Raw genomic sequence first — 56,789 nt, 5'->3', positions numbered from 1 at the left:
TCGCCTCGAAGGCTTCGGTGCCGACATAGCTGCGCGCGCCGAGGATCACCAGCAGCGACAGGAACAGGCCCAGCGTCGCGGTCGTCTGAATGAAGCTGGTGTACAGGCCGCGCTTGCCGTGCGGCGCGTGCTCGGCGACGTAGGTCGCGGCGCCGCCGTATTCGCCGCCGAGCGCGAGGCCCTGCAGCAGCCGCAGCGCGATCAGGATGATCGGCGCCGCCACACCGATGCTGGCGTAGCTGGGCAACAGGCCGACCAGGAAGGTCGACGCGCCCATGATCACGATGGTGATGAGGAAGGTGTATTTGCGCCCGACCATGTCGCCTAGGCGCCCGAACACCAGCGCGCCGAACGGCCGCACCGCGAAGCCCGCGGCGAAGGCGAGCAGGGCGAAGATGAAGGCGCTGGTCTCGTTGAGGCCGCTGAAGAACTGCTTGGCGATGATCGCGGCGAGCGAGCCGTACAGGTAGAAGTCGTACCACTCGAACACGGTGCCCAGACTGGACGCGAAGATGACCTTCTTGTGACTCTGGGTGAGCCCGTCCTCGAACTTGTGGCCCGCGGTGGTCGACACGGTATTCATGTACGGCCCTCAGCTGTATTAGACGTGGATGTGCGGGCGACGCGGCGCGCCGTCGGCTCTGCCTGGGGAACGCGAGCCCCGCATCCGCTGACACGGCGCCGCGCACGGGGAGGGAGCATAGATCAGGTCGGCCCGGAGTTACCTAAGGCCAGCGCGCTTGCGGCACACTTGGCCTCCCACGTCCAGCAGACCGTGCCCCATGTCGCAACCTGACCTGTATCCCGTGCCGGCCGACTTCGCCGCGGCCGCCCGCTTCCAGCGCGAGGACTACGAGCGCCTGTATGCGCAGTCGGTGCAGCAGCCCGATGCCTTCTGGGCCGACGTCGCCAGGCGCCTGGACTGGATGAAGGCGCCGACCCGGATCAAGGACGTGAGCTACCAGGTCGAGGATTTCCACATCCACTGGTATGCCGACGGCGAACTCAATGCCAGCGTCAACTGCCTGGATCGCCACCTGGCCACGCGCGGCGACAAGACCGCACTGATTTTCGAGCCGGACGACCCGGCGCAGCCCGCGCAGCACATCAGCTACCGCGAACTGCACGAACGCGTGTGCAAGCTCGCCAACGCGCTGCGCTCGCTCGGCGTGAACAAGGGCGACCGCATCACCATCTACCTGCCGATGATTCCCGAAGCCGTCGCGGCCATGCTCGCCTGCGCGCGCATCGGTGCGATCCACTCGGTGGTGTTCGGCGGCTTCGCGCCGCAGTCGATCGCCGATCGCGTCCACGACTGCCAGTCCAAGCTCATCATCACCGCCGACGAGGGCCTGCGCGGCGGCAAGAAGATCCCGCTGAAGGCGAACGTCGACGCCGCACTGAAGCTGCCCGGCACGAATTCGGTAGAGACGGTGCTGGTCGTGCGCCACACCGGCGCCGCGGTGAACATGCAGATGCCGCGCGATCGCTGGTGCGACGCCGTGGTCGACGATCAGAGCACGCAGTGCGAACCCGCGCGGATGAATGCCGAGGATCCGTTGTTCATCCTCTACACCTCCGGCTCCACCGGTAAGCCCAAGGGCGTGCTGCACACCACCGGCGGCTATCTGGTCTATGCCAGTTACACGCACGAGGCCGTGTTTGATCTGCGCGACGACGACATCTACTGGTGCACCGCCGACGTCGGCTGGGTAACCGGGCATAGCTACATCGTCTACGGACCGCTCGCCAACGGTTCGACCGCACTGATGTTCGAGGGCGTGCCCAACTACCCGACGGTCTCGCGCTTCTGGGAGGTGATCGACCGCCACAAAGTCACGATCTTCTACACCGCTCCTACCGCGATCCGCGCGCTGATGCGCGAGGGCGAAGCGCCGGTGAAAAAGACCTCGCGCGCCTCGCTGCGCCTGCTCGGTACCGTGGGCGAACCGATCAATCCGGAAGCCTGGCGCTGGTATTACGAGGTCGTCGGCGACGCGCGTTGCCCGGTGGTCGATACGTGGTGGCAGACCGAAACCGGCGGCATTCTGATCACGCCACTGGCCGGCGCGATCGATCTCAAACCGGGTTCGGCGACCAAGCCCTTCTTCGGCGTGCAGCCGGCGCTGGTCGATGCCAACGGCGCGCTGCTCGAAGGCGAAGCCGAGGGCAATCTGGTGCTGCTGGATTCCTGGCCGGGACAGATGCGCACGGTCTACGGCGATCACCAGCGCTTCATAGACACCTACTTCAAGACCTATCCGGGCATGTACTTCACCGGCGACGGCTGCCGCCGCGATGCCGACGGTTATTACTGGATCACCGGCCGCGTCGACGACGTGATCAACGTCAGCGGCCACCGCATCGGCACGGCGGAAGTGGAGAGCGCGCTGGTGTCGCACCCGAAGGTGGCTGAAGCTGCCGTGGTCGGCTTCCCGCACGACATCAAAGGCCAGGGTATCTACGCTTACGTCACGCTCATCATCGGTGAGGTGGAGAGCGAAGAGCTGCGCAAGGAACTGGTCGCGCACGTGCGCAAGGAGATCGGCCCGATCGCCGCGCCGGATCACCTGCAATGGGCGCCGGGTCTGCCGAAGACGCGCAGCGGCAAGATCATGCGCCGCATCCTGCGCAAGATCGCCGAGAACGCACCGGACCAGTTGGGCGATACCTCCACACTGGCCGATCCGAGCGTGGTGGAGTCGCTGGTGCAGCATCGGCGGGTGCCGTGACCCGCGCCCTGCACCTGCCCATTACCCTCGCCTACGCCAAGGGCGCCTACACCGTTCGCCTCGGCATCGGCCGCGGTCAACGGCCCGGCAACTTCGTCCTCGATACCGGCAGCAGCACGCTGGTGGTGCTGCCGCACCTCTACGATCCCAACGACGACGCCAGCCTGACGCCGACCTCGCTCGCGCAGGAAGTGCGTTACGGCGTGGGCACCTGGGCAGGCCCGGTGCTGTCGGCGGAAGTACATTTCGACGGCGTGCACGGCAGCGTGCGACTGGAGGCCGCGCAGTTTTCACGCGTGGAAGCCCGCGCCCAGGACATGCGCGAGGCCGACGGTCTATTTGGGCTGGCCTACGGCGGCCTGGACGTCGCACATGACGTGCGCGACTACCTCAGCGAACGTGGCGTGAGTCCGGCACTGACCTGGCCCTGGCCGTTCGACAAGGAAGACGAGAACCTCAACGACTTCGCCACGCTGCTCAAGCAGCAACCGCGCGTCGCCCTGACGCCGCTGTTCACCGCGCTGGCCGACGCGGGCCGCATCGACAACCGTTTCGCCCTGCTGCTGCGCCGCGCGCTGGTGCACGTCGAAGACGATGCTGCGGATGCCGGCCTGCTCGCGGCCGATCCGCTCAACCAAGGCGTGCTGGTACTCGGCGGCTCCGAACAGCATGACGAGGATCAGGGGCATCGCCTGCACGACGGCGAGTTCGGCGACGTCCAGATCGTCCACGACCTCTACTACAACGCCGAACTGATCGCGGTGCAGGTCGGCGACGGCCCGCGCATCGACGCGCCGCCCATCGATCCGAAGTACGCGAAACGCGCAGCGAGCAACGCAATTCTCGACACCGGCTGCAGCTTCCTGATCCTCGAAGCGAGCGTGTATGCGGCCGTGATCGCGGCCTTCGGCAAACTGGACGAACGCCTGCCCGCACTGGTCGAACGCTTTCAGCAGACCTTTGCGCAACAACAGCAGGGCATCGCCAACACTGACATCGACGGCCTGCCCTGGCCGCCGCTGCACTTCTATCTGCGCGCACCCGACGGCAGCGAAACCCGGCTCACCTGCACCGACGAGCACTACTGGCCACGCAACGCGATGCGCGCCGGACAGGCGTATTGCCTGCTGATGAGCCAGATGAAGAACTGGCCGAACCAGTCGATCCTGGGCCTGCCGCTATTGGCGGAGAAGTACTGCATCTTCGACCGCGACGCGAAGAAGGGCGGCCGCGTGCGCGTCGCGAAGGCGCGCGGTGCCGATGCGCAGTGGTCGAGCTGAGATGGCGGCGTTGGATATCGCAACCTGCGACCTCGCCATCCTCGACACGCCACGGTTGCGGCTGCGGCCGATGGCAGAGTGCGACGAAGCGATGTTCTGCCATCTCTACACCGACCCTGACGTGATGCAGCGCATCCTGCCACCGCTCACGGCCGAAGCCGCGGCGCAGAGTTTCCGGCGCGCCTGCGGCCACAACGCCAAGGCCGCCCCCGGCCATCGCTTCTGGGCCATCGACGACAAAGCCTCGGGCGAAGCCATCGGCATGGCCGCCCTGCTGCGTAACGGCGACGACGCCGAACTCGGCGTCATGCTGCGCAACGGGTGGTGGAACCGGGGGATCTCCAGCGAGGCCTTCGTCCCCCTGATCGACCATGGCTTCCTGGGCATGGGGCTGACGCTGATCCATGCGGAGCGGCCCGACGACGACCATGCCCTGATCATCGACCGGCTGCTCGCCCGCTTCGGCTTCGTGCGCGCGCCGGAGCGGGCCACGGCCCCGACCCAGGCCCGCTGGGAACTCCCGCGCGCCGTCTGGCAGGCCCACCCCCCCGCCAACTGAGACCGATTTTGCAAAATCGGGCGGGACGGGTATCGTCGATCTCCAGCTTCTAGGGGGAGAGCAGCGCGTGGAGACGCCTGCTGGGGACAAGCCGGGACGCCTGGTCTGTGTCGGCTTGGGGATGATGTTGGGGGCCCATATCGGCCCGAGGGCACGCAGTCACATCGAGCAAGCCGATGTGGTGTTCGTCGCCGTGTCCGATCCGGTGGTCGAGCTGTGGCTGCAGCAGATGCATCCCGACGTCCGCAGCCTCCAGGCGCACTACGCCGAAGGCAAGCCGCGCCACCAGACCTACCGCGACATGGTGGAGTCCATGCTGGTCGAGGTCCGCGCCGGCCGCACCGTGTGCGGCGCCTTCTACGGTCACCCGGGCGTATTCGCCAAGGCCCCGCACGATGCGATAGCGCAGGCGCGCCGCGAAGGCTTCGACGCACACATGGAACCGGGCGTCTCCGCCGAGGACTGCCTCTACGCCGACCTGGGCATCGACCCAGGCCGTCTGGGCTGCCAGCACTACGAAGCCAGCCAGCTCATGTTCTACCGCCGCCGGCTCGACCCGTCGGCCTATCTGATCCTGTGGCAGGTCGGCATCGCCGGCGACCGCACTTATCGCCGCTTCGCCACCGGCTCCGAATACCGCCGCCTGCTGGTCGAACGCCTGCGCGAGGACTACCCGGCCGACCACCCGGTCACCGTGTACGAAGCCGCGACGCTGCCCATCACCCAGCCGCGCATGGAAACGGTACCGCTGCACGCCCTACCCGACACGCCGCTGCACATGCACTCCACGCTCGTGGTACCGCCGTGCGAACCCTTGCAACGCGACGAGGCGATGCTGGCGCGGATCGAGGCGCTGGAGCGGGCCGAAGCGGCCGCCGTTACTGAATCTGTTTGAAGCATCAGCACCCACACCGCCGTCCACTACCGAGCAGTAAGGAGTCGAAGATGTCTAACGTCGTGCAGTTCCTGGAAGCCCTGGCCCGCAGCCCGAAGCCGCTGTCCCGTGACGAGTTCATCGCTGCGGTCATGCGCGCCAATCTCGATCCGGCTGTCCAGGCCGCGCTGCTTGGCCGTGATGTCGTCGCTCTGCATCGCGCGATGAATGCGAGCGGCGCGATGTGCTGCCTCGTCTTTCCGGCGGACAACGAAGAGCCGAAGGAAGGCGAAGAGCAGCCGCAGGAAGATGGCGACGAAGCTCCGCAACAAGAACCCTCCTCGATAGCGGCCTGATAAACGGTCGCAATACGTAAAGGCTGGATAAGGCGAATGGGCCGGGCATGGCGCCCGGCCCATCGGCAAAGGAAAGCAGCCATGATCAAAGCGTCGAAAAGGTTTTCGTTTATCGGTTTGGGGCTGGCCCTGCTGTTGCCATTGGCAGCGCATGCCGCCGGCGACCTGGGCACACTGCTCAAGCGTGCCGAATCGGCCCGCAGCAAGGACCCGAAGGCCTTTGCGGCTGCGTTGCAGGACATCGAGAAGCTCAAGCCGAAAGCCACGCAAAAGCAGAAGTGGCAGATCGGCTTGCTGACTGCCTACCAGGCCGTCATGAAGGGCCGTTACGACTCGGCCATCCAGCAGGCCATCGAAGTCCGCAACGAAGCCACCGACCCGGCGACTAAGTTCAGGGCGGAACTGCTGATCGCCAATACAACCGCGATCACCCGAGATTTCTCGCTGGGACTACGCAGTCTGGAATCGGCGCTGGCGATGGCCGACCAGATCCAGGACACGGAACTGCGGCAGACCGGCTTCGGCGTTGCCGCGCTTCTTTACAACCAGCACGGGCAATACGCGCTTGCGCAGAACTACGCCGAGCAGATGCTTTCGCAGGACCCTGCGCCGCGCAACAGGTGCTATGCCAAGCAGATCCGGGCCGAAGCCCTTCATGGGCTAGGCGCGGAAGTCAGCGAGAACGAGCTCAAAGAAGCGATCGCCGATTGCGAACAGCAGCACGAACCCATTTCCACCAGTCTGCTGCGCGGCTATCTGGCGCGGCGCTGGGCAGCCAAAGGCCAGACTGCGCGCGCCGTCGAATTGCTCGAATCGCATTTGGCGGAAGTCGAGGCGACCGGGTACCCGCGCCTCGTCGGCGAGATCCACGGCCTGCTCGCGGAGTACCGCCTGATCATGGGCGATCTGACGGGCGCGGAGAAGCACGCTCACGCCGCGCTGGCAGGCGGCGGCAATGACACCTACGTGCTGCCGCTGGTTACCGCGCACAAGGTCCTCTATGACATCGCGCTTCGCCGTAAGGATCTGGCAACGGCCCTTACGCAGTACCGTCTCTATGCGGAGGCCGACAAGGCACGACTCGACGAGATCAAGGCGCGCGAATTCGCCTTCCAGCTCAGCCGCCACGAGCTGCAACAGAAGAACCAGTCGATCGAGCTGCTGCAGCGCCAGAACGACGTGCTCCGCCTGCAGCAGGACCTGTCGAAGAAATCGGCGCAGAACAATCAGCTGCTGGTCGCGATGCTGCTGATGGTGCTGGGCGTGGGCGCGTACTGGGCCTACAAGATCAAGCGCGTGCAGATGATGTTCCGCAAGCAGGCGCAGATGGACAGCCTGACGGGCATCAGCAACCGCGGCTATTTCCGCGAGGAAGCGGAGCTCCATCTGGCGCGCAGCAAGGCTGCGAACAGGGAAGCCGCCTTGGTGCTGCTCGACCTCGACAACTTCAAGCACATCAACGACCGCCACGGCCACGCCACCGGCGACTGGGTGCTGAAGCAGGTAGCGAGTGCGTGCCGTGCGGCGTGCCGCGAGGGTGATCTGTTCGGGCGGCTGGGCGGCGAGGAATTCGCCATCCTCAGCTGCGGCGGCGATCTGCATGCGGCCGAACGCATCGCCCAGCAATGCCGCGAGAACCTGGCCGGGATCGACACCGCGTCAATCGAGCACACGCAGGCGATCACCGCCAGCTTCGGCTGTGCGACGACCAAGTTGTCCGGCCATATGTTCGAGAACCTGTTCATGCATGCCGACCGTGCGATGTATCGCGCGAAGGCTGAAGGCCGAGATCGTGTGTGCTCGCATGAGGACAGGCCGGTGCTGGTGCGGACGCAGGTGCACGCTTAGCACGTCCGCTCCCGCGGATGCGAAGACGGCGGAGCCTTTGGGCTTCGCCGTTTTTGTTTGTAGAGCAAAAGCGCCCCTCATCCGCCCTGCGGGCACCTTCTCCCCGCTTACGCGGGGAGAAGGAAAGATCACTCCCTCGCCCCGCTTGCGGGGAGAGGGACCGCGCCGCACAGCGGCGCAGGGTGAGGGGCCGTGAGGCACGCGCAGCTTTAACAAACCTCGGCGCAAGCTTTCGCGACATCCGCCCCGGAGCTCCCCCATGAGCCAGTACACCATCGCCGTCCTCATCGGCAGCCTGCGTCGCGACTCCTTCAATAAGCAGCTCGCCACCGCGGTGGCCAAGCTCGCGCCGTCGGAGTTCGCCTTCAAGCCATTACGCATCGACGATCTGCCGCTCTACAACCAGGACGACGATGCGCAGCAGGCACCGCAAGTGCTGCGGCTCAAGGAGGAGATCAAGGCGGCCGACGGTCTGTTGTTCGTCACGCCCGAATACAACCGCTCCATTCCAGGCGTGCTCAAGAATGCGATCGACAACGCCTCGCGTCCTTACGGGCAGAGCGCATTCGCCGGCAAGCCCGGAGGGGTGATCGGCATTTCCGTCGGCACCATCGGCACGGCGATCGCGCAGCAACACTTGCGCAATGTGTTGGCGTATCTCGATGTGGCGACGCTGGGGCAGCCGGAGGTCTTCCTTCAGGCCAAGGAAGGTCTGTTCGGGGCGAACGGCGAGATTGGCGCGGACAGCCGGGAGTTTCTGCAGGGGTGGATGGACAAGTACACAGCGCTCATCCGTAGGCATGCGGATAAGTGAGGGGCCGCTTCCGAACATGAATGCGCTCGCGCTGGCGCATGTTGCAGCGCGGCGTGCACCCTTGCGGACGGATGGGCAGGATGCGCGCGCCGCATGGGCCGCGGCAGGAGTGGAGACCCGGGCCGGTCGTCCACTCGCCGTCACCCGTTCGTTGCTTAGCACGAGCGGCTAGACGCGGAAGCACAAGGACGTCGCCACGCGCTTCTCGCGCAGACGGCCCGCTCTCGCTTGGGTGACGGCACGCATCGCTGCCTTTTTTCCGGAGCACCCATGCTGCCCGCGCACTCCCTACGGCCCGTAGTTCGTCTCGCATCCCCTCTCGCATCCCGGCAAAACCCGCGACGGAATCCGCCGCGGTCCGTGCCTGCCACGCCCTGAGTCTTCGCCTTCGCCCGCGTGCGCGGGCCAGGCAGTCGTGGGCGTTACCGGCAGCGTCCGCGCTTTTGCAACCTCTGCAGTCCTGTAGCGACGGCTCCCTGTTCGCCGTCGATGGCAACCCGATTCGTCCGGTGTTCGACCGATGTCCCTCGCTGTGCCCGGCTCCCCTCGCGGTCGTACGCGTCCAGGAGGGCGCGAACCGACTGCCGCCGCGCACCAGCATTCCAATGTGTCACTTCGCGTGACATCCCATGTTCTTCAAGGAGAGAGTTGTGGAACGTAGCAAGTTGAACCTTCTTGCCTTCTCGCCGTTGGCGTTCGCGATCGCCTGCGCCCCCGCCATGGCCGCATCGCGCGTCGACCTGCATCAGCAGGACGCCAAGCAGATCGAAGCGCGCTACAAGAGCGCGACCGCGAAGGCGGGCGTCGCCGCCAATGCCGCCGATCGCCATGCCGAAATGCTGGGCCTCGATGCCGATTCGAGCCTCAAGCTGCTCAGCACCGACACCAGCAACGGCACCGTGCGCCGTTACCAGCAGACCTTCCGCGGGATTCCGGTGTTCGGCGAACACGTGGTGGTTGCCGAGGACCGCAATGGCAACGTGCGTAACCTGTTCGGCCGCCGCGTCGACGGTCTCGCGCGCGAACTGCCGTCGGCAGCTGCCAAGCTCGACAACGGCCGTGCCCTGGCCATCGGTAAGCAGGCGGGTCTGGGCAATAGCCTGACCACCAAGCGCACCGAGAACGAGAAGAGCGACTTGATGGTGTGGGTCGACGACAACGACCGTGCGCACCTGGTCTACGTCGTGTCGTACTTCGCCGACTTCGCGCAGGGTGGCGCGCCCAGCCGTCCGTTCGTGATCGTCGACGCCAACAACGGCCGCGTGCTCAAGCAGTGGGAAGGCCTGACGCATGCCGCCATCGGCACCGGTCCCGGCGGCAATGCCAAGACCGGCCAGTACCAATGGGGTTCGGGCGGCATCTACGGCTTCCTCGACGTGACCCAGTCGGGCACCACCTGCACGATGAACAACACCAACGTGAAGTCGGTGAACCTCAACGGCGGCACCACGGGCACGACGGCGTTCTCGTACACCTGCCCGAACAACACCTACAAGACCATCAACGGCGGTTATTCGCCGATCAACGACGCCCACTACTTCGGCGGCGTGATCACCAACATGTATCCGGCCTACACCGGCTACAACGCGCTGAGCTTCCAACTGGTGATGCGCGTGCACTACAGCAGCAGCTACGAGAACGCGTTCTGGGACGGCTCGACGATGAGCTTCGGCGACGGCGCGACCACGTTCTATCCGCTGGTCAGCGCGGACGTCGCCGGCCACGAGGTTTCGCACGGCTTCACCGAGCAGCACTCGAACCTGACCTACTCGGGCCAGTCCGGCGGCATCAACGAAGCCTTCTCCGACATGGGCGGCGAAGCCACCGAGTACTACTGGAAGGGCACGAACGACTTCCTGGTCGGCCAGGAAATCTTCAAGTCCACCGGCGCGCTGCGCTACATGTGCAACCCGACCCAGGACGGCCGTTCGATCGACAACGCCGCCAACTACACCTCGGGCCTGGACGTGCACTACTCCTCGGGCGTGTACAACAAGGCGTTCTGCAACCTGGCCAAGACCGCGGGCTGGGACGTGCCGAAGGCGTTCAAGGTCTTCGCCCGCGCCAACGCGCTGTACTGGACGGCCAGCTCCACCTACAACAGCGCCGCGTGCGGTGTGGAAACGGCGGCGACCGACGTGGGCCTGAACAAGGCCGACGTGACCGCGGCGTTCACCACCGTGGGCGTCAGCTGCTCGGGCGGCGGCGGTGGCGGCACCGTGACCGCACTGGGCAATGGCGTGCCGGTCACCGGCATCGGCGCTTCGTCGGGTGCGGACAAGTTCTACAAGCTGGACGTGCCGGCCGGCGCGAGCGGCCTGAAGTTCGTCACTAGTGGTGGCACCGGTGATGCCGATCTGTACGTGAAGTTCGGTTCGCAGCCGACCACCACGTCGTACGACTGCAAGTCGGAAGGCAGCACCACCGCCGAGACCTGCAACATCGCCACGGCGCAGGCGGGTACGTACTACGTGACCATCCATGCCTACACCACCTACTCGGGCATGAGCCTGACCGGCAGCTACACCACCGGTGGCGGCGGCGGCACGCAGACGTACAGCAACACGGCCGACTACAACATTCCCGATAACAACGCGACGGGCATCAGCAGCCCGATCACGGTTTCGGGTCGCACCGGCAATGCACCGACCAACGCCTCGATCTCGGTCAACATCGTCCATACGTACTCGGGCGATCTGAAGGTCGACCTGATCGCGCCGGACGGTTCGGTCTACAACCTGCGCAGCAACACCGGCGGCAGCGCCGACAACATCGTCGAGACCTACACCAAGAACCTCTCGACGGAAGCGCTGAACGGCACGTGGAAGCTGCGCGTGATCGACAGCGCGTCGATCGATACGGGCTACATCAACAGCTGGAGCATCACGTTCTAATCGCGAAGGTCCCGGCTTTCATAGCCGGTCTGCGCAAGAAAAGCCCCGGCCATGCCGGGGCTTTTTCTTTGTACTCAGTCGCGCGCGCCGGGTAATGCTTCGCCGTGAACCAGATAGTGATTGAGCCGCGCCTCCCAGTCGCGCATGAACTCCACGTAATAGTCGGCGGTGAAGGCCGCCACGAAAGCGTCGCCTTGCGCGCCCAGGCTCGTATGCAGATAGGTCACGATCGCGTCGCAGCCTTCGGTCGTGGCCTGCAATTGGATCGACAGCCGGCATGCGGTGACACCGGGGGTGATCTTCAGCATCTCGACGAAGCCGGCATCGGGTTCGTGCCGGGTGACGTACCAGATCGCGTCGGCCGGTTCGGCGGCGGTGACGAAGACGCAATCGGGTTCGGCGACGCCGGTTGCGCTGACGACCAGGAGTGGGTTCCAGCCTTCGATCCAGTCGGCTTCTCGCACGGGGCATAGCAGCGGGAAGACTTGCGCCCGTGTCGCTGCGAGATGCTGGGTGTAGGTGTGGGCGACGCGGTTGGGGGGTTGGATGTTCATGGGGGTCTCCTGGCCGTTGTTTTGGACACGCAAAAAAAGAAGCCCGCCTTGCGGCGGGCTTCTTTTGAACAATTTGAAAGGCAGAGCAAAGTCGCTGGATCCCCGCCTTCGCGGGGATGACGCGACAATTGTCGCGTCGGTTTTGGCAAAGCCATTCGCGCTATGCGCGAATGGGCCAAAACGTCACTTGATCTTGCCTTCCTTATAAGCCACGTGCTTACGAACGACGGGGTCGTACTTCTTGACCTCCATCTTGTTCGGCGTGTTCTTCTTGTTCTTGTCGGTGGTGTAGAAGTGGCCGGTGCCGGCCGAAGAGATCAGGCGGATCTTGTCGCGCTTGGAAGCCATGGTTCGATCCTCCTACTCAGATCTTCTCGCCGCGGGCACGCAGCTGGGCAAGGACGGAGTCGATGCCGTTCTTGTCGATGGTGCGCAGGGCAGCGGTGGAAAGGCGCAGCTTCACCCAGCGGTTTTCGCTGGCAACCCAGAACCGGCGTTCATGCAGGTTCGGGAGGAAACGGCGGCGGGTCTTGTTGTTAGCGTGCGAGACGTTGTTACCCGTCTGCACGCGCTTGCCGGTGACTTGGCATACGCGGGACATACGCACCTCGAGAGGTAATTATTGCTTCCCTTGGCCAGGGAGGCGGCGGCCCCTCCGCCCGCGGTGGATTGCGGCGGCTCACGATTCGGGTCGGAAATGTCCGCTGCCGGCGGCGGGAGGAATCGTGGTTCCGGTCCCGCCCGGTCCCGGCACAAGGCCGACCGGACGCAGCGAGCCGCGAATTATGCACGGAGCGGGAGGGCTGGGCAAGGGTTATCCACAGGGCGGCCCACTCCCTCGCCCCGCTTGCGGGGAGAGGGACAGCGTCGCGCAGCGATGCAGGGTGAGGGGACGTGTCGCAACAGCAACGGCGAAAGCGCCCCTCATCCGCCCTTCGGGCACCTTCTCCCCGCACGCGGGGAGAAGGGAGTCACGGGTAGCTCAGTGGCTCGCCCTATCCCGATGCCAACCCCGGTGCTTGATGTCCAGGTACAGGCTGTACGCCGCGGTGAACGCCGGGAACAGGTTCTGGATGATCCCCACCGAGTCCTGCTTGGCCGAGAACAGGAAGTAGGCCAGGGTCATCACGCTGCCCAGCAGGCTCATGTACCAGAACAGCCGCGGGATCACCGGCTTGCCGTACTTGCGCGAGGCCAGGAACTGCACCAGCCAGCGTCCCCCGAACATCAGCGCGCCAGTCAGGCCGATCAGCTTCCACGGCGACATGTGCAGGCCGGTCCAGGCCAGCCAGGCGATCGGCGAATTCATGAAATCCGCGCCGCCAGTGGCAACGGAAGCAGCCATCACCATCATTGGACTTCCTCGACGGCGGTGCGCTTGCTGCGCGTTATCAGCCAAGCCACACCGCGCAGGTCACGGATGCCCACGAGCGCGCGGTTGAGGTTGTTGTACTTGGACACGCCCGTAGTGCGCGCGCGATGGTTGACCGGCACGCTCACCGTCTTCCAGCCCGCACGCTGCATCAGCGCCGGCAGGTAGCGGTGCATATGGTCGAAGTACGGCAGGTCCAGGAACGCGTTGCGCTCGAACAGTTTGATCCCACAACCGGTGTCGGGCGTGTCGTCGCGCAGCATGCGGGTGCGGATCGCGTTCGCCCACTTGCTGGCCCAGCGCTTGCTGCCGCTGTCCTGGCGACTGACGCGCCAGCCGGCGAACAGCTTCACCTCGCGCGGATCGTCGCCGCGCTTGGCGAGCAGCTTGGGAATGTCGGCCGGATCGTTCTGGCCGTCGCCGTCGAGGGTGGCGATCCAGGCGCCGCGCGCGGCCTTCACGCCGGTGCGGATCGCGGTGCTCTGGCCGCACTGGCTGACATGATGGAGCACGCGCAGCTCGGGCACCTGCGCTTTCAAATCGCGCAGTACCGACAGCGTGTTGTCGCGCGAATGATCGTCGATGTAGACGATCTCGAACGGCACGACGCCGCGCATAGCCGCCACGATTTCGTGGATCAGCGGGGCGACATTGTCCTGCTCGTTGAACACGGGCACGACGACGGAGATTTCGGGGGATGCAGTCATGTAGGCGTCTTCAGGCCGCGCGGGGCGCGACTGAACGGGAGCGTTGGGCGTGCATCCTACCCGCCCGAAGTTGCGACGTCAGTCTCGCTCGCCCCCCTATTCAGGCCCGGTCGCCGAAATAGTCCCGGCACCAGGCCACGACCTGGGGCAGGCCGACCTCGATCGCGGTCGCTGGCTCGAAGCCGAAGGCGGCCTTGGCCCGCGCGGTATCGGCCATGGTTTCGATCATGTCGCCGGGCTGCATGGGCTTGTACACCTTCTGCGCGGGCCGGCCGGCGGCCTGCTCGACCACTTCGATGAAGCGCTCCAGCTCCACCGGGGTGTGATTGCCCAGGTTGAAGACGCGGTGGGGTGGCTCGCTCTGCGGCGGATGATCCAGCGCGCCGAGCACGCCGGCCACGATATCGGCGATGAAGGTGAAGTCGCGACGCATCTTGCCGTGGTTGAACACGTCGATCGGCCGCCCCGCCAGCACCGCGCGCGAGAACAGCAGCGGCGCCATGTCCGGACGACCCCAGGGGCCGTACACGGTGAAGAAGCGCAGCCCGGTCGAGCGCAGGCCGTAGAGGTGCGCATAGGTGTGCGCCATCAGCTCGTTCGCCGCCTTCGTCGCCGCGTACAGCGAGCGCGGCTGGTCGATGCGCTGGTCTTCCGAAAACGGGGGCTTCGCCGAATCGCCGTAGACCGAGGACGAACTGGCGTACGCCAGATGCTGCACGCCGCGATGGCGGCACAGCTCCAGCAGGTTCACGAAGCCGACCAGATTGCTGTCGACGTAGGCATGCGGGTTGGTCAGCGAGTAGCGCACGCCGGCCTGCGCGGCCAGGTGCACGACGCGCACCGGCGCGGTCTCGTCGAACAACGCGGCCATGCCATCGCGATCGGCCAGATCGAGCATGCGGATATCCGCATCCGGGCACAGCGCCGCGACGCGATCGCGCTTGATCTGCGGATCGTAGTAGTCGTTGTAGTTGTCGAGCCCGACCACGGCGTCGCCGCGATCCAGAAGCGCACGGCACACATGGGCGCCGATGAAGCCGGCCGCGCCGGTCACGAGAATGGTCATGCGCGCATTCTAGTGAATGCGGTTGAAGACCGCGCTCACCTCGCCTGCCGGCCTAGCGCGGCGGCGCGGACAGTTCATTGGCGTTGAGGAAGCCGTCGCCGTCGGCGTCCTGGCGGCGGAACATCGCGGCCAACAACTCGCGGTGATCGGCCAGGCTGACGGTGTCGCCCTTGCCGCCGGGCAACTCGTCCGCGGTCAGCAGGCCGTCGCCGTTGAGGTCCATGCGTTCGAAGGCGTAACCCATCCAGGCCTGGTATTCGGTCAGCGAGATGCGCCCGTCCTGGTCGCCGTCCATGCGCGCCAGGTAATCGCTGGTCGCCACGACCTGCGCGGACACCGCCGCGGACCAGCACAGGCAGGCCGCCGCGACCGTCGTCGGAAGAAAGGAAAACATGTCGCGCACTTTGCCGACGCCCGCCTGAATCATCAAACAAAGAAGGGGCGTTGCCGCCCCTTCGTGTACTCGTACCGCATGCCTGCGATCACGCGCCGATGCGCGCCGGCGCCAGCGCGTAGCCCTTCATGCGCACCGAGAACGCCTGCAGCGCGGCGTTGCCCGATGCCTCGGCTTCGGCGCACCACGCCTGCAGCTTGGCCAGCGTGGCCTGCGCATCCTGCGAGCGCTCGTCCAGCACGTGCGAAAGCTTGGCGCGGAATTCGGCCAGTTGCGCCATGCGCGGACGCTCGGCGAGCCATGCGTGCAGCTTGGCGCGCTTGTCCTCGTCGAGCCAGCGACCGCCGTCGGCCAGGCCCTGGCGCAGCTTGCGCGGCAGCTTGAACTTGGTTTCACGCAGTGCCGGCAGCGTGACGTTGCGGTAGTAGTCGGTCATTGCCTGGAAGCGGATCGCCAGCAGCGCCTTCATCGTCTCGCCGTCGGGCATGGCGATGTTCGGGCGCACGTCGAGCGTCGGCGCCACGCGCAGGACCTTGGCCAGGCCGATCTTCTCGAACGCACGGATCGCGACCCAGCCGATGTCGACTTCGAACTTGCGCAGCGCGAACTTCGCCGACGACGGGAAGGCGTGGTGGTTGTTGTGCAGCTCTTCGCCACCGATCCACACGCCCCACGGGGTGAGGTTGGTCGAGGTGTCGGCGCTTTCGAAATTGCGGTAGCCCCACCAGTGGCCGAGGCCATTGACCACGCCCGCGGCCCAGAACGGAATCCACGCCATCTGGATCGCCCACAGCGCGACGCCAACGAAACCGAACAGCGCGAAGCTGATGAACAGATACAGGGTCGGGCCGAGCGTGGCGTACGGCGTGTACAGGTGACGTTCGATCCAGTCGTCCGGGCAGCCCTTGCCGTACTTCTCGATCGATTCGCGATCGTTGCGCGCTTCCTTGTACAACTCGACGCCGCGCCAGAACACGGTCTTGATCCCCTTGATCTGCGGGCTGTGCGGATCTTCCTCGGTCTCGCACTTCGCGTGGTGCTTGCGATGGATCGCCGCCCATTCCTTGGTGATCATCGACGTCGACAGCCACGTCCAGAAGCGGAAGGCGTGCGCCAGTACCGGATGGAAATCCACCGCGCGATGCGCCTGCGAACGATGCAGGTACAAGGTCACCGAGAGGATGGTGAGCTGGGTGGCGATCAGGAAATAGATCGCGAGAGCGCCCCAGCCGGCCTGCAACAGGCCACCAGCGAGGAAATCGAGCAGGGAAGAAAACATGACAACTCCGAAGCGGGCGCCCTGCCTTCGCCGAGGCGAAGAGGGAGGATGGAAGGACGTTTCCCGCGCGGGATTTTGACACTCTCCGCGTGCGTTCGCCCCTGTATGGAACTGGTTGTGTGATGGGGGTCGGCGGGGCATTCAGCAAGGCCAAAAACTGAATAGGGCTCCCGCTGGGAGGGACCCCCGTAAGCTAGGCGCATGCCCGAATTGCCCGAAGTCGAAACCACCCGCCGTGGCCTCGCCCCGCACCTCGAAGGCCGCACGATCACCGGCGTCACCCTGCGCCGCCCGGACCTGCGCTGGCCGATTCCGCCGGAAGTATCCGAACTGCTGCCGGGCCAGCGCATCGACCAGGTGCGCCGTCGCGCCAAGTACCTGCTGCTCGACACCGCCGCGGGCAGCGCCCTGCTGCACCTGGGCATGTCCGGCAGCCTGCGCGTGCTGCCGGCGGCGACGCCGGTGAAGGCGCACGACCACGTCGACCTCGCCCTCGATTCCCGGCGCGTGCTGCGCTTCACCGACCCACGCCGCTTCGGTTGCCTGCTGTGGCAGCCGCCGGGGGAAACGCACGAGTTGCTGCGCGAACTCGGCCCGGAGCCACTGTCGGACGCCTTCGACGGTGACTATTTATTCGCGCTCAGCCGCGGACGCAAGGCGCCGGTAAAAACGTTTTTGATGGACCAGAAGGTGGTCGTCGGCGTCGGCAATATCTATGCCGCCGAAGCCCTGTTCGAAGCCGGCATTTCACCGCTGCGCGCCGCCGGCAAGGTCTCGCGCGAACGCTATGCGCTGCTCGCCGCCGCGGTGAAGCGGATCCTGGTCTACGCCATCGCGCGCGGCGGCACCACGCTGCGCGACTTCATCAGCCCCGACGGCGAACCGGGCTACTTCGAACTGGAACTGGCCGCCTACGGGCGCGGCGGCGAGCCCTGCCCGCGCTGCGGGCGCCCGCTGAAGCAGGCCGCAATCGGCCAGCGCGCCACTGTGTGGTGCGGACACTGCCAGAAATAGCCTCGGGGGCCGACGCGTTCAGCCGCGGCGTACCTTCGCCCCTCGGCGGGTTTTGCATTTGGGTTTATATTCCAGACATCTTCGGGGGTCGGGTTCCACATGGCGGACAGTGCTGACATCACCATGCTGCTGGATGCGGCTCGGGGCGGCGACCGCGGCGCACTCGACAACGTGCTCGCGCGCCTCTACAGCGAACTGCATTCGATGGCACGGCGCCAGTTGGCCGGCCAGCACGGCCAGACGCTGGATGCCACCGCCCTCGTACACGAGGCCTACCTCAAGCTCATCGGCCGGCGCGAAGCGCATTTCGACGATCGCGCGCACTTCTTTGCCTATGCCGCCTCGGCCATGCGCAGCGTGGTGGTCGACTACGCCCGCCAGCGCCTGGCGCAAAAGCGCGGCGGCGACCTGCACCGCGTCACCGACCTGCCGGAAGACGTCGAGGGCGGCTTGCGCCTGGACGAGGAAACGCTGGGCCTGGACGTGGCGCTGACCAAGCTCGCCGCCGTCGACCAGAAGCTCGCCCAGGTGGTGGAGCTGCGCTACTTCGCCGGGCTGTCGGAACTGGAAATCGCCGCGCTGCTGGACCGCTCCGAACGCAGCATCCGCCGCGACTGGCAGAAGGCACGGCTCTTTCTGCTGGCCTCGTTGAAGGACTCCTAAAGCCACGCCGCCGTCGCGCGCGCGACGGCCCATCCACGGGGAGCACAGGCAGACCGATGGACCCCGAGCGCTGGCAACGCCTGTCCCCGCTGCTGGATTCGCTGTTCGAATTGCCGGCGGAAGCGCGTGCCGAGCGCCTGCGCGAACTGCGCGACGAGGACGCCGAACTCACCGATGAACTCGAAGCGCTCATGGCGCTCGAGGAAGAGCGCACCGACTTTCTCGCCGAACCGCTGACGCCGCCGCGCCCGGGCGTGCAGCCGGGCACGGTCGTGGGCCCTTATCGCCTCGATCGCCTGCTCGGCGAAGGCGGCATGGGCCAGGTCTGGCTGGCCTCACGCGCGGACGGCCTGTATCAGCGCCGCGTCGCGCTGAAACTGCTGCGCCCCGGCCTGACCGACACCAATCTGCGCCTGCGCTTCACCCGCGAACGGCAGATCCTGGCGCGCCTGGCGCATCCGCACATCGCGCGCCTGCTCGATGCCGGCGTCACCACCGACGGCCTGCCGTATCTCGCGCTGGAATACGTCGACGGCGAACCGATCACCGACTACTGCCGCGCGCTGGACACGCCGGTAGCGCAGCGGCTGCGCATGTTCCAACAGGTATGCGACGCGGTCAGCCACGCGCACGCCAACCTGATCGTGCATCGCGATCTCAAGCCCTCGAACATCCTGGTCACCCCCGCGGGCGACGTGCGTCTGCTCGACTTCGGCATCGCCAAGCTGCTCGACAGCGAAGTGCCCGTAGTCGAACAGACGCGCACCGGCATGCGTGCCTTCACCCTGCACTACGCCGCGCCCGAGCAGATCCGCGGCGAACCGGTCACCACCATGACCGACGTGTACTCGCTCGGCGTGGTGCTGTACGAACTGCTCACCGACCGCAAGCCGTACAAGCTCAAGCGCGACAGCGATGCGGCGTGGGAAGACGCGATCCTGTTCACCGACCCGCTCAAACCTTCGCAGGCGGTGTTGCGCCGGATCGAGAGCGAGACGCAGGAGGAATACAGCCGCGTCGCCGACCTGCGCCGGCGCGCGCGCGTGTTGTCGGGCGATCTCGACAACATCGTGCTCAAGACTTTGTCCAAGCCGCCCGAGCAGCGCTATCCCTCGGTCGAGGCGCTCGCTCTGGATCTGCGCCGCTACGAGGACGGCCGCCCCGTGCTGGCGCGGCCGCAGGGCGTGGGCTATCGGATCCGCAAGTACTTCGCCCGCCATCGCTGGACGCTCGCGACGGCGACGATGGTCGTCGTGGTGTTGTCGCTGTCGATCGGCCTGGTCGCCTGGCAGGCGCGCCAAGCGCTGGCCGAAGCCGCGCGCGCGCAGGCGATGCAGGACTTCATGGTCGGGCTGTTCGAACAGGCCGGTGGCGCACCCGGCCAGGCGGTGGACCTGCGCAGCCTGCTGACGGCCGCCGAGGCCCGCGATCGCGCCGAACCCCGGCGGCAGCCCCGTGCGCGTGCCGAGCTGCTCGGCCTGCTCGCCCGCCTGCGCCTGGGCCTGGGCGACTACCCGCAAGCCGCGGTCCTGTTGGGCCGGCAGGCGGCCATCGTCGACAACGCCGGCGATATTCCCGACAGCCTCCAGCTCGAGTCGCTCACCTTGCGCGGACAACTGCTGGCATTGCAGGGCAACGCCAACGACTGCATCGGGTTGATGCAGCCCTACCTGGATCTTGCCCGCAACGAGCAGGCGCAACTGCCGCCGCAGAGCAGCCAGTTCTATTCGCAGCTGGGCCGTTGCCGCCGCGCGGCCGGCGAACGCCAGGGCGCGCGGCAGATGGTCGAACGCTCGCTCGCGATCCGGCGCGAAGCCCCATCCGACGACGTCGGCATCGTCGAAAACCTCATCGATCTGGCCGGCCTGCAGGCCGATGCCGGCGACACCGACGCGGCACTGCGCGGCTACGACGACGCGCTGGAGCATCTGAACTCGCGCGTGAGTGCGCGCCATTCGCTCGCGGTGGACATCCTGCGCCAGCGCTGCGCGGTGCTGCGCACGCGCGGCGAAGCGGCCGCCGCCGAACGCGACTGCCAGGCCGCGCTGGACCTCGCCCGGCAACTGCACGGCGACGACAGCCGCCCCGGCGTGGATGCGCGCCGGCAACTGGCCGCGCTGCACGTGGACGAGGGCCGCTATGAAGCGGCGCAGCGCGAATTCACCCAGACCCAGGATTGGCTGGTCGCACGCCTCGGCCCCGACCATCCGGACGTTGCGCGCAACTACAACAGCCTGGGCATCACCGCGTGGGAGCGCGGCGACTTCGCCGCCGCACAGCCGGCGCTCGCGCGCGCGGTATCGATCTGGCGTCATCACGGCGACGTCGCGCTGCTCGCCGCCGGCCTGTTCAACGAGGCCATGGTGCTGCACGACGCGGGCCGGGACGCCGAAGCCCTGCCCTTGCTGGAGGAGTCGCGACGGTTGCGCGTCGAACAGTTCGGCCCTCGGCACGGACTCGTCGGCGATACCGACCGCCTGATCGGCGAAGTCGCGCTCGCCATGGGCGACGCCACGCGGGCGCGGCAGGCCTTGCAGAGCGCGGTCGTGCTGACGCGCGACGGCTACGGCGGTGAACACCCGCATGCGCTGCGCGCGCAACTCTCACAGGCGCGGTTGCTGGCGGCGGCGGGCGATACCGGCGCCCTTCGCCGTCTCGCGCAGATCGGCAATTTGGCGCCTACCGACAGCGAGCGCAGCAAGACGCGCTGGCTGGCCCACGCCTACCTCGCGGAAACGCGCTGCAGCCGCGAGCCTGTCCTCGCTCAGGTCGAACTCGATGCGCTGTTGCGGGAAATGCGGACGGCGCTGCCGGAAGGCGGTGCGGTGCTGCGAGAAGTGCAGGCGATCCGCGAAGGCTGCCCCTGACCGCTACAGCAGCGGCGGCTGCTGCGGCTCGGGCAGTCCTTCGACCGCGCTTTCCCCGCGCATCACCTTCTTGAATTCGGCGCGCGACACCGAGACGTAGCGTTCGTTGCCGCCGATTTCCACCTGCGGACCCTGCTGCACGGCACGGCCGTCGTCGTCGACGCGCACCGTCATCGTCGCCTTCTTGCCGCTGTGGCAGATCGTCTTGATCTCGTTGAGCTCGTCGGCCCAGGCCAGCAGATACTGGCTGCCCTCGAACAGCTCGCCGCGGAAGTCGGTGCGCAGGCCGTAGCAGAGCACCGGTATACGCAAGGCGTCGACGACTTCGCTCAGCTGCCACACCTGCGCCTTGGCGAGAAACTGCGCTTCGTCGACCAGCACGCAGTCGAGCTTGCCGTGCGCGGCGATGTCGTCGCGCACCACCTGATCCAGATCGTCGCCGCGTTCGAATGCGTGCCCCACCGCCTTCAGGCCGATGCGCGACGCCACGGTGCCGCTGCCGGCACGATGGTCGAGCCGCGGCGTCAGGATCAGCACGCGCATGCCGCGCTCGCGGTAGTTGTGCGCGGACTGCAGGAGGGTGGTGGTCTTTCCGGCGTTCATCGCCGAGTAGTAGAAGTAGAGCTTGGCCATGCGCGCATTTTATCCGGACGCGTGGCGCGTTCGCGGTGCTGCCGGCGGTTTCGGCTCGGTTACGGCCTGCGATCGCGCGTCGCCGGCCCGATGTCGACCCGGCCGGCCGCGCGTTCCAGCAAGGCATCCTGGCTCTGCCAATAGACCTGTAGGCGCTTGAGGCCGCCCTCCTCGCCGTAAAGCTCGTCGGGCGAACCCGCGACCGAGACCGCGTAGGCCGCGGCGTTGGTTCCGGTTTCGACCACGAGCGAGCCGTTGACCGGTCCGCCACCGCTTTCCATCATCTGGCTGCGATAGCCCACGCGGCTGCCGGTCATGCTGCGGGCGAAGCGGCGCATCTCCATTTCGGCGCGCGGTTTTGCCACCGCGTCGCCGTAGCGATCGTAGAAGGATGGGCCCAATTCCAGCACGTGGGCGCGCTCTTCCGCCGTGAGTTGCTGCCACATCTTTTCGCGAATCGCCAACAGCGGATGGCTGCCGCGCTCGGCGGCCAGGTCGCTCCACACGTACGCCTGGACGCGATCGACCGGAACGCCGACGCCATGCCAATGGATGAGGCTGAGGAAATGCTGCGAGTACTTGTCCGCATAGGACGCCGCGCGTTCGAAGTCGCGCACCGCTTCGTCGTAATGGTCGCCCTGGTAGGCCTTCAGCCCGTTGAGGCGCCACTCCTCGTTCGGCCGGCCGCGCGCCGAGGTCAGCTGCGCATCGAGGTCCATGAAACTGGCATCGACCAGCCGCAGTTTCTCGCCGGCCGTGGCGGCTCCCGCCGCACACAGGCAGACCAATACGAGGCACGCAGCTCGCACGTTCATGGCGTATCTCCGTCGCCGCAGGACGAAGCGACTTAAGCGCACGCTAGGCGCGGCTATGGGTCCGGGCAATGACGCACTTTGTGCTCCCGACGGGTGGCTCAGGGCTCGGGCGTGGGCTCCGGCGGCACTTCGGGGACGGGAGCGTCGATCTCCGGCGCGGTCTCCGGAATGCGCGTATCCACCGCGTCCTTGGCGACTTCCAGCTCGCCGACGGTGACCTTGCCGATGCGCGGCTTCGCCCAGATCGCGTCCTGCCAGGCCCAGTACTTTTTCGCGTCCCAATAGCGCTCGTCGTAGAACTTCGAGCCTTCGATCATCTGCGAGCCCGCCGGGCCCGGGACCTCGATCTGCACACCGCGGTTGAAGCCGGTACGGCTGCCGGTCAACTTGTTCTTCCCGCGCCGCAATTCCCATTCGTAGCGCGGCTTGGCGGCGGCGTCGCCGAAGCGCGAGTAGATCGCCTGTCCCTGCTCGATCGCACGCGCGCGTTCGCTTTCATCCATCGCCTTCCAATACTTCTCGCGCAGACCGATGAAGCCGGTGTAGCCGCGCTCGGCCGCCAGATCCATCCACGCATACGCAAGCGCGCGATCGGCGGGCGCGCCTTCGCCGTTCCAATACATTTCGGCGACCATGCCCTGAGAGGGCTTGTCGGCGAAATAGCTGGCGCGGCGGAAGTAGCGCATCGCGTCATCGAAGCGCTTCTCCTTGTAGGCCTCCATGCCCAGCATCCGGTACTTGAGGTCCTGGTGATGGCCGAGGAAGCCCGCGGTAATCAGCAACGGATCGCTCACCGGATCCGGCGGCACGGTCGGCTGCGCCGCCTGCGCGCCCATCGCCGGCAGCAGCAACAGCGACAGCGCAAACGCCTGCAAACGCGGCCTGCGTGATTTCGGCGTGCGAGAGTTCGACATCCATTTCGTCCGATCGGAAAGAGGCGCACAGCTTAACGGGCGACCGGCTACGCCGCGGGTAAACGGAAGACCTAGAGACTTTTTCTTAGGCTGCGCGTTCTTAGATCGCGCGAGCTAACCTTGCAATTCCGCGCGCTGCCGGGCCGCCATCATCCAGCGCATGGCTACGACGGGCGAGGTCATGCAAACGGCATCATCGGTTTTGGTCGTCACCGCGCGCTCCAGCAGTTGGATATCGGCTTCGTGCTGGCGCGCGACGTGGGGATCCTCGAAGAAGACGACGCGCTGGCAGCGCCCTTCGAGCACACGGTCGGCGATCTGCGCATCGCCGCCCATCGGGCCGCTGCGGTAGCGTTGCACCCATTCCTGCTCGCGCGGCCAGCCGCGGCTCCAGGCCAGCTCGTTGAGCAATTGGCCCGTGGTGCCGGTGGCGACGCGATGGGCATAGCGCGACAGCAGATCGAAGTGCTCGGCCGCGAACGCCTGCATCGTCGCCTTCATCGCGTCGTGCGCGATCAACGCCAAGGTCTGCTGCTCCAGCTCGTGGAAGCGGTCAGCGCCGGAATCGGGCGCGAACCCGGCCTGAATGCGCTCCATCTCGACCCAGTCGCGCGCCCCGGCCACCGTGGAGACGAACGGCTTGCCGTGGATCACGCACTGGCGCTTGAGCGCGACGGCTTCGGGAAAGGTGGATGAGGGCGTGACGGGGTTGAGCAGGTAGATCGCACCATCGAGGGTGCGCTCCTCGCCGAGGCCGACGACCTCGGCCACCAGCTTCATCAGGCCGCCGTCGCGACCGAACGGATAGCGCCGCAGCCCCGCATAGCCGGCCAGCATGCCCTCGTCCACGATCGCGTCGTGCGTGCGTCCGACCGCGTGCAGGCCCAGCCGCAATTCGCGAATACCCGACTCGCAGGCGCGCAGCCAGCGGAACAGGGCGGCGTCCGAACCGGTGTAATGCAGGCTGTTGGCGACCAGGCCCATGCGCATCGGCGAATTTCCTCATAAGGGTGCCGCGGTGAACGCGCGTATTCAGGCACGCGGCGCTGGGCGGCTGAATGAAGATGCCCGACCGGTGCCGCGGCTTCAATCTCGGCATCACTCCGGATCTGCCTCGCGAATCTCCATCGGGATCGCGGAAGCCACCCGCCCGACCCGATTAGAATGCGCGGCCAGAAAGATGTCCGGTCCAGGGCCGGTTGACCGCATGCATTTCCTCAACCCGCCCCAACGCGCCGCCGCCCTGCACACCGAAGGTCCGCTGCTCGTACTCGCCGGAGCCGGCAGCGGCAAGACCCGCGTCATCGTCGAGAAGATCGCCCACCTGATTTCCTCGGGCCGCATGCCGGCGCGCCGCATCGCCGCGATCACCTTCACCAACAAGTCGGCGCGTGAAATGAAGGAGCGCGTCGCCAAGCGCATCAAGGGCGACGCGGCCGAAGGGCTGACGATCTGCACCTTCCACGCGCTGGGCCTGAAGTTCCTGCAGATCGAGCACGCCAAGGCCGGGCTGCGCCGCGGCTTCTCCGTGTTCGACAGCGACGACACCGGCGCCCAGCTCAAGGACCTGTTGCCGCCTGGCAGCAAGCCCGACGTGCTCGACAACGCGCGCAATCTGATTTCGCGCGCGAAGAATGCCGGCCTGTCGCCGGAGGAAGCGCTGGCCGCCGCGCAGAGTCCGCGCGAGATGGATGCGGCGGTCCTCTACCAGAAATACCAGCAGCGCCTGACCACCTTCAATGCGGTCGACTTCGACGACCTGATCCGCCTGCCGGTGCAATTGCTCGAAGCCGACGAAGACCTGCGCCTGGGCTGGCGCGAGCGCATCGGCTACCTGCTGGTCGACGAGTGCCAGGACACCAACGACGCGCAGTACCGGCTGCTGAAGGCGCTGGCGGGGCCGAAGGGCCTGTTCACCTGCGTGGGCGACGACGACCAGTCGATCTACGCCTGGCGCGGCGCCAATCCGGACAACCTGCTGCAACTGGGCAAGGACTATCCGGCGCTGGAAATCATCAAGCTGGAGCAGAACTACCGCTGTTCCAACCGCGTGCTGCGCGCCGCCAACGCCTTGATCGCGCACAACTTCCACGAGCATCCCAAGACCCTGTGGAGCGACCAGCCCGACGGCGAACGCATCCGCGTGTGGGAATGCCGCGACGCCGCGCACGAGGCGGAGAAGGTCGCATCCGAGATCCACTTTCTCGCGCAGAAGAACTCCGCGCCGTGGAGCGACTTCTGCATCCTGTTCCGCGGCAACCACCAGAGCCGCGCGCTGGAAAAGGCGTTGCAGTTGCTGCGCGTGCCGTATCACCTCAGCGGCGGCACCGCCTTCCTCGAACGCCAGGAAGTGAAGGACACCCTCGCCTGGCTGCGCCTGATCGCCAATCCCGACGACGATGCGGCGTTCCTGCGTGCGGTGCAGGCGCCCAAGCGCGAGATCGGTGCGACCACGCTGGCGAAGCTGGCCGAACTCGCGCACGGGCAGCACATGCCGATGTCGCGTGCGGCCGAATCGGTCGGCGCGCTCAAGCAACTGGCGCCGCGCGCGGCCAATGCGCTGGACGGCTTCATGGGCGTGGTGCGATCGCTACGCGCCGATGCGCAGAAGCTTCCCCCCGCCGAACTCGTGCGCGTGCTTGGCGAGAAATCCGGAATGCTCCTGGCGATCCGCGCACAGTGCAAGGACGAAGCCAGCTTCCAGCGCCGCAAGGAAAACCTCGAAGAGCTCTCGCAGTGGTTCGACGGCGGCAAGGGTTCCGGCCCGGGCGAGCTCGCCGCGCAGCTGGCGCTGCTCTCGCACGCCGACAAGGGCGACGCCGGCAACCAAGTGCGGCTGATGTCGATGCACGGCGCCAAGGGCCTGGAATTCCGCTACGTCTTCATCGTCGGCTGCGAGGACGGCACGCTGCCGCACGACATGGCGCTGGAGGAAGGCAGCCTCGACGAAGAGCGTCGCCTGCTCTACGTGGGCATCACCCGCGCCAAGGAGCAGCTGTGGCTGTCGCATTCGCGCGAAGCCTCGCGCTGGGGCGACAAGCTGCGGCTCAAGCCCAGCCGCTTCCTCGACGAACTGCCTGCCGCGGAACTGCAGCGCGACGGCGCCGACCCGGTCGCCGACGCGGCGCGCAAGCAGGAACGCGCGAGCGCCGGGTTCGCCGCGATCAAGGCGCTGTTGGAAAGCTGATCCGGTAAAGCGGCCAGCAACACGGGTTGCAACAGCGCTGCCGTGCGGCTTGGGTACACTCGGCGGCCTCTTTCATCGTCCGGCATGTCCATGCGCCTTTCGACTCCCACCCTGACCCTGCTTGCAGCCGCCCTCATCGGCGGCTGCGCCACGCACGCCCCCACCGCGACTGCCGAAGCGCCGGCGACCGCGCCGGTTGCCGCCGCAGCCGCGCAGGAGCCGCCCGCCGACGACAGCCTCAACGCCACGGTTTGGTTCCAGACCTCGGTCGAACGCGACCTGGTCTACACCGCGATCTATCGCGCCGCCGGCCAGCGCCTCGACGCCGCCCTGCGCGACAAGCACTGGGATGCGCTGCCCAAGGACGAGCGCAACAACGACTACGCGAAGCTGCCGCCGGCGATCATCGTCGACGTCGATGAAACCGTGCTGGACAACTCGCCCAGCACGGTGCGGCAGATCCGCGATCACCACGGTTTCAACGAGGCCGACTGGGGCCAGTGGGTGAATGAGCGCAAGGCCAAGGCGCTGCCGGGCGCGGTCGAATTCCTTTCCGCCGCCGCGAAGAAGGGCGTCACCGTCTTCTACGTCAGCAATCGCGACGCGAGCCTCGGCGAAGCGACGGTGGCGAACTTGCGTGCGGCCGGCTTCCCGCTCAAGGACGACAGTCAGTTCCTCGGCCTGGGTACCGTGGTCGACGATTGCGAGCAGAACGGTTCGGAAAAAACCTGCCGCCGCCAGCTGGTCGCGCGCAAGTACCGCGTGCTGATGCAGTTCGGGGATCAGGTTGGCGATTTCGTGCAGATCCTGGCGAATACGCGCGACGGCCGCCGCGAAGCGATCGCGCCGTACCAGGCATGGATCGGCGAACGCTGGTGGGCGCTGCCCAATCCGCTCTACGGCAGCTGGGAGCCGGCGCTGTTCGACAACGAATGGAGCCAGCCGGAAGCGGCACGCCGCGCCGCCAAGGAAGCGGCGCTGGATGATGCGCGCGACTGATTGATCGCATGCGGGCATCGACGAGTCGCGACGAGCGCGACTCGTCGGGTTCCCTCAGCCCTCACGCGTGAGGCTGATGCACCATCCGGATGTACGGCTTCGTCGCCGTCCAGCCTTCGGGGAACAACCGCTTCGCATCGTCGTCCGATACCGAGGCGGCGATGATCACGTCCTCGCCCTGCTTCCAGTTCACTGGCGTGGCGACCTTGTACTTCGAGGTGAGCTGGATCGAATCGATCACGCGCAACACTTCGTCGAAGTTGCGTCCGGTGGTCATCGGATAGACCAGTTCCAGCTTGATCTTCTTGTCCGGCCCGATCACGAACACCGTGCGCACGGTCTGGTTGTCGGCGGGCGTACGGCCCGCGGCGGTGCCAGGCGTTTCGGCCGGCAGCATGTCGTAGAGCATCGACACCTGCAGATCGCTGTCGCCGATCACCGGGTAGTTCGGCGCGATGCCCTGCGTGTCGCGGATGTCGTTGGCCCAGCGGTTGTGATCATCGACCGAATCCACGCTGAGGCCGATGACTTTGACATTGCGTTTGTCGAACTCCGGTTTCAGCTTCGCCATGCAGCCCAGTTCGGTCGTGCAGACGGGAGTGAAGTCCTTCGGATGCGAGAACATCACGCCCCATGAATCGCCAAGCCAGTTGTGGAAGTTGATGCGGCCTTGCGTGGTGTCGGCGCTGAAATCGGGAGCGGTGTCGCCAATCCTGAGTGCCATGTTGGTTTCCTCGTGCCCAGTCGGCGCCCCGGGGCCGTGCGAATTCCCATGCCGCTTCGAAGGGCGCGCTCGAAGATGGCGTCTGATTCCATTCGCGGTTCGCGCAAGGCCGAGGAACCTTGGCGCCGGGCCTTTATACGCCCCCATCGCCATGCTGGCGCGCCGGGTATCGGCTGCAGGCAGGGAAACCGATCGCACGTGCAAAATCAAATACTTAGCTAAACATGGCGAAGTATTGCTTAAAGTTGGAAGGGCCGCTAATCTGCCTGCGTCCGGCCAGTCCGGAATTGCGCCACAACCAAGTCCACCGGCTCACGCCGGATTGCGGGAGGCCCCCAAAGGCCTCCCTTTCTTTTTGGCTACGAGAAGTTCGCTAACGAGAGCGGCGGACGCTCAGTACGTGATCGTCGCGGTCACGGTGTCTTTGTAGGTGCCCGAGGACGGCGTCGTCTGCGACGGCACCTTGGCATTCACGGGCACGCTCTGTGCCGTGCCGCTTCCTGTGCCCAGATAGGCCGATCCGGTCGTGCCGTCGCCCCAGAGCACTGTGCCGCCCGCGTCCTGATAGAGCTGATAGGAAACGATGCCTGCACCGGCGCCGTTCAAGCTCAATTTCCTCGCCGCGATGGTGTTGCCCGTGGTCGTGCCGGCGTTGAGCGCGATGCTGTACGGCATGGTGTTGCTGCACGTGATGGTGAGCCCGCCGCTGGCGCTGAGGCCGGAAGTCAGGTTGGCCACCGTGCCGAAGTTGATTGCCGACGCGGAGATCGTGCAGGTACCGCCAAGCGTGGCGGTGGCGCTGAACGACGAGGCGGTGAGACTCGTGCCCGTGCCATTGATGCAGGGCGAACCGCCGCTGGGAAGGCGGCCTTGCACCTGGAGAGTGGAGGTGTAAGAACCGGCCGGCAGGTTCTGGCCCGAACTGATGCGGCCATACATGCGTGCGGTCGCACTGCCGCTGCCACTGGCGCCAACCGTGACCGACACTTCAGTGCCCGCAGCGGAAATGTTGTCGCCCCAGGTCGCACCGCCCGATGTCGTCGCGATGTCGTAGCCCAGCGAATTGGAGCCGGAGCGCATTACCCGGTTGAGGACGGTACTCGGCGCCGTGCCTGCGTTGATTGCGAGGCAGACGCGGTACGTGGTGCCGCTGGTGCCGGAACAGGTGACGGTGACATCCGCGGTCGTATCGCGCTGCGCAGTCGGCGTGCCGATGGTGCCGAAGGCCAGCGTCTGCGCCGAGGTCGAGCAACTCTGTGCCTGTGCCTGCGCCGGCCACAGCAGCATCACCCCGAGCAACAGCAGAACATGCAACATCAAAGCGGGGCGCGCGGTCATAGCGGCTCTCCACAACGCAGCGGCCCCAAGCGCATGACGCCGTCTGGGGCGGGAAGCTGGGACGGCAGCGCATAGCGGCAGACGGCGCCGGCGGTTTCCACCTCCAGGACGCCGCCGGCCGGCAGGTCGTCGATGTAGGCCTCGCCATCGAGGCCGACCAGGAAGCTCGCGTCGCTGCCCACGATGCGTCCCTGCGCCCCTGCCGGAACAAACGCGCCCGAGGGTGTCTGCAAGGTCACCATCGCCGGGTGCACGCGGGCGACGTCGAAACGCACGAGCACGCCACCGTGATCGGCCGGCGTGACCATCTGTTCGAGCGGCGGAACGCGATAGTTCACGCCCAGCGCATCCGGATCCATTCCGACGCGATTGCGCTGCCAGCCGCGCAGGTCAGGCAGCAGCAGGAAGCCGCGTCCGTTGGTGGCGCCGAACACGCGGTTCTCATACAGCACGGGCACGTCCGGCACACCCTGCGTACTGACCACGGCGAAGGAATCGCCGACGCGGCGGCTCGCGAACATCGAACCGCCCATCCAAACCAGGCTGCCGTTGGCCTGCCCGAAGTAACCGGTGTTGCCGTCGCGGTGATCCGCGCCAACGGTGGCTTCGCCGTAGCGGCCGCGCAGCGTCGTCGACGCCAGCCCGTAGGCGCCGTCACGGTCGCCCGCCTGCAATTCCCAACCCCAACCGCCGTCGTAGCCCGGCGACTGGCGCACAGCCGCGACGGTGTCGGTGCGATCGCCGCTGTGGCTCACCGACAGCGAGCTGTCGCGCAGTTCGCCCAGCGGAAGATTGATATTGAGATTGAAACCGTGGCCGGTATCGCCACTGTCGAACACACCAACGCTGGCATTCACGCGGCCGATCACCTGGGACCAGCTCAGCGTGCGCACGCTCTCCTGGTCGCCCGCCTGATTGCGCCAGCGCACCCAGGAAAACGCGACGCTGCCGTTCGATCGCGACCACCACGCCGAAGCCTGATCCTGCGCGCGCAACGAAGTCGGCGCGCCGCCGTCGGCGAGGTCGCCCAGATCGCGGAAGCCGCGCGAGCGCCGCTGCGCCTTCAGGTCGAAACCGAAGTGCGGATTCATCCACTGGTAGCCGACGCTGCGCTGGTCGCCGCTGCTGTCGCCCTCGCTGCGCGCGAGCGAAGCGGTGACTACGCCGAGACGGCCGGCCGGCGCCCACACGATGCCGGCGCCGGCGACGCGCAGGTCCGGGCCGTATTCGGCGTGCGCTTCGCCGGTCAGCGACATCGACAGGCCGCGGCGATAGCTGCCGCTGGCGACGAAGTCGTCGCCGTAGCGGTCGTCGTTGGTGGCGTAGCCCAGGCGCAAGCGCCCGGCTTCGAGACTGAAATCGCTCAGCCCTGGGGCCAGGCGCTGGTAGTCGACGTAGATCGGAACGCTGGTCTGCGTGGTGCGGCCCAGCGCATCGCGCACGACCAGCGTGGCTTCGCCGGCGCCGGTGATACGCGGAAAGCTGTCGAGCACGAACGGGCCGTCGTCCACATCGGCCCCGAATTGCTTGACGTTGTCGACCAGCAATTCCACCGACGAAGGCACCGTGGCCTGGCCGGTGAAACGCGGCACCGGAAACGTGATCAGGTCCGGCCGCACACCGAAGTTGCGACGCAGCTGCAAACCGCCCAGGCGTACCGGCCGCGTCCAGCCCAGGCCACCGCCGATGAAATCGCCGGCGGTCCACGTGGTCATGTGTTCCGAATCGCTATAGATCCAGCGCGTGTCGAGACGCTGGTACGCGTCCGAGTTGTCGCCGGCGCGGCTGAGGAAGCTGTTTTCCAGTGCGCCGAAGCGGCCGAAGACGCGCGCCGTCGTCGCCAGCGAAAGCGTGTCTTCGTAACGCGTGCTGCGCCCGTAGGCGTCGTAGCTCAGCAGGAAGCCGGCGCTGCGCGTCGCCGCCACCGCTTCGGGCATGCGATAGCCGAGCGATTGATTCGGACGCAACTCCGGGGCGACGTCGAGGATCAGGCGCTGGCCCTCGATGTCGTAGCGATACTTGAGTCCCGGCACGGCATCGAGCGCGAGCAGGCCGGTTTCGTCCGTCGGCAGCGATGCATCGATCACCAGGCCGAGTTGGCGAAGATCGTCGGGCGTCGCGAACAGTCGCCCGTCGCGCAATTGCACGCGGATCAGCTGACCCAGCGAGCGATCGCCACGATAGACGTCGAGATATAGCGTTTGCGCGGCTTGTACATCGGCGGATCCCGCCGAGACGCCGCCCAGGCTCGGCAGATCGAGTTCGCCGAGCGAAAAGGAGCCTGCGTCGGTACCGGTACCGGCGTTCGCCGTCATGACGAACGCGGCCAGTGCCGCTCCGACGGCGAGCGCCAGCGACCTAGGGCGCACGGGAGACGGGCACCGACAACGGCTGGCCATTGACGCGCGTCTCCAGGCGCAAATCGCCGGTGAGCTTGGTCAAGGGCGCCGCTGCGAGCGACCAGTGCCGCTCGCTGCCGGGTAATACATAGCCGAAGAGGCCGGCGGTCAGGGCCACCGAATGACTTCCCGCATCGGCCAGTTTCGTCGCGCCGAGCTGGGCCGCCTGGCCGCCGCTGTTGGTGCAAGCCAACTGCGTGGCATTCAAGCGGCAGCGCAGCGCGGGTGCCGCGGCCTTGGTGGCCCGCACGTACACCGGCACCACGAAGCGCAGGCGGATCTGTACGCCGGACTGCGGCGCCTCGCCGGGCGTCGGCAGTTCGTCGACCACGACGCGATAACTGCCGTCGCGGCCGACCGGTAACGCGCCTTCCCGGACCACGCGCACCACCTGGCTGGAACCGGGCGCGATCTGGACAATCGCCGGGCTGATAACCACGGCCTGCGTTGCGCCCAGGCGGTCCTCGCCGTCGACCTGATTCCAGGCATAGACGCGCACCTGGGCCGCGATCGGCGTATCGCCCGTGTTGGACAGGGTGAGACGACCGGCGGTGGCACCGGGAACGAGCTCGACGAGAGTCGGCGCGGCTTGCAACTGTCCCCGCGCCCAGGACGACGCGGGAACGAGCGCAGCCAACGCCGCGCCCAGGAGCGCAGCGTGGACAGCCCGCTTCATGATCAGAATTCGATCGTGGCGGTGATCGTGTCGTTGTAGACGCCGGCGCCGACGGACTGCGTCGGAGCGACGCGGCCGTACACGGTCAGGGTCTGGTCGGCGTTGCTGCCGGTACCGTCGACGTCCGTGGCGGTGCCGCCCGCAGCCGTCTGGCCCCAACGGGCGGTGCGGCCGCTGTCGGCATACAGCTCGTAGTTCACGAACTGGCCGGTGGTGGCATTGGTCAAACGACGCTGGCCGGACGAGGCATTGAGGCCGTCGTTGAGGCCGACGTGATACAGCGCGCCGTTGTTGCAGTTGACCGTCAGGGCCGTGGACGCGTCGCGGTTGGCGGTGATGTTGCCGGTAACCGTACCGAAGTTGATGTCGGAAGCGGTGTTGCCGGCCGTCATCGTGCAGCTGTTCTGGACGGTCAGCTGGACGCCGAAGTTGGCGTTGGTATTGGCGGCGTCGGCCGCAAGGGGCGAGGCAACGAGGGCAGCAGCGAGAAGCGAAGTCTTAAGGACGTTCATTCAGATATCTCAACGACATTTGGTTTGGCCGTCCTTTGCGGGAATGTGATCCGGGTCGCAGAAGTTAGCATGAACCATGCCAAGTTTGGCGGCTCGTTTTTACGTGCTCTCCACCTCCATGACCGGGGCGTCACGTCACTTTTACGCCCCGTTGGCCGGGGCGCGTCAATAGCTGACCTTGCCGGTCGTCAGAATGTTCTAAAGAAATCGGCTTGGCCGTTTTCGCGACCGGCTTGGCTTGTCGCGGCGCCGGACGACCGGCCAAGATGCGCGCTTGCGCCCGTACGCTCCGTCCCTATGCCCGCCTGGATTCGAAGCGTCACCGCCGCGCTGTTGCTTGCTGGCCTCGTCGCCTGCCATTCCGAGCCATCGCCGACCGCCCATACGCCGGATTCGCCGGCGGGCGCCGTCCAGCAATTGGTCGACGATCTGCGCCAGGACGACCTGGCCGCGTATGCCCACCATGCCGTGCCGCCCGATCTGCATGCCCGGCTGGAAACCGCGTGGGTGGAAGGTCGCACGCTGTGGCCGCTGACCGAGCTGCCCCTCGACCGGAAGTTCCAGGGCTTTCTGACGGCGCTGTCCGAACCTCGCTCCGAACAGACCTTGTTGACCGCTTATCGCCGCCAGTTCGCCGGCGCTAACGCCGAAATTCGCAACGCCGCCACCACGCTCGGCCTGTTCACCGCGCAGTACGTCGCCAACGAGGCGGACTACAGCGACGCCGAGCGCGACCACTACCGCCAGCTCGTCGCCGCCCTGGCGCTATGGGGCCAGAAAGCGCCTCTGGGGGATCCGGCCCAGGCGCGGCGCGTCATTCCCCAGATCACCCTGGCCGCCCGCGCGACCGGGTTGGGCGGCCGCAATGGTCTGCGCGAGGCCGGCATGGAGCACAGCCTGGAACGACTGGGACCCTTCTTCATTCGCGTGGAAGCGGCGCTGAGCTCGTATGGGCTCGACTTCGACCGGGCATTGGCCGAGGCCCGGATCTCATTGGCCCAACAGACCGGGGATCAGGCCCGGGTGCGGCTTCAGTACGAGTTGGCGGGGCAGCCGATCGATGCGTATGTGCTGGTCGAGCGGCATCAGGGGCGGTGGTATTTGAGCGATTTGTTGCGGCGGGCGCGGGTGGAGGCGGGGGAAGAGCGGGATTTGCGGGCGGGGACCGCTGGCGGCTCCATCCAATAGCCTGGCTTTCCCAGGTGGGGGGGCGGCCGTCTCAAGATCTACGGCAGCCCGCATAATCCCTCCAATGCCGAATCAGACTTCCCTTTTCCCCGAAGACGAGCCCCGCGGTCCCGGCTCGTCGAAGACCCCCGCAGAACCCGTCGCTAGCGATGGGCAGGCTGCCGGGCCTTCCGTCGGGCCGCCTACCGATGCGATGCCGTCGGATCCCGCCGAGGCCCCAGCCGAGGCGCACGAAGCGTCGCCGGCCCAGACCGAACTCCCCATTCCGCCCGCCCCGGCCACGCCGCCGGGCTTCAGCGCCGACCCGCGCCCCGCCCCGCCTGCCCGCCGTCCACTCTGGGCGAAGCTGCTGGGCTGGCTGATGGAACCCTGGGTCGAGCTGCGCATCGAGCCTGAAAGCCCAGCCGAGCATGTAGCCATGCTCGACGGACGACCGGTCTGCTACGTGCTCGAGGACTACGGCCTCTCCAATGCCCTGATCCTGGAACGCGCCTGCCGCCAAGCGGGCCTGCCCACGCCACTGCAACCGCTGCCGGGCGATCCGCTCGGCCGCAAGCGCGCCTACCTCGCGCTGTCGCGGCGCAACGTCAGCACGCTGGCGCCAATTGCCGATTCGATTACCGGCACGATCACGGGCGCAGCTCCGGCCGAGAAGCCGTCGAAGACTCATTCCGGATCCCTTGCCCGCCTGCTGGAGGCGCATCGCGCGCGTCCGGAACTCGACGTGCAGCTGGTGCCGGTCTCGATCTTCGTCGGCCGCGCCCCGGACAAGAACAGCGGCTGGTTCTCCGTGCTGTTCTCGGAAAACTGGACCCTGGTGGGCCGCTTCCGCCGCCTGCTCGCCATCGCGCTCAACGGCCGCGACACGCTGGTGCAGTTCGCGCCGCCGGTGCCGTTGCGCGGCGTGCTCGACGAAGGCCTGCCGCCCGAACGCACGGTGCGCAAGCTCTCGCGCGTCCTGCGCACCCACTTCCATCGCATCCGCGCCGCGATCATCGGCCCGGACCTGTCGACGCGGCGCCTGCTGGTCGACAGCGTGCTCGCTTCCGATTCGGTGAAGGAAGCGATCGCCGACCAGGCCGCGCGCGACAAGACCTCGCTCGCCGAGGCCTGGAAGAAGGCGCACGGCTACGCCTACGAAATCGCCGCGGACTATTCGCATCCGGTCGTGCGCTCGGCCAGCTTCCTGCTGACCACGGTGTGGAACCGCATCTACCGCGGCGTGCTGGTGCATCACCTGGACAAGCTCAAGCAGGCCGCACCGGGGCACGAAGTGATCTACGTGCCCAGCCACCGCAGCCACATGGATTACTTGCTGCTGAGCTATCTGCTCTACACCAAAGGCGTCGTGCCGCCGCATATCGTCGCTGGCATCAATCTCAACCTGCCGGTTGTCGGCACCCTGTTGCGCAAGGGCGGCGCCTTCTTCATCCGCCGCAGCATCCGCGGCAGCGTGCTGTATTCGGCGGTGCTCAGCGAATACGTTGCCCAGCTCGTCGGCGGCGGCTATTCGATCGAGTACTTCACCGAAGGCGGGCGTTCGCGCACCGGTCGCCTGCTGCAGCCCAAGGGCGGCATGATCTCCATGACGCTGCGCGCCTTCGTGCGCCAGCCGACGCGGCCGGTGATGTTCCAGCCGGTCTACATCGGCTACGAGAAGCTGATGGAAGGCAACAGCTACCTCGACGAACTGACCGGCAAGCCCAAGGAGAAGGAATCGATCTGGCAGCTGCTCAGCGGCATTCCCAAAGTGCTGCGCAGCAACTACGGCCAGGTGGTGGTGAACTTCGGCGAGCCGATCATGCTCGGCGACGTACTGGCCGAACATGCGCCTGATTGGGACGGCAAGCCGCTGTCGGAAGACGAAAGGCCCAAGTGGCTTTCCGATACCGTCGACGCGCTCGCCGACCGCATCAACGTCAACATCAACCGCGCCGCGGACGTGAATCCCATCAACCTGCTGGCGCTGGCGCTGCTGTCCACGCCCAAGCACGCGATGGGTGAAGCCGACCTGCGCACGCAGATCGCGCTGTCGCAGAAGCTGCTCGCCGATCTGCCCTACTCCGACCGCGTCACCGTCACGCCGCACACGCCCGAACAGATCATCGCCCACGGCGAAGAGATCAACGTGCTCGAGCGCATCAAGCACCCGCTCGGCGACGTGCTCGGCGTCGACGACGAGAAGGCGGTGCTGCTCAGCTACTTCCGCAACAACGTCCTGCATCTTTTCACCGCGCCGGCCTGGATCGCCTGCTGCTTCCAGCACAACCGCCGCATGAGCCTGACGCGCGTGCTGGAACTGGGCCGCAACGTGTACCCGTTCCTCCAGGCGGAGCTGTTCCTGCCGTGGAGCGAGGATGAGTTCGGCGAGCGTCTGAGCCGGACCGTCGACCTGTTCGTGCAGGAGGGCCTGCTCGAACGCGTGAGCGACGAGGATGGCGGCATCCTGGCGCGCAACGCGGGGCAGAGCGACGAGGTGTTCCGTCTGCGCGCGATCGGGCACTCCTTGCAGCAAGCCTTCGAGCGCTATTACATCGCGATTTCGGTGCTGGCCAAGAACGGCGCCGGCACGCTGACTTCCGGCGAACTGGAAAGCATGTGCCACCTCGCCGCGCAACGTCTGTCGCTGCTGTATGCCCCGGCCGCGCCGGAGTTCTTCGACAAGTCCCTGTTCCGCGGTTTCATTTTGAAGCTGCGCGAACTCCGGCTGGTGTGGCCGGACGAGAACGGCAAGCTCACCTTCGACCAGCGCCTCACCGCGTGGGCCAAGGACGCCAAGGTGATCCTGGGCCGCGAACTGCGGCACACGATCGAGAAGATCAGTCCGGAGACGGCGAAGCCTGAGCCGGTGCCGGAGCCGCCGGCGACCTGATTCTTCGCAGGCATGCAGGCATGAAAAAGGCGGACCCTGTCCGCCTTTTTCTTTAACTCGATTCGGGCGAACTCACGCCGGCTGGTCCGGAATGAGCGCGCTCTCCAGCCGCGCAATGCAGTCCTTCAGCCACAGCTTGCGCTTCTTCAGACGCTTGATCGTCAACTCGTCCGTGCTGGCATCGGCGACCAGGCGTTCGATCGCAAGATCGAGGTCGCGATGCTCGAGCTTGAGCTCGGAAAGCTTGCGGGCGATGGTGGCCGGATCGTCGAGATCGATCATGCGCCCAGCTTACGCCTGCCCCGGCGGCTTGCCCATGACACCGTTCCCATGACCAGACGTCCCGGTGCGGCAGGGGAAACCTGCCGCACCGGCGTGCCTCAGTTGAACTTGAACAATGCCGGGCGCAGGAGTCCGTCGCCCAGATTGAGTTCGAGCCTGCGGCAGGCGTTGCGCAGCGACGACGCAGCCATCCAGTCGAGCTGGTAGTAGCCGTTGCCCAGGTTCTGCAGCTGGCCGTTGTTCCCGCCGAAGACGCTGATGCGGTTCTCGGTGGCACTCGGACACGAGAGGGCGATCGCGCCGACGCTGGCGGAGGTCAGGCTGGACACCGGAGCGCCCTGCGCATCCACCACCCGCCAGCGCAGCTGCACCGAGCGGCCGGCCTTCAGCACATTGAGCACGGACGGATTCTGCACCGGCGCGGTGAACCCGTTGAACCCGAAGAGCACGCGGTAGGACGCACCGCCCGCAGCGGTGTTGCCCGCGCGGTCGGTCGCCGCGCACGTCACGCTCTTGCTGCCGACCGTGCCGGTCGCGAGCGCACCGCAGGATGCGCTGGCGATGCCCGACAGCGTGTCGCTGCCGTTGGCGGTTGCCGTATCCGTGGCGTTCAACAGCATTTCCGCCGCGACGCTGGGTGCCAGCGTCGGCGCGGTCGCGTCGCGCTTGATCGTCACCGTGCGCGACACCGTGGCGCCCACCGCATTGGTAGCCGTGCAGGTGAAGCTTGCACCCGGCGTATCGGTCGTCACGCTGACGTTATTGCACCCGGTGGAAGAAACGATCGCCGACTCGGCATCGCTCACCGACCAGGCGATCTGCACGTTGCCGACATACCAGCCCTCGTTGCCCAGCGTGCCGGTCACGCTGGGCGTGATCGTCGGCGGCGTGGCGTCGACGGTCCAGGCGTGGACGGCGGCGCTGGCGTCGCGATGGCCGGCCTTGTCGCGCGCCCGCACGGCGAAGGTATGCGCGCCGGACGCCACGACAAAGGCATAGGGCGAGACGCACGCGGTGAACGCGGCGCCGTCCAGGCTGCACTCGTAGCCGGCCACACCGGAAGTCGCATCGTCGCCGGTGAAGGCGAAACCCGCGCTGGTGCTCGTACCGGTCGCGGGTACGCTGAGGAGCCGCGTTTCCGGCGCCACCGTGTCGCGGCGAACGACTGCCGTGTTGCTGGAAGTGCCGCCCACGCTCGTCGCACTGCAGGTGATGCTGGTGCCGGCGGTGTCGGTGTTCTGCACGAAGGCCTGGCAGCCCGGCGTGCTGGTGTAACTGGATTCCGGCTCGTCGATAGCGAAGCTAACCTGCACGTCGCCGATCGCCCAGCCGTTGCTGCCCCAATTCGCCGATTGCCCCGCGATGATCTGCGGCGGCGTCGTGTCGACCTTGAAGGCATAACCCGCTTCCAATTCGTCGCGATGGCCCGCGGCGTCGATGGCGCGCACATAGAAGACGTGCTGGCCGTGACCCAGGTTGTCATAGCGCTTTGGCGAGCTACAGGGCTGCCACTGGTAGCTGCTGTCGAAGCGGCATTCGTAGCCGGCCACGCCGGAGGTCGCATCGCTGCCGTCGAATTCGAACGTGGCGCTGGTGGCATTGATCACGGCAGCGGGCGTCGAGATCAGGCGCGTTTCCGGCGCCACGGTGTCACGGCGGACAAAAACGGGCTGCACGGTCGTACCGCCGCGGCTGACCGCGGTACAGGTGAACGTCGCCTCCAATGCATCGCTGGTCAGCGTCGCGGGCTCGCAGCCCGTCATCGACGTGATCGGCGATTCGTCGTCGCTGACCTGCCACTGGATCTGCACGTCGCCGGTGTACCACTCGTTCGTGCCCTGCGGCCCGATAACGTCGGCGAAGACGCGCGGTGCGGTCGGATCGGTGAACCACTGCTGGCTCACCGGCGCGCTGCGATGTCCTGCGGCATCGACGGCACGGATCTGCAGATCGTGCTCGCCGGGACCGAACGTGCTGTGCACCGGCGAAACGCACGCAGCGAACTGCGCGCCATCCAGGCTGCATTCGAAACCGGCGATGCCGGACATGAGATCGTCGCCTTCGAAGCTGATCTTCGCCTGCGCGCCGGTGGTCTCGAATCCGACCAAGCGCACGACAGGCGCCATCAGGTCGACCTTGACGTGCACATCCATGAAGGCCGGACCGCCCGCGCTCTCGGCATGGCAGAAGAAGCCCGCATCGGTCGTTTCGCTTTGCACCTGCGCGGGATCGCACCCGACGCTCCAGCGGATGCCGGACTCGGGATCGGTCACCGACCACTGCACGTCCACCGGGCTCACGTACCAGCCGTTCTCTCCCTGCGTACCGGTGACGAGCGGTTCGATCACCGGCGGCGTGTCGTCGATGACGAGCACGTAGTCACGGCGCACGGCGAAACCGTTGCGGTCGCGACCTTCCACGGTGATCGGGAAGCGGCCGGTCTCGTGCCAGGAACCGAACAGCCGGCCATTGGCTTCGAGTCGGAACGTCTCCGGCAACGAGCCGGCGACGATGGCGTAATGCGGTTCCTGCAACGGATACGGCGATTCGCTGCGAAGGTCGAAGCGTACGTCGAGCCACTGGCCCGTGTGCAGACCGGGCAGGTTGTCCGGATCCATCACCAGCCGCGGCGACACCCAGGGCAGGCTCCAGCACTCGCGGCGGCCGTCGGTGCGGATCGCACAGCTGTGGTCGTGCCCGGCCGCCACCGCGACGAAGGTGCCTTCGGGTGCCTGCAGTTGTCCGCTCCAGTTCTCGCCCCAGCACAGCAGGCGGCCGTCGATGCGGATCGCGCAGCTGTGGTACGCGCCGACCGACAGCGCGCGGAATGTTGCGAAGTTCGGGTTGTACTGCGGATCGTAGGGGCTGTTCTGATCCATCGGCGGCGGGGTCATGCCCCAGCACTTGATGTGCAGGGCGCTGTCGAGCGCGCAACTGTGGCGTTCGCCGGCCTGGATGCTGAGGAAGCGCTGTTCCGACGGCAGCGCAGGCACCGTCGTCTGGCCCTCGCCGTTGTAGCCCCAGCACTGGCCGGTGCCGTCCGCGGCCACGCCGCAGCTGTGCATCAGACCCGCGCTGAGATTGCGGAAGAGACCTTCGGGCGCGAGCGTCTTGCCGTTGGTTTCGCGGCCCCAGCAACGGGCGCGGCCGTCCAGCGCGAGCACGCCGCAACCGTGCTCATAACCGACGTCGAATTGGCGGAACGGCTCGAACGGCAGATCCTGCTGGATCATGCTGCCGAAGCACAGCACGTGGCCGAGCGGATCGCGTGCGCAGATCGATTCCCAACCGGCCGCCGCGGCGCTGAAGCGCAGGCCCGGCGCGGGGTCGGGCGTCAATCCGCCCCAGCAGCTCAGGCGGCCGTCCGCCGTCACCTGGCACTGATGCCAGTCGCCGGCGGCGAGTTCGCCGATGCCGAACGTGCCTTCGTACGGACGCGGCGACGGGCCCCACTGATCGCCCCAATCGGTGTTGCCCCAGCAGGAAACCTGGCCGTCGATGCGGATGCCGCAGGCGTGGTGCACGCCGACGCTGATCGTGCTGAAACGCGCCTCGGGATCCGTCGGCGGCGTGCTCTGGCCGGCCCAGTGCGCACCCCAGCACTGCACCTGGCCGTCGGCGCGGATGCCGCAGGTATTGAACGCACCCGCGGAGATCGCAGTGAACAACTCCGCCGGCGGCGTCGCCTGGCCATCGCCGTTGTCGCCCCAGCACTGCACGCTGCCGTCGGCGCGCAGGCCGCAAGCGTGGCGCGCACCGACACTCACGGCGATGAAGGCGCCTTGCGGCACCATCGCGGGATCGATGTCACCCCAGCACTCGGCGTGGCCGTCGGCGCGCAGGCCGCAGACGAAGGTGTCGCCGACGCTCATCGCGGCGAAGTCGCCCGCAGGCGGCGGCGCCAGCGGCGCGGCCCAGGCGCTGCCCGACCAACAGGCGACGTTGCCTTCCGGGTACTGCCACGGCAGGGCGCGGGCGTGCAGGCCGCAGGTGTACTGCATGCCCGACGCCAGCGCGGTGAACGTGCCGCTCATGGCCGGCGGCGGAGGCGGCGGCGGGGGATCGCCGTCGCGCGCGGTGAAGCCCATGCCCCAACATTCGACGCTGCCGTCGCCGCGCAGGCCGCAGGTGTGTTCGAAGGCGGCGCTCAGTTCCATGAAGGCGCCCGCTGGCGGCGTGGTCTTGCCGTTGTCGCCGTAGCCCCAGCACGAGGCCGTACCGTCCGGACGCAGCGCGCAGGTGTGGCCGACACCGGTAGTCAGAATGCCCGCGCCGCCGCGGCCATCCGGGATCGCCCCTTCCTGGCGAACCTGCGCCATGGCGGGCAGTGCCGCAAAACTCAGGCACAACAAAACCACGCACAGCGAAAAATGACCGCGCAGCGCGCGGCCGAGCCGAGTGCTCATCGAACCCCCATTCCCTTAGTCCCCTGCACGCGTCAGGCCGCGTGCTTACCAGGCCGGCGATCCTTGCCCCGATGCGCTCGGCGCACCGAGTATGCCAGAGCAAGTGCGACGGCCGTCACAGCATGGTGCCGTAGCGTCGTCGCGCACGCCGCGACTGGTGCATGAAAGGTGGACCGGGAATGCGACGGTAGAATGACCAGCCCGTCCCCCGTGGTTTGCCAGTCCCGAGCCGTTCGTGAGCATCGTCCTGCCCCTCGCCGAACCCTTGCCGCGCGCCACCGGTCGCGCCGAACGGCGTGCGCACGAGTCCAACAAACTCGCCAAGCGCTTGCGCCACCAGGTCGGCCGCGCGATCGCCGACTTCGGCATGATCGAAGACGGCGACAAGGTGATGGTGTGCCTGTCCGGCGGCAAGGACAGCTACACGATGCTCGACATCCTCCTGCAACTGCAGCAGAAGGCGCCGGTGAAGTTCGAACTGGTCGCGGTCAATCTGGACCAGAAGCAGCCGGACTTCCCCGAGCACATCCTTCCGGCGTACCTCGAATCGTTGGGGGTGCCGTACAAGATCCTCGAGCAGGACACCTATTCGGTGGTCAAGCGCGTGGTGCCGGAAGGCAAGACCCTGTGCTCGCTGTGCTCGCGCCTGCGCCGCGGCGCGCTGTATGCGTACGCGGAGGAACAGGGGTTCACCAAGATCGCGCTGGGCCACCATCGCGACGACCTGGTGGCTACGTTCTTTCTCAACCTGTTCTTCCACGCCAAGCTCGGCGGCATGCCGCCCAAGCTGCTCAGCGACGACGGCAAGCACGTGGTGATCCGCCCGCTCGCTTATGTGCGCGAGGACGACATCGCCGCCTATGCCGAGGCGAAGCAGTTCCCTATCATCCCCTGCAACCTGTGCGGCTCGCAGGAAAACCTGCAGCGCAAGCAGGTGAAGAAGATGATGGATGCCTGGGAGAAGGACAGCCCCGGCCGTATCGAAACCATCGCCCGCGCGCTAGGCGACATCCGCCCTTCGCAGCTGAGCGATCCCAAGCTGTTCGATTTCCTCGCCCTTGGGCGCCTCGGCGACGCGCCGCTGCCCGACGCGCATGCGTGGCTGGCGGGCGAGCCGCATGTCCGGGAAGACGAAGGCGTCTGAGATACTTGTGCTCCGTATCGTCATTCCGGCGCAAGCCCGAGTGACGAGCACCTAGCTTCCGAAGCAATCAAATTCCGAACACACCTGAATGTTCTTTCGCAACCTGACGCTGTTTCGCTTCCCCACCACCACCAAGCTCGACGAACTCGACAGCGGCCTCGACGAGTGCCAGCTCAAGCCGGTCGGTCCGCTCGAACTCTCCAGCCGCGGTTTCATCTCGCCCTTCGGACGCGACAGTGACGTACTCGCCGCGCGCCAGCGCGATGCGGTCTGGCTCACCATGGGCGGCGAGGACCGGCTGCTACCCGGCAGCGTGGTCAACGACATGCTGGCCAAGAAGCTCGAGGAGATCGAGGCGAAGGAAGGCCGCAGGCCCGGCGGCCGCACGCGCAAGCGGATCAAGGACGAACTGATCACCGACCTGCTGCCGCGTGCCTTCATCAAGCCCAGCCGTACCGATGCGCTGCTCGATCTGGAGCACGGCATCGTCGTGGTCGACACCTCCAGCCGCAAGAACGGCGAGAGCGTGGTCAGCGAGATCCGCCGCGCGCTCGGCAGCTTCCCCGCGCTGCCGCTGAACGCGGAAGTCGCGCCGCGCAGCGTGCTGACCGGCTGGATCGCGGGCGAACCGCTTCCGGACGGGCTCTCGCTCGGCGACGAGTGCGAGCTGCGCGATCCGGTCGATCAGGGCGCGGTGGTGAAGTGCCAGCGCCAGGAACTGCAGGGCGACGAGATCGGCAAGCACCTGGAAGCCGGCAAGCAGGTCACGCGCCTGGCGCTGACGCTGGACGATCATGTGTCCTTCGTGCTCGGCGAAGACTTGGTCGTGCGCAAGTTCAAGCTCCTCGACGGCGCCGTCGACCAGCTCGAATCCACCGAGCGCGAAGACATCCGGGCCGAACTCGACGCGCGCTTCGCCCTGATGAGCGGCGAGGTGAAGCGTTTGTTCGCCGTGCTCGAGAAGGCGCTGAAGCTGTCCAAGGCCGAGGCCTAAGCCGCCGCTCGGCACCCAATGACGGTGCACGGTGGCAGTCGCCTCCGTGCCCGTCATGCGGCCGACGCCGCTCCGACACGTAGCGTGAACATCATTGGTCGCGGAGTGCTGGATGCGCCGCGCCATTCCCGCAATGAAAACGATCACAGCTGAATGCGCGACGGCGCCGCGGCGCCATCGCGATATGCTCTTGCACATGACGAGCGTGTACGCATGAATCCACTCCGCCTGCTGGCGGGCAAGCCGCGCGTGGTTCCACGCGCGGCGACGCGCGAAACCCTCAGCTTCACCCTCGACAACGGCGAAACCGTCGACGTCCTGCGCGTGCGCGATCCGCGCGCGCGGCGGATCAAGCTCAGCGTGAGCGAGCGCGGCGCGCGCCTGACCCTGCCGCTGCGCGCCAGCGAAGTCTCGGGCGAGCGCTTCGTGCTCGAACACGGCGACTGGCTGATGGCGCAGCTCGCGCGCAACGACAACGCGGCGCTGATGCTGATCCCGCACGTCACCACCGCCATCCCCCTGCGCGGCGGCGAACTGCCCGTGACCTGGAGCGAAGGCCGCGCGCTGCGCCTCAACCGCACCGACGAGGCGCTGCAGGTTGCCGTGCCCGCCAACGTGCGCACGACTTCGCTGCAACGGGCGCTGCGCGACTTCTACGAGGCCGAAGGCCGCGCCGACGTCGGGCGCTGGCTGCCGCCGCTGCTGCCGACGTTGCCGCGGCCGCCTTCGCGTGTCGTCTTCAAGGTGATGAGTTCGCAGTGGGGATCGCTGGCGCCCAACGGCGTGGTCGCGCTCGATCTGGCGCTGGTGCTGGCGCGTCCCAGCGCCTTCGAGTACGTGTTCGTCCACGAGCTGTGCCATCTGATCCGCGCCGACCACTCGCGCGCGTTCTGGCGCGAGGTCGAGGCGCGCTTCCCGCATTGGCGCGCGGAACGCGATTACTTCCACGAACACGGACGCCAGCTCAAGGCGTCGTTGCGCGCATTGCTGGGCTGAGACCCTAGCCGTTCGCCGCGGCCATCCGCGGCTCCACGAAGAAATCGCCGATCGCGGCCGCCACGCCGGGCGCATCGTCCATGTGCAGGTGGTGGCTGCCCGGCATCACGATGAGCTCGCCCTGTTTCAGCAGCGCCGCACGCGCACGCCGCAGCGCATCGGGGAAATAGCTCTGCGGCGGATCGGCATAGATCACCCGTGTCGGGCATTCGATGTGCTTGAGCAGATTGCGGCTCTGCGCCTCGCTCATGCGCACCGCCGTCGGCATGGTCAGGCGCGGATCGCTGCGCCAGACGAAGCCGTCTTCGACCGCGCGCAGGCCACGCTGGACCAGCAGCGTCGCCGCCGCTTCGCCCAAGTCGCCGGTGCGCGCCTGCAGGCGCGCGCGCGCCGCGGTGGCCACGTCGGGAAACACGCGCAACTGCTTGCCGGGCAGTGCGCCGTACGCTGTGAGGGCATCGCGCAGGCGCTGCGTGGTGCGCTCTTCGTCTTCGGTCAGCGCACCCAAGGCCTCGATCGTCAGCAGCCGCTCTATGCGCTGCGGCTGCGCCGACGCCATCAGGCTGGCGATGACGCCGCCGAGCGAATGGCCGAGCAACGCAAAGCGGTCCCAGCCCAGCGCATCGGCGGCCGCGAAGGCCGCGCGCAGAAAGGCGATCAGCAAGTAGTCCGCCGCTGGCGGCAAGTGCGCGCTGGCGCCATGCCCAGGCATGTCGATGGCGACCAGGTCGATATCGCGCAGATGCCGCGACAGCGGTACGAAACTGGCGGCATTGTCGAGCCAGCCGTGCAGGGCGAGCACACGCGGCGCGCCTTCATGGCCGCAGCGCAGTCCCGCCAGCGTGCCGAACGTGGTGTCGACGGCGAAGGCGCGCATCGTATTCATGCCGTGCGACCCGCCGCGGCCGCCGCTTCGCCGGCTACCGCCGCGCGGGCGATCGCCGCCAGGGCGCCAGCGTGGGCCTCGCTGTCGTTGAGGCATGGGATGTAGCGCAACTCGCCGCCACGCGCGCGGAAGTCCTCGCGCAGCATCTGCGCCACTTCCTCCAGCGTCTCCAGGCAATCGACCGCGAAGCCGGGCGCGACCACGTCGACGCTGCGGACACCGCGCGCGGCCAGCGCCTCGAGCGTATCGGCTGTCGCCGGTTCCAGCCATTTCTCGCGGCCGAAGCGCGACTGATAGGTCAGCGTCCACGACTCCTCGCGCAGGCCCAGCGCATCGGCGATCGCGCGGGCGCCGGCTTCGCACTGACGCGGATATGGGTCGCCGTTGTCCGCCAGGCGCTGCGGCAGGCCATGGAACGAGAACAGCAGGTGCGCCGCGTTGCCGTGCTGCGCGCGGTGGGCGCGAATGGAATCCGCAACCGCGGCGACCCAGCGGGCATCGAGGTGATAGTCGCCGACGAAGTGCATGAGCGATGCACCGGCGCTGGCGACCGCCTGGGCCTTCCCCGCCTCGACGAAGCCGCTGTCGACGACGGCGAAGCCCTCGGCTTCGGCCACGTCGCGCACCGACGCCGTCGTGGTGGTCGAATACTGCGGGTACAACGGCAACAGCACGATGCGCTGCGCGCCTTCCTGCCGCAGCTCTTGCAACGTCGCCGCCAATGCCGGGCCGCCGTAGCGCATCGCGTGCACCACTCGCCATTGCGGACACGCGCGCTGTACGGCCTGCGCGAGGTCGCGCGTGTAGGCGGCCAGCGGCGAGCCGTCCTTGCGCCAGATGCTCGCGTACTTGTGCGCCACCCGCTGCGAACGCAGCGGCAGGATCACCCAGTTCAGCACCGGCCACCACAGCCAGCGCGGCAGGTCGACCACGCGTCGGTCGGAAAGGAATTCGCGCAGGTAACGCCGCACGGCGCCGGCCGTCGGCGTGTCGGGCGTGCCGAGGTTCACCAGCACCAGCGTGGTCGCGGCTTCGGAGGCGGCGGGCGCGGGGTTGCCGGTAGTAGCGCCTGCCGTCGGGGTGGGCGTGATCATCTGCATAGGATGACAGCGGCACCGGCGCGGCGTCATCCGGATGCAGGTAGTGCGCCGCCGAATCGGGCGCAAACGCGCCCCGCGCCGATTCGTGGGCGCCGTCGCAGCCCGGCAGTGCGCGCCTGCTTCGTATCGTCGCCATTCATTGCGCCGTCAGTACCCTCCGGGCATCCCCCGCCGCCGGAGCCGTCATGTCGCGCGCCATCCTGTCGAAGCTGTCCGTCCTTCCCCTGTCGCTCGCCCTCTCCTTCGCCTTCGCTGGCACGGCGATGGCCGGTCCCGAGGAGGACCAGCGCGCCGTCGATGCCGTGCGCGTGCTCGCCGAGGTGCAGCGCATCCCCGAGTCGGCGATTCCCGACAAGCTCTTCGACGAAGCCAAGGCGATCGTGGTGGTGCCCGACACGCTCAAGGTCGGCCTGCTGCTGGGCGGCCGCCGCGGCCATGGTGTCGTGTCGGTGAAGAATCCCGACGGCAGCTGGTCGAATCCGAGCTTCGTCAAACTCACCGGCGGCAGCATCGGTTTGCAGGCTGGCGTGCAGTCGGCCGACGTCGTCCTGGTGTTCCGTGGCGAGCGCGGGCTGGATTCGATCGTCAACGGCAAGGTCACGCTCGGCGCGGATGCCGGCGTTGCCGCGGGCCCGGTCGGCCGTAATGCCGCCACCGCGACCGACGGTCAGTTGAAGGCGGAGATCTGGTCGTGGTCGCGCGCGCGTGGCCTGTTCGCGGGAATCGCGCTCGATGGCGCCGTGCTTTCGATCGACGACGCCGCCAACCAGCTCGCCTATGGCGAAGGCACCACGCCGCGCATGATTTTCGAGGGCCGTACGCGCACGCAGCCGGACGACAAGGTGGTGGACTTCCGCGATGCGCTGGAGGAAGCCAGCGCGCTGGCGCGCGAACGCCGCGGCGGTACGGCGCCCGTCGGTGCCGCCGCCAGCGCATCCACCCGATCCACAGCCGCTGCACCGGCCTCGCCATCGCCGCCGGCCACTACCGAAGCCCAGCCCGCTCCCTTCCAGGATGTGCCCGCCGATGCGGTGCGCACCGAGCCGCTGCCGCCGGAACCCGCACCCACGAAGACACCCGGACGCTGAACGGCCGGCTCCTTCTACTGAAAGCGACCTTGCTGAACGGCCTCGTTCGTGACGGGCTCCCGCGGAGGTCACGGGGCCTGCGGTATCCTGTGCGCCCACTTCAAAGGGCAAGACAATGGGCGGTTTGAGCATTTGGCACTGGCTGATCGTGCTGGTGATCGTGGTGCTGGTGTTCGGCACCAAGCGTCTGGGCAATGTCGGCAAGGATCTGGGCGAAGCCGTGAAGGGCTTCAAGAAGGGCATGCAGGACGACGACGATAAGAAGCCGTCCGCGCAGCTGCCGGACGAATCGCGTCGCGACAGCACCAGCAATTCCACGACCAACTCGCAGCAGCACGACGACGAGCGCAATCCGCGCTGATTCCGGGTCCGCCTCGCGGCGGTAGCAGCCTTATTGGAACCGGCATGTTCGATATCGGATTCGGCGAGATCTTCCTGATCGCGGTCGTGGCCCTGCTGGTGCTGGGTCCCGAGCGCCTGCCCAAGGCCGCGCGTTTCGCCGGCCTGTGGGTGCGGCGCGCGCGTGCGCAGTGGTATTCGGTCAAGGCCGAGCTTGAGAACGAGCTGGCCGACGACGAACTCAAGCGCAGCCTCAAGCAGACGCGCGCCGACCTGATGGAAGCGCGTGATTCGCTGGCGCAAGGCGGCGCGGCGCTGCAGCGGCAGTTCGAAGACGCGCGCAACGACATGCAGGGCGCATTGCAATCGGCCGCGGCCGTCGGCACCGCTGCTGACCATGGCGACGACGACATCGAACCGCCGCTGAGTTCGGTCACCGACGCGCTGGAACAACCCGAATTGCCGCTCGACCACGACGACGGTCACGACGACCACGCACCGCACGGTCAGCCCGCTGCGGCTCCCACCGCGACCCAGACTGCCGCCCCCCGTCCCGATGAACGACGCTGACGCCGGCAATTCCCAGGCAGAAAGCCGCCTGATCGACCACTTGATTGAACTGCGCGCACGCCTGCTACGGGCGGTGGTCGGGCTGATCGTGGTGTTCGTCGCCTTCCTGCCGTTCGCCAACAAGCTCTATGCGTGGCTGGCCAAGCCGCTGCTTGCCAAGCTGCCTGCGGGCGGGCAACTGATCGCCACTGGCGTGGCCTCGCCGTTCTTCGCGCCGGTGAAGCTCGCCTTCTTCGCCGCGCTGTTCGTCTCCGTGCCGTGGCTGCTCTACCAGGCCTGGGCTTTCGTCGCGCCGGGCCTCTACCAGCGCGAACGAAAACTGGCACTGCCGCTGTTGGTGTCGGCCGTCGCGCTGTTCTACACCGGCTGCGCATTCGCCTATTTCCTGGTGCTGCCGGCGGTGTTCGGCTTCCTCACCAAGGTCACGCCGGAAGGCGTGGCGATGATGACGGACATCCAGGCGTACCTGGATTTTGTGCTGGTGATCTTCCTCGCCTTCGGCGCGAGTTTCGAACTGCCGGTAGCGCTGGTGATCCTCGCCCTGCTGGGCTGGGTCACGCCCAAGCAGCTGCGCGAGTCGCGCGGTTACGCCGTCGTCGGCGTGTTCGTCGTCGCCGCCGTCATCACGCCGCCGGACGTGGTCTCGCAGCTGATGCTCGCGATTCCGATGTGCATCCTTTACGAGATCGGTATTTTGGCCGCCGCCTGGGTCGCTCCCGCCCGCAAGTAACTCCCCGCGTCCTCAGCAGTGAGGCCGCGCGGGCGGCTTTCGACAACGAATAGCCGGCGCTTTACGGAATCACCGGCGGCTGATATTCGAGCGTCAAGCCGAGCAGCCACAACATGCCCAACACCAAAGGCACGTGCACCAGCAACTGCACGAAGGTGTAGCCGACGATGTCGCGCGCCTTCAGGCCCAGCACGCCCAACAAGGGCAGCATCCAGAACGGATTGACCAGGTTCGGCAGCGCCTCGGCCGCGTTGTAGATCTGCACGGCCCAGCCCAGATGCACCTGCAGCTCGTTCGCCGCCTGCATTACGTACGGCGCCTCGATGATCCACTTGCCGCCGCCGGACGGCACAAAGAAGCCCAGCACCGCCGAATAGCCGCCCATCACCAGCGCAAAGCTGTCGCGCGAAGCGACCTGCACGAACAGCGCCGACAAGCGATGCGCGAGCGTCTCGCCACCCGCACCGGGAACGCCGGTGAGCAGCATCGCAATGCCGCCGTACAGCGGGAATTGCAGCAGCACGCCGGCCGTACCTGGCACCGCCTTCGCCACCGCATCGAGGAAGCCGCGCGGCCGCCAATGCAGTAGCAGACCGAGCGAGAGGAACAGCAGGTTGTAGGTGTTCAGATCAGCGATGGCGCTGGTGAAAGGCTTGCCGGCGAACTCGGTCGCGAGCCAGCCGAAGGCGAGCAGCGACAGCAGGATCGTCAGTAGCGGGCTGTGTTCCAGCCATTCGCCAGGACGCACGCGCGCCGCGACTGCGGCGACTTCGGCGGCGTTTTCGTTCTCGACGCCACGTGCGGCGCCCTCACCCGGCGCGGTCGCGTACGCGACCGCCACAGACACCGCGATCAACACCGCCGTCAGCAGCAGCGACTGCCACAACAGGATCGTCTGTGCGAAGGGCAGCACGCCGCTGATTTCGAGCAGACCGGGCGGCATGCTCGCCGGATTCGCCTGCAATTGGGCGGCCGACGAACTCAGCCCCATCGCCCACACCGCACCCAGGCCGAGATACGCGGCCGCGCCCGCGGCGCGGTAGTCCATGCGCAGTTCCGGCCGCCGCGCGAGCGCGCGCACCAGCAATCCGGCGAACACCAGCGAGAAGCCCCAGCTCAACAGCGAACTGAGCATGCTCACCGCGGCGACGAACGCGACGGCGCCACGCCCGCTGCGCGGCCAGCGCGCCAGGCGCTCGATCAGCCGCGCGACCACCGGTGCCGTGGCGACGACATACCCGCCGATCACCACGAACACCATCTGCATGGTGAAGGGGATCAGGCTCCAGTAGCCCTTGCCGAAACCCTGCGCCGTCGCCTGCGGACTCGCGCCGCACGCCATCGCGGCGACGGCCACGATCAGCACGCCGATCACGGCGAATACCCAGGCATCGGGGAACCAGCGCTCGGCGAAGGCGGCGCAGCGCAACGCCGCGCGCGCCAGCCAGGACTCGCTCTTCGCGCTCATCAATGCCGCATGCCCAGGCCGAGGGCGAACCCCGCGAACACCACAAGCCCAACCCAATGGTTGTGCAGGAAGGCGCGGAAGCAGCCGTCACGGTCACGGTTGCGCGCGATGGCGAACTCATACGCGATCAGCACGGCGGCCAGCCCGATCGCATACCAGTAATACGTGCCCAATTCGGCGCGCCGGCCGACCAGAAACAGCGCGTAGACGAACAAGGCATAGAGCACGCCCTGCGCAACCAGATCCATCTCGCCGAACAGGATCGCCGTCGACTTGCTGCCCATGCGCAGGTCGTCGTCGCGATCGACCATGGCGTACCAGGTGTCATACGCCGTCGACCACAGGATGTTGGCGATGTAGAGCAGCCACGCGACCGGCGGTACCTCGCCCTGGATCGCGGCGAAGGCCATTGGGATGCCCCAGCCGAAAGCCATCCCCAGGTACACCTGCGGCAGGTAGGTATAGCGCTTCAGATACGGATAGGACGCGGCGAGCACCACGCCGACGACACTCAGGTAGATCGTCAGCCGGTTCATGGTCAGCACCAGCGCGAACGCCACCAGCATCAGCACCGCGAACACCGCCAGCGCCTCGCGTCCGCTCACCGCGCCGGTGGCGAGCGGGCGCTGCTTGGTCCGTTCCACATGCGGATCGAGCCAGCGGTCCGCATAGTCGTTGATGACGCATCCGGCAGCGCGCGTCAGCCACACGCCGGCGCTGAACACGAACAGGGTCCACAACGGCGGCACGCCCTTGGCGGCCAGCCACAGCCCCCACCAGGTCGGCCACAGCAGCAACAGCCAACCGATCGGGCGATCGCCGCGCACCAGCAGCCAGTACTGCCCGAGCCGTTCGCGCCAACGCGGCACGGGTGGCGGTATCGGGACATAGTCGCGCTCGTAACCCATCGTTCGTATCACCGGAAAAATGAACATGCCCGCAGGCGCACGGACATTGTCGCCGATCGTCTGCCCTCCATCGGAATCCCTCGCCCCGCTTGCGGGGAGAGGGACAGCGTCGCGCAGCGACGCAGGGTGAGGGGACGTGCCCGGACCGCCGGCCAACCAACGCACTATGCCAGCGCCCAACGCTGGCGTAGGCTAGCCGCAGGGGTCTGAGGGGGCTCGCATGGACATCCATTCCAGGGAAGTCCGGATCACCGTCCAGGGATTGACGCTGGGGATGTACGTCAGCCGGCTCGATCGCCCGTGGATCGAAACCGCCTTCCTCATGCAAGGCATCAAGATCACGACCGAAGAGGAGATCGCGATGCTGCAGCGCCTGTGCAACCACGTCTGGGTGGACGTGGTGCTGGGCACCACGCCGAATCCGCGCTTCCTCGCGTTCGAGGAACCCGATCCCGTCCGCCAGGACCGCGCCGCCGCACAAGTCGACGCCTTGCGGAAGACGCGCTGGGAACCGCAGCTCGAAGTGCAGGCGGAACTGCGCCAGGCCGACGCCGTCCACGCCGCGTTGGCGGCGTCGATCGAAGAAATGATGATCGATCTGCGCGACGGCAAGCACCTGGACGTCGAGCGGTTGCGCGAAGGCATCGATGCGATGATCGATTCGATCCTGCGCAATCCCACCGCCTTCGTCTGGCTCAAGGAGATGAAGCGGCGCGACAACTACGCCTACCAGCATGCGATGGGTTGCGCGGTGCTCGCCGCCAGCTTCGGCCGGCACCTCGGCCTGGAACGTGCTGAGCTGCATCTGCTCGCCCTGGCCGGCCTGTTGTGCGATGTCGGCAAGACGCGCGTTTCCACTGAGCTTCTGCACGCGCCACGAGCTCTGCTGCATGCCGAAATCGAACAGGTTCGCCAGCACGTGCAGCATGGCCTGGACATCATCGACGCAACGCCTGGCCTGTCGCCCAAGATCCGCGAAATCGTGGCGACGCATCACGAGCGCCACGACGGCAGCGGCTACCCCTGGAAACTGAGCGGACCGGACATCCCGATCTTCGGCCGCATCATGGGTATCGTCGACAGCTACGACGCGATGACCAGCACACGTCCGCATGTCCACGGTCGCTCGCCGCATCAGGCGGTGAACGAGCTCTATCAGCAGCGCGGCAAACTGTTCCAGGCCGAACTGGTCGAACAGTTCATCCAGAGCTGCGGCATCTACCCCACCGGTTCGCTGGTGGAATTGTCGAACGGCCAAGTAGCGGTGGTGACCGACGTGCACAGCCTCAAGCGCCTGCGGCCGCGCGTGATGCTGCTGCTGGATGCCGACAAGACGCCACTCAAACAATTCCGGGCGCTCGACCTGGGCGAAGTCGACCGCGACGAAAGCGGTCAGCCCCTGAGCGTGAAGACGGGCCTGCCCAGCGGCGCCTACGGCATCGATCCGGTCGAGCTGTTCCTGCACTGACGCCTACGGCCGCCAGGTCAGCCATGCCCATTCTCGAGGACGAACTCACCGGCTTGCACAACCGTCGCAGCTTCATGGCATTGCTGCGGCGCCATGTCGGCTTCGCCAACGAGCGCAAGGCCAACCTCGCCCTCGTCGTGCTCGACATCGACGGCTTCGCGCGCCTCAACGCCACCCATGGCTATGACTTCGGCGACCGCGCATTGCAGCACGTGGCCGGTCAGCTGCGCGCGCTGATCCGCGCGCAGGACTACGCCGCGCGCATCGGCGACAACCGCTTCGCGCTGATCCTGTCGAGCGTGATGAATGCGGGACATGCCGAACTGGCGGTGCAGAAGCTATTCCGCCTGCTCGACCTTCCCTTCGACGGCGGCACCGGGCGCGTGCGCATGACCGCGACGGTCGGCATCGCCCTGTGTCCGCAGCATGCGACCCAAGCCGAATTTCTGTTGTCGCAGGCGGAAAAGAGTCTCGAGCTGGCGCGCGCGACCGGCCAGCGCTGGCAGTTCCCGCCCGACAGCAGCGACGATCCTGGGTTGTCGGAATTCTGGGACCTGGAAATCGAACTCGACGGCGCCGTGCAGCGCGGCGAGACCTACCTCGTCTATCAACCCAAGCTGCGCCTTTCCGACCTAACCACGACCGGCGCCGAAGCGCTCATGCGCTGGCAGCACCGCACGCGCGGGCTGATCTCACCGGCGCAGTTCATCCCGATCGCCGAACAGACCGGTCAGATCAAGAACATGACGGTCTGGGCGCTCAACTCCGCGCTGCGCCATGCCAGCGAATGGAAGCTTCCGCACCAGCCGTTCGGCGTCGCGGTCAACGTGCCGCCGGAACTGGTCGGCCAGGACGACCTGCCTGACCTGGTCGAGAACGCACTGAGCCTGTGGGGCACGCCCGACGTGGAACTGGTGCTGGAGATCACCGAGCGCTCGCTGGTGATGGATCCGCGCCACAGCTTCCGCATCCTCTCGCGCATCCGCGACCTGGGCGTGAAGATCTCGATCGACGATTTCGGCACGGGCTATTCGTGCCTGGCCTACTTCAAGGACATCCCGGCCGACGAGCTGAAGATCGACAAGTCCTTCGTCTCCGGCCTGCTGATCGACGCCACGTGTGCCGACATCACCTCGCTGATCATCGACCTCGCCCACCGGTTCGGACTGCACGTCGTCGCCGAGGGCGTGGAGGACGAGGAAACGCTGGACGCCCTGCGCGCGCGCAACTGCGACGTGGTCCAGGGCCATCTGTTCGCCAAGGCCATGGACGGCGATGAATTCGCCCGCTGGCTGCGCCAGGACGCGCTGGATCCGCCCCTGCGCCGGGCGATTTGAGCGCGGGGTTGGCCGCCGTGGGACGCAGGCGCCGCGGTCGCTGCTAGAATGCCCCTCCCGCGATGGCTGGCCATCGCGCGGTTTTCCACCATGCGCCCGTAGCTCAGCCGGATAGAGTAGTGGCTTCCGAAGCCATTGGTCGGGGGTTCGAATCCCTCCGGGCGCGCCATTTCCCTCCACGCATCCTTCTTCTCCAGCGGCTCCCGCGCGGACAAGCGCCTTACGGGGATCGCGGCGGGGCCGCTGTATAGCGGGCTGCGGGCTTACTACGCGACAGGTTCGGAGCCAGATTCAAGCGCGCCTTGGTGAAGGCCTGCCAGTCGGCCGGGTCGGGCAACGAGGGGATCGTCACCGTCTCGCCCATGTCCAGGCCGGCGAGCGCCGCATCGACCATGTCGTCCACGTCCATCAGGATCTCCTGCGGCAGCTCTTCGAGCTTGCGGCCCGAGCGTTCCCAGATTTCGGTGCGCGTCGCGCCGGGCAACACCACCTGCACACGCACGCCGTCGGGTGCGAGTTCGCGCTGGATCGCCTGGCTTAGGGCCAATACATAGGCCTTGGTCGCCAGGTAGATGGGTTCGAACTGCTCGGGCAACAGCGCGGTGACGGAACCGATGTTGACGATGGTGCCGGCGCGTTGTCGGGCGAAGCGCGCGCCGGCCGCTGCCGCCAGACGCGTCACCGCCAGCACGTTGAGTGCGAGGATCGCATCGATCTGCTGACGGCTGGCAGTGGCGAAGGTGCCGCCGTTGGAAATGCCGGCGTTGTTGATCAGCAGATCGATATCCGCGTCTTCGCTCAGCCGCTGCTCGATCAGGGACAGTTGCGAAGGATCGGCCAGATCCGCCTGGAGGAGTTCGACGTTCACGCCACTCTGCTGTTCGAGCCGCTCCGCGAGTTCCTGCAGCCGCTCGCGATTGCGCGCAACCAGCACCAGATCGTATCCGCGCCGGGCGAGGCGATCGGCATAGGCGGCACCGATCCCCGACGATGCTCCGGTAACAAGGGCCTTTTTCATGGAAGTGCTCCGGCGTGGGAGGAAAGTTTCGCGGTGCCTGCGGGCCCATTAGGCTCGCCGGCGAGTTACCACCGCATCATGGGAAGCGGTCTGAGCGGATGCCGGATGAACTGCCGGCATGTGAGACGAAGCAAGGCGCGGTGAAAGCCGGCATTGGGGAAACCTTCGAATACCTCGGCCAGGAATTTTCTCGGCAACGTAGCGCCCAACATTCCGCGCGATACGTCCAGCCAATCCGCGCGCCGGAACACTTCGACCAAAGGACCTTCGTCGCCTCGATACGGCCTGACTTTGTGGTGTTGGCAAATCATGGCCTCGATCAATCCGCCCGGTGCTTGGTGATCGCTGGCGTCCAACCACTGGCGTGCGCATCGCCGTGATGGCTCCAGGTAGTCGAAGGTTCCATCCATCCAGATTCCCAGGTCGTGAAATGCCGCGGCTACGCTGATGACCTCTCTCGACTCCGTTGACGCCGACGCAATGCAGAAGTTCGCGACCCGATAGCAGTGATTGCGATAGGCGGCG

Annotated in this window: 50 protein-coding genes and 1 tRNA gene (2 of these 51 cut by a window edge); 25 read left to right on the top strand and 26 right to left on the bottom strand. The window is 66.9% G+C overall.

The window, feature by feature from the left end; genetic code table 11:
- A protein-coding gene (locus ACYVJ8_RS13530; RefSeq protein WP_460713240.1) for an MFS transporter crosses the window boundary here: on the bottom strand, positions 1–583 show its 5' portion. The gene continues 1,085 nt to the left of window position 1, outside the view; 583 of the gene's 1,668 nt are visible here — the first part of the coding sequence; it begins with the start codon at positions 581–583; its stop codon lies beyond the left edge, outside the window.
- Positions 584–782: 199 nt separating this feature from the next.
- Between ACYVJ8_RS13530 and acs the strand changes: the two genes are divergently transcribed.
- From acs to ACYVJ8_RS13490, 8 genes are all read left to right on the top strand, one after another.
- On the top strand, positions 783–2,732 hold the full coding sequence (gene acs / locus ACYVJ8_RS13525) for an acetate--CoA ligase (protein ID WP_460713238.1): 1,950 nt from the start codon (positions 783–785) through the stop codon (positions 2,730–2,732).
- Positions 2,729–4,012 (top strand): pepsin-like aspartic protease, encoded by a 1,284-nt coding sequence (locus ACYVJ8_RS13520; RefSeq protein ID WP_460713236.1) that lies wholly within the window; start codon positions 2,729–2,731, stop codon positions 4,010–4,012. Before acs ends, ACYVJ8_RS13520 begins: the two co-directional genes overlap by 4 nt.
- 10 nt (positions 4,013–4,022) lie before the next feature.
- A complete protein-coding gene (locus ACYVJ8_RS13515) occupies positions 4,023–4,571 on the top strand; it encodes a GNAT family N-acetyltransferase (RefSeq protein ID WP_460713234.1) in 549 nt (182 codons plus the stop codon).
- 67 nt (positions 4,572–4,638) lie between these two features.
- On the top strand, positions 4,639–5,466 hold the full coding sequence (locus ACYVJ8_RS13510; protein WP_460713232.1) for an SAM-dependent methyltransferase: 828 nt from the start codon (positions 4,639–4,641) through the stop codon (positions 5,464–5,466).
- Between the two features lie 50 nt (positions 5,467–5,516).
- Entirely contained in the window at positions 5,517–5,801 is a 285-nt protein-coding gene (locus ACYVJ8_RS13505; protein ID WP_460713230.1) for a hypothetical protein, read from the top strand.
- Positions 5,802–5,882: 81 nt separating this feature from the next.
- Positions 5,883–7,649 carry a GGDEF domain-containing protein gene (locus tag ACYVJ8_RS13500; RefSeq protein WP_460713228.1) on the top strand — a complete coding sequence of 589 codons (1,767 nt, stop codon included), beginning with the start codon at positions 5,883–5,885 and terminating at the stop codon, positions 7,647–7,649.
- Between the two features lie 259 nt (positions 7,650–7,908).
- Positions 7,909–8,463, top strand: a complete 555-nt coding sequence (locus tag ACYVJ8_RS13495; protein WP_460713226.1) for an NADPH-dependent FMN reductase — start codon at positions 7,909–7,911, stop codon at positions 8,461–8,463.
- A gap of 650 nt (positions 8,464–9,113) precedes the next feature.
- The gene (locus ACYVJ8_RS13490) at positions 9,114–11,357 is read left to right on the top strand and encodes a M4 family metallopeptidase (RefSeq protein ID WP_460713224.1); all 2,244 of its coding nucleotides are present in this window, start codon (positions 9,114–9,116) and stop codon (positions 11,355–11,357) included.
- A 74-nt stretch (positions 11,358–11,431) separates the two neighbouring features.
- Here ACYVJ8_RS13490 and ACYVJ8_RS13485 read toward each other — a convergent pair whose 3' ends face one another.
- The 8 genes from ACYVJ8_RS13485 to ACYVJ8_RS13450 all read right to left on the bottom strand — a co-directional run bounded on the left by ACYVJ8_RS13485 (position 11,432) and on the right by ACYVJ8_RS13450 (position 16,729).
- The gene (locus ACYVJ8_RS13485) at positions 11,432–11,911 is read right to left on the bottom strand and encodes a hypothetical protein (RefSeq protein ID WP_460713222.1); all 480 of its coding nucleotides are present in this window, start codon (positions 11,909–11,911) and stop codon (positions 11,432–11,434) included.
- Positions 11,912–12,094: 183 nt separating this feature from the next.
- Positions 12,095–12,259 carry a 50S ribosomal protein L33 gene (gene rpmG, locus ACYVJ8_RS13480; RefSeq protein ID WP_460713220.1) on the bottom strand — a complete coding sequence of 55 codons (165 nt, stop codon included), beginning with the start codon at positions 12,257–12,259 and terminating at the stop codon, positions 12,095–12,097.
- Positions 12,260–12,275: 16 nt separating this feature from the next.
- Complete coding sequence (rpmB, locus tag ACYVJ8_RS13475; RefSeq protein ID WP_460713218.1) at positions 12,276–12,512, bottom strand: 50S ribosomal protein L28; 237 nt, start codon at positions 12,510–12,512, stop codon at positions 12,276–12,278.
- 381 nt (positions 12,513–12,893) lie between these two features.
- Positions 12,894–13,256, bottom strand: a complete 363-nt coding sequence (locus ACYVJ8_RS13470; protein WP_460713216.1) for a lipid-A-disaccharide synthase N-terminal domain-containing protein — start codon at positions 13,254–13,256, stop codon at positions 12,894–12,896.
- A 5-nt stretch (positions 13,257–13,261) separates the two neighbouring features.
- Positions 13,262–13,990, bottom strand: a complete 729-nt coding sequence (locus ACYVJ8_RS13465; protein ID WP_460713214.1) for a glycosyltransferase family 2 protein — start codon at positions 13,988–13,990, stop codon at positions 13,262–13,264.
- 100 nt (positions 13,991–14,090) lie between these two features.
- Positions 14,091–15,056 (bottom strand): NAD-dependent epimerase/dehydratase family protein, encoded by a 966-nt coding sequence (locus ACYVJ8_RS13460; RefSeq protein WP_460713211.1) that lies wholly within the window; start codon positions 15,054–15,056, stop codon positions 14,091–14,093.
- Positions 15,057–15,108: 52 nt separating this feature from the next.
- Positions 15,109–15,450, bottom strand: a complete 342-nt coding sequence (locus ACYVJ8_RS13455; protein WP_460713210.1) for an EF-hand domain-containing protein — start codon at positions 15,448–15,450, stop codon at positions 15,109–15,111.
- Positions 15,451–15,538: 88 nt separating this feature from the next.
- Positions 15,539–16,729, bottom strand: a complete 1,191-nt coding sequence (locus ACYVJ8_RS13450; protein WP_460713208.1) for a DesA family fatty acid desaturase — start codon at positions 16,727–16,729, stop codon at positions 15,539–15,541.
- Between the two features lie 201 nt (positions 16,730–16,930).
- Between ACYVJ8_RS13450 and mutM the strand changes: the two genes are divergently transcribed.
- The 3 genes from mutM (at position 16,931) to ACYVJ8_RS13435 (ending at position 21,273) form a co-directional block, all read left to right on the top strand.
- Positions 16,931–17,743, top strand: coding sequence for a bifunctional DNA-formamidopyrimidine glycosylase/DNA-(apurinic or apyrimidinic site) lyase (gene mutM, locus ACYVJ8_RS13445; RefSeq protein ID WP_460713206.1), 813 nt, complete (start codon positions 16,931–16,933; stop codon positions 17,741–17,743).
- Positions 17,744–17,842: 99 nt separating this feature from the next.
- Positions 17,843–18,406 (top strand): ECF-type sigma factor, encoded by a 564-nt coding sequence (locus ACYVJ8_RS13440; protein ID WP_460713204.1) that lies wholly within the window; start codon positions 17,843–17,845, stop codon positions 18,404–18,406.
- Between the two features lie 56 nt (positions 18,407–18,462).
- The gene (locus ACYVJ8_RS13435; RefSeq protein WP_460713202.1) at positions 18,463–21,273 is read left to right on the top strand and encodes a serine/threonine-protein kinase; all 2,811 of its coding nucleotides are present in this window, start codon (positions 18,463–18,465) and stop codon (positions 21,271–21,273) included.
- 3 nt (positions 21,274–21,276) lie between these two features.
- Here ACYVJ8_RS13435 and ACYVJ8_RS13430 read toward each other — a convergent pair whose 3' ends face one another.
- The 4 genes from ACYVJ8_RS13430 to ACYVJ8_RS13415 all read right to left on the bottom strand — a co-directional run bounded on the left by ACYVJ8_RS13430 (position 21,277) and on the right by ACYVJ8_RS13415 (position 24,625).
- On the bottom strand, positions 21,277–21,906 hold the full coding sequence (locus tag ACYVJ8_RS13430; protein WP_460713200.1) for a thymidine kinase: 630 nt from the start codon (positions 21,904–21,906) through the stop codon (positions 21,277–21,279).
- A 59-nt stretch (positions 21,907–21,965) separates the two neighbouring features.
- Positions 21,966–22,721, bottom strand: a complete 756-nt coding sequence (locus tag ACYVJ8_RS13425) for a hypothetical protein (protein WP_460713198.1) — start codon at positions 22,719–22,721, stop codon at positions 21,966–21,968.
- Positions 22,722–22,819: 98 nt separating this feature from the next.
- Positions 22,820–23,635, bottom strand: coding sequence for a hypothetical protein (locus tag ACYVJ8_RS13420; protein ID WP_460713196.1), 816 nt, complete (start codon positions 23,633–23,635; stop codon positions 22,820–22,822).
- A gap of 114 nt (positions 23,636–23,749) precedes the next feature.
- The gene (locus ACYVJ8_RS13415; RefSeq protein ID WP_460713194.1) at positions 23,750–24,625 is read right to left on the bottom strand and encodes a methylglyoxal synthase; all 876 of its coding nucleotides are present in this window, start codon (positions 24,623–24,625) and stop codon (positions 23,750–23,752) included.
- Positions 24,626–24,842: 217 nt separating this feature from the next.
- Between ACYVJ8_RS13415 and ACYVJ8_RS13410 the strand changes: the two genes are divergently transcribed.
- A complete protein-coding gene (locus ACYVJ8_RS13410) occupies positions 24,843–26,822 on the top strand; it encodes a UvrD-helicase domain-containing protein (protein WP_460713192.1) in 1,980 nt (659 codons plus the stop codon).
- 84 nt (positions 26,823–26,906) lie between these two features.
- Positions 26,907–27,821 carry a 5'-nucleotidase, lipoprotein e(P4) family gene (locus tag ACYVJ8_RS13405; RefSeq protein ID WP_460713190.1) on the top strand — a complete coding sequence of 305 codons (915 nt, stop codon included), beginning with the start codon at positions 26,907–26,909 and terminating at the stop codon, positions 27,819–27,821.
- A 61-nt stretch (positions 27,822–27,882) separates the two neighbouring features.
- Here the strand turns inward: ACYVJ8_RS13405 and ACYVJ8_RS13400 are convergent, their stop codons facing one another.
- The 5 genes from ACYVJ8_RS13400 to ACYVJ8_RS13380 form a co-directional block, all read right to left on the bottom strand.
- Complete coding sequence (locus ACYVJ8_RS13400) at positions 27,883–28,545, bottom strand: peroxiredoxin (protein ID WP_460713188.1); 663 nt, start codon at positions 28,543–28,545, stop codon at positions 27,883–27,885.
- 393 nt (positions 28,546–28,938) lie between these two features.
- Entirely contained in the window at positions 28,939–29,883 is a 945-nt protein-coding gene (locus ACYVJ8_RS13395) for a Csu type fimbrial protein (protein ID WP_460713186.1), read from the bottom strand.
- Positions 29,880–32,252, bottom strand: a complete 2,373-nt coding sequence (locus tag ACYVJ8_RS13390; RefSeq protein ID WP_460713183.1) for a fimbria/pilus outer membrane usher protein — start codon at positions 32,250–32,252, stop codon at positions 29,880–29,882. The genes ACYVJ8_RS13395 and ACYVJ8_RS13390 overlap by 4 nt, the downstream gene beginning before the upstream one ends.
- On the bottom strand, positions 32,242–32,958 hold the full coding sequence (locus tag ACYVJ8_RS13385; RefSeq protein ID WP_460713181.1) for a fimbrial biogenesis chaperone: 717 nt from the start codon (positions 32,956–32,958) through the stop codon (positions 32,242–32,244). Before ACYVJ8_RS13385 ends, ACYVJ8_RS13390 begins: the two co-directional genes overlap by 11 nt.
- A 2-nt stretch (positions 32,959–32,960) precedes the next feature.
- The gene (locus tag ACYVJ8_RS13380) at positions 32,961–33,470 is read right to left on the bottom strand and encodes a Csu type fimbrial protein (protein ID WP_460713179.1); all 510 of its coding nucleotides are present in this window, start codon (positions 33,468–33,470) and stop codon (positions 32,961–32,963) included.
- Between the two features lie 297 nt (positions 33,471–33,767).
- Here ACYVJ8_RS13380 and ACYVJ8_RS13375 point away from each other — a divergent pair, with 297 nt between their 5' ends.
- Together ACYVJ8_RS13375 and plsB are read left to right on the top strand one after the other, a co-directional pair.
- Positions 33,768–34,658 carry a hypothetical protein gene (locus ACYVJ8_RS13375; protein WP_460713177.1) on the top strand — a complete coding sequence of 297 codons (891 nt, stop codon included), beginning with the start codon at positions 33,768–33,770 and terminating at the stop codon, positions 34,656–34,658.
- 193 nt (positions 34,659–34,851) lie between these two features.
- The gene (gene plsB, locus ACYVJ8_RS13370; protein WP_460713175.1) at positions 34,852–37,530 is read left to right on the top strand and encodes a glycerol-3-phosphate 1-O-acyltransferase PlsB; all 2,679 of its coding nucleotides are present in this window, start codon (positions 34,852–34,854) and stop codon (positions 37,528–37,530) included.
- 72 nt (positions 37,531–37,602) lie between these two features.
- On the opposite strand, the gene ACYVJ8_RS13365 is transcribed toward plsB, so the two are convergent.
- Positions 37,603–37,809, bottom strand: coding sequence for a YdcH family protein (locus ACYVJ8_RS13365; protein WP_460713744.1), 207 nt, complete (start codon positions 37,807–37,809; stop codon positions 37,603–37,605).
- Positions 37,810–37,910: 101 nt separating this feature from the next.
- The gene (locus ACYVJ8_RS13360) at positions 37,911–42,218 is read right to left on the bottom strand and encodes a PxKF domain-containing protein (protein ID WP_460713173.1); all 4,308 of its coding nucleotides are present in this window, start codon (positions 42,216–42,218) and stop codon (positions 37,911–37,913) included.
- Positions 42,219–42,465: 247 nt separating this feature from the next.
- Here ACYVJ8_RS13360 and ttcA point away from each other — a divergent pair, with 247 nt between their 5' ends.
- The 3 genes from ttcA to ACYVJ8_RS13345 all read left to right on the top strand — a co-directional run bounded on the left by ttcA (position 42,466) and on the right by ACYVJ8_RS13345 (position 45,352).
- Positions 42,466–43,362, top strand: coding sequence for a tRNA 2-thiocytidine(32) synthetase TtcA (gene ttcA / locus ACYVJ8_RS13355; protein WP_460713742.1), 897 nt, complete (start codon positions 42,466–42,468; stop codon positions 43,360–43,362).
- Between the two features lie 88 nt (positions 43,363–43,450).
- Positions 43,451–44,356 (top strand): recombination-associated protein RdgC, encoded by a 906-nt coding sequence (locus ACYVJ8_RS13350; RefSeq protein ID WP_460713171.1) that lies wholly within the window; start codon positions 43,451–43,453, stop codon positions 44,354–44,356.
- Between the two features lie 213 nt (positions 44,357–44,569).
- The gene (locus ACYVJ8_RS13345; protein WP_460713169.1) at positions 44,570–45,352 is read left to right on the top strand and encodes a M48 family metallopeptidase; all 783 of its coding nucleotides are present in this window, start codon (positions 44,570–44,572) and stop codon (positions 45,350–45,352) included.
- Between the two features lie 4 nt (positions 45,353–45,356).
- On the opposite strand, the gene ACYVJ8_RS13340 is transcribed toward ACYVJ8_RS13345, so the two are convergent.
- The gene (locus tag ACYVJ8_RS13340; RefSeq protein WP_460713740.1) at positions 45,357–46,229 is read right to left on the bottom strand and encodes an alpha/beta fold hydrolase; all 873 of its coding nucleotides are present in this window, start codon (positions 46,227–46,229) and stop codon (positions 45,357–45,359) included.
- A 5-nt stretch (positions 46,230–46,234) separates the two neighbouring features.
- Positions 46,235–47,332 carry a ferrochelatase gene (gene hemH / locus ACYVJ8_RS13335; RefSeq protein WP_460713167.1) on the bottom strand — a complete coding sequence of 366 codons (1,098 nt, stop codon included), beginning with the start codon at positions 47,330–47,332 and terminating at the stop codon, positions 46,235–46,237.
- A gap of 206 nt (positions 47,333–47,538) precedes the next feature.
- Here hemH and ACYVJ8_RS13330 point away from each other — a divergent pair, with 206 nt between their 5' ends.
- The 4 genes from ACYVJ8_RS13330 (at position 47,539) to tatC (ending at position 50,065) form a co-directional block, all read left to right on the top strand.
- Entirely contained in the window at positions 47,539–48,426 is an 888-nt protein-coding gene (locus ACYVJ8_RS13330) for a lipid-binding SYLF domain-containing protein (protein ID WP_460713738.1), read from the top strand.
- 115 nt (positions 48,427–48,541) lie between these two features.
- Positions 48,542–48,787 (top strand): Sec-independent protein translocase subunit TatA, encoded by a 246-nt coding sequence (gene tatA / locus ACYVJ8_RS13325; RefSeq protein WP_460713165.1) that lies wholly within the window; start codon positions 48,542–48,544, stop codon positions 48,785–48,787.
- 44 nt (positions 48,788–48,831) lie between these two features.
- The gene (tatB, locus tag ACYVJ8_RS13320) at positions 48,832–49,335 is read left to right on the top strand and encodes a Sec-independent protein translocase protein TatB (RefSeq protein WP_460713163.1); all 504 of its coding nucleotides are present in this window, start codon (positions 48,832–48,834) and stop codon (positions 49,333–49,335) included.
- A complete protein-coding gene (gene tatC / locus ACYVJ8_RS13315; RefSeq protein WP_460713161.1) occupies positions 49,322–50,065 on the top strand; it encodes a twin-arginine translocase subunit TatC in 744 nt (247 codons plus the stop codon). Before tatB ends, tatC begins: the two co-directional genes overlap by 14 nt.
- A gap of 61 nt (positions 50,066–50,126) precedes the next feature.
- Here tatC and ACYVJ8_RS13310 read toward each other — a convergent pair whose 3' ends face one another.
- Both ACYVJ8_RS13310 and ubiA read right to left on the bottom strand, forming a co-directional pair.
- Positions 50,127–51,533, bottom strand: a complete 1,407-nt coding sequence (locus tag ACYVJ8_RS13310; RefSeq protein ID WP_460713159.1) for a short-chain fatty acid transporter — start codon at positions 51,531–51,533, stop codon at positions 50,127–50,129.
- A complete protein-coding gene (gene ubiA, locus ACYVJ8_RS13305; protein WP_460713736.1) occupies positions 51,533–52,441 on the bottom strand; it encodes a 4-hydroxybenzoate octaprenyltransferase in 909 nt (302 codons plus the stop codon). Before ubiA ends, ACYVJ8_RS13310 begins: the two co-directional genes overlap by 1 nt.
- A gap of 220 nt (positions 52,442–52,661) precedes the next feature.
- Between ubiA and ACYVJ8_RS13300 the strand changes: the two genes are divergently transcribed.
- From ACYVJ8_RS13300 to ACYVJ8_RS13290, 3 genes are all read left to right on the top strand, one after another.
- Positions 52,662–53,909 carry an HD-GYP domain-containing protein gene (locus tag ACYVJ8_RS13300; protein ID WP_460713157.1) on the top strand — a complete coding sequence of 416 codons (1,248 nt, stop codon included), beginning with the start codon at positions 52,662–52,664 and terminating at the stop codon, positions 53,907–53,909.
- A 23-nt stretch (positions 53,910–53,932) separates the two neighbouring features.
- Positions 53,933–55,246, top strand: a complete 1,314-nt coding sequence (locus ACYVJ8_RS13295; protein WP_460713155.1) for a putative bifunctional diguanylate cyclase/phosphodiesterase — start codon at positions 53,933–53,935, stop codon at positions 55,244–55,246.
- Between the two features lie 92 nt (positions 55,247–55,338).
- A tRNA-Arg gene (locus ACYVJ8_RS13290) sits at positions 55,339–55,415 on the top strand.
- Positions 55,416–55,466: 51 nt separating this feature from the next.
- Here the strand turns inward: ACYVJ8_RS13290 and ACYVJ8_RS13285 are convergent.
- Both ACYVJ8_RS13285 and ACYVJ8_RS13280 read right to left on the bottom strand, forming a co-directional pair.
- Positions 55,467–56,264, bottom strand: a complete 798-nt coding sequence (locus tag ACYVJ8_RS13285; protein WP_460713153.1) for an SDR family NAD(P)-dependent oxidoreductase — start codon at positions 56,262–56,264, stop codon at positions 55,467–55,469.
- Positions 56,265–56,329: 65 nt separating this feature from the next.
- A protein-coding gene (locus ACYVJ8_RS13280; RefSeq protein WP_460713151.1) for a hypothetical protein crosses the window boundary here: on the bottom strand, positions 56,330–56,789 show its 3' portion. Its footprint extends 101 nt past the window's final position; only the last 460 of its 561 coding nucleotides appear in the window; its start codon lies off the right edge, out of view — the gene reads right to left on this strand; the stop codon is at positions 56,330–56,332.

It is taken from the genome of Lysobacter terrae (assembly GCF_054782215.1).
Note: the sequence above shows the minus strand (reverse complement) of the source record. Positions and strands in the feature narration are given on the sequence as shown.

What these genes read in the sequence shown, in the direction of transcription:
- tatC (WP_460713161.1), top strand. Translation starts at nt 49,322, where the DNA reads ATGAACGACGCTGACGCCGGCAATTCCCAGGCAGAAAGCCGCCTGATC.
- mutM (WP_460713206.1), top strand. Translation starts at nt 16,931, where the DNA reads ATGCCCGAATTGCCCGAAGTCGAAACCACCCGCCGTGGCCTCGCCCCG.
- ACYVJ8_RS13345 (WP_460713169.1), top strand. Translation starts at nt 44,570, where the DNA reads ATGAATCCACTCCGCCTGCTGGCGGGCAAGCCGCGCGTGGTTCCACGC.
- ACYVJ8_RS13380 (WP_460713179.1), bottom strand. Translation starts at nt 33,470, where the DNA reads ATGAACGTCCTTAAGACTTCGCTTCTCGCTGCTGCCCTCGTTGCCTCG.
- ACYVJ8_RS13440 (WP_460713204.1), top strand. Translation starts at nt 17,843, where the DNA reads ATGGCGGACAGTGCTGACATCACCATGCTGCTGGATGCGGCTCGGGGC.
- ACYVJ8_RS13350 (WP_460713171.1), top strand. Translation starts at nt 43,451, where the DNA reads ATGTTCTTTCGCAACCTGACGCTGTTTCGCTTCCCCACCACCACCAAG.
- ACYVJ8_RS13500 (WP_460713228.1), top strand. Translation starts at nt 5,883, where the DNA reads ATGATCAAAGCGTCGAAAAGGTTTTCGTTTATCGGTTTGGGGCTGGCC.
- rpmG (WP_460713220.1), bottom strand. Translation starts at nt 12,259, where the DNA reads ATGGCTTCCAAGCGCGACAAGATCCGCCTGATCTCTTCGGCCGGCACC.
- ACYVJ8_RS13495 (WP_460713226.1), top strand. Translation starts at nt 7,909, where the DNA reads ATGAGCCAGTACACCATCGCCGTCCTCATCGGCAGCCTGCGTCGCGAC.
- ubiA (WP_460713736.1), bottom strand. Translation starts at nt 52,441, where the DNA reads ATGGGTTACGAGCGCGACTATGTCCCGATACCGCCACCCGTGCCGCGT.
- ACYVJ8_RS13455 (WP_460713210.1), bottom strand. Translation starts at nt 15,450, where the DNA reads ATGTTTTCCTTTCTTCCGACGACGGTCGCGGCGGCCTGCCTGTGCTGG.
- ACYVJ8_RS13460 (WP_460713211.1), bottom strand. Translation starts at nt 15,056, where the DNA reads ATGACCATTCTCGTGACCGGCGCGGCCGGCTTCATCGGCGCCCATGTG.
- ACYVJ8_RS13375 (WP_460713177.1), top strand. Translation starts at nt 33,768, where the DNA reads ATGCCCGCCTGGATTCGAAGCGTCACCGCCGCGCTGTTGCTTGCTGGC.
- ACYVJ8_RS13300 (WP_460713157.1), top strand. Translation starts at nt 52,662, where the DNA reads ATGGACATCCATTCCAGGGAAGTCCGGATCACCGTCCAGGGATTGACG.
- ACYVJ8_RS13395 (WP_460713186.1), bottom strand. Translation starts at nt 29,883, where the DNA reads ATGACCGCGCGCCCCGCTTTGATGTTGCATGTTCTGCTGTTGCTCGGG.
- plsB (WP_460713175.1), top strand. Translation starts at nt 34,852, where the DNA reads ATGCCGTCGGATCCCGCCGAGGCCCCAGCCGAGGCGCACGAAGCGTCG.
- ACYVJ8_RS13425 (WP_460713198.1), bottom strand. Translation starts at nt 22,721, where the DNA reads ATGAACGTGCGAGCTGCGTGCCTCGTATTGGTCTGCCTGTGTGCGGCG.
- ACYVJ8_RS13450 (WP_460713208.1), bottom strand. Translation starts at nt 16,729, where the DNA reads ATGTTTTCTTCCCTGCTCGATTTCCTCGCTGGTGGCCTGTTGCAGGCC.
- ACYVJ8_RS13360 (WP_460713173.1), bottom strand. Translation starts at nt 42,218, where the DNA reads ATGAGCACTCGGCTCGGCCGCGCGCTGCGCGGTCATTTTTCGCTGTGC.
- ACYVJ8_RS13310 (WP_460713159.1), bottom strand. Translation starts at nt 51,533, where the DNA reads ATGAGCGCGAAGAGCGAGTCCTGGCTGGCGCGCGCGGCGTTGCGCTGC.
- ACYVJ8_RS13410 (WP_460713192.1), top strand. Translation starts at nt 24,843, where the DNA reads ATGCATTTCCTCAACCCGCCCCAACGCGCCGCCGCCCTGCACACCGAA.
- ACYVJ8_RS13430 (WP_460713200.1), bottom strand. Translation starts at nt 21,906, where the DNA reads ATGGCCAAGCTCTACTTCTACTACTCGGCGATGAACGCCGGAAAGACC.
- hemH (WP_460713167.1), bottom strand. Translation starts at nt 47,332, where the DNA reads ATGATCACGCCCACCCCGACGGCAGGCGCTACTACCGGCAACCCCGCG.
- ACYVJ8_RS13295 (WP_460713155.1), top strand. Translation starts at nt 53,933, where the DNA reads ATGCCCATTCTCGAGGACGAACTCACCGGCTTGCACAACCGTCGCAGC.
- tatB (WP_460713163.1), top strand. Translation starts at nt 48,832, where the DNA reads ATGTTCGATATCGGATTCGGCGAGATCTTCCTGATCGCGGTCGTGGCC.
- ACYVJ8_RS13465 (WP_460713214.1), bottom strand. Translation starts at nt 13,990, where the DNA reads ATGACTGCATCCCCCGAAATCTCCGTCGTCGTGCCCGTGTTCAACGAG.
- ACYVJ8_RS13435 (WP_460713202.1), top strand. Translation starts at nt 18,463, where the DNA reads ATGGACCCCGAGCGCTGGCAACGCCTGTCCCCGCTGCTGGATTCGCTG.
- ACYVJ8_RS13485 (WP_460713222.1), bottom strand. Translation starts at nt 11,911, where the DNA reads ATGAACATCCAACCCCCCAACCGCGTCGCCCACACCTACACCCAGCAT.
- ACYVJ8_RS13340 (WP_460713740.1), bottom strand. Translation starts at nt 46,229, where the DNA reads ATGCGCGCCTTCGCCGTCGACACCACGTTCGGCACGCTGGCGGGACTG.
- ACYVJ8_RS13285 (WP_460713153.1), bottom strand. Translation starts at nt 56,264, where the DNA reads ATGAAAAAGGCCCTTGTTACCGGAGCATCGTCGGGGATCGGTGCCGCC.
- ACYVJ8_RS13415 (WP_460713194.1), bottom strand. Translation starts at nt 24,625, where the DNA reads ATGCGCATGGGCCTGGTCGCCAACAGCCTGCATTACACCGGTTCGGAC.
- acs (WP_460713238.1), top strand. Translation starts at nt 783, where the DNA reads ATGTCGCAACCTGACCTGTATCCCGTGCCGGCCGACTTCGCCGCGGCC.
- ACYVJ8_RS13385 (WP_460713181.1), bottom strand. Translation starts at nt 32,958, where the DNA reads ATGAAGCGGGCTGTCCACGCTGCGCTCCTGGGCGCGGCGTTGGCTGCG.
- rpmB (WP_460713218.1), bottom strand. Translation starts at nt 12,512, where the DNA reads ATGTCCCGCGTATGCCAAGTCACCGGCAAGCGCGTGCAGACGGGTAAC.
- ACYVJ8_RS13400 (WP_460713188.1), bottom strand. Translation starts at nt 28,545, where the DNA reads ATGGCACTCAGGATTGGCGACACCGCTCCCGATTTCAGCGCCGACACC.
- ACYVJ8_RS13505 (WP_460713230.1), top strand. Translation starts at nt 5,517, where the DNA reads ATGTCTAACGTCGTGCAGTTCCTGGAAGCCCTGGCCCGCAGCCCGAAG.
- ACYVJ8_RS13420 (WP_460713196.1), bottom strand. Translation starts at nt 23,635, where the DNA reads ATGTCGAACTCTCGCACGCCGAAATCACGCAGGCCGCGTTTGCAGGCG.
- ACYVJ8_RS13405 (WP_460713190.1), top strand. Translation starts at nt 26,907, where the DNA reads ATGTCCATGCGCCTTTCGACTCCCACCCTGACCCTGCTTGCAGCCGCC.
- tatA (WP_460713165.1), top strand. Translation starts at nt 48,542, where the DNA reads ATGGGCGGTTTGAGCATTTGGCACTGGCTGATCGTGCTGGTGATCGTG.
- ACYVJ8_RS13470 (WP_460713216.1), bottom strand. Translation starts at nt 13,256, where the DNA reads ATGGCTGCTTCCGTTGCCACTGGCGGCGCGGATTTCATGAATTCGCCG.